Raw genomic sequence first — 57,671 nt, 5'->3', positions numbered from 1 at the left:
TGTTGAATTTTTTTGCAGGAGCATTTAGCAGCGCGTTGTTTGCGACTCTGCTGGAACAAGGGTCAGGAACATTTTCCCTCAATCCGCTCATGGTGGCACCATATGGTTTCATGTACAGCAATATCTATTTTATGTTTGCGTTGCTTGGCATCGGGGCTTATGTGCTTTTTACCCTAAATTTCAAAAGACGAACAAGTGAGCCATTAACAGACAAGTGAATGAACGGACGTGGATGGAGATCATCTCGTGTAGCGATTGGTTTAAAGGATAATAGATGGAATGAAAAAAGAATCCCCCTGCTCCTGACGTGTAGAAAGCCAACGAAGCTTGCGGTGCAATGGAGGTTTCCATTAACAACCTTGTCATAATAGCGAATGTGGCAATCGAAGTTTGAGTAACCCGAACGCCTTACTGGGCACCAGTGTAAAAAATGGGGGTAATCTCTGTGAAAACTATCTCCTTGTTCCTTTTTCAAATGTCAAAGCTCTCTTCCTATTTGAAGAGGGCTTTGTTCTTGTATCGTACAATTTGTCGATGATCTCCTTCCTAATTAGGTGCGCTTGAATAAAAATGGAAATGTTTAGTGTGGCAAAAGATACACGTTTTGAGAGGAACAAGTAATGTACTAGAGTAGCCATTAAGCTTGCCACTCAACAAAGCGAGAGAAAGTCCCTCAGAGAAAAGATGATTCCATAGAAAAGTTGCCGTTGGAGGTGATTCTCCAACGGCAACCTATGAATTTTACGTCTGGCTTGTTGCTTCCTCTTTTTACCACTGCCTTGATATTTGCGCATGCCGAAAACAACTGGTTCGTTCTGTTAAGGAGCAACGGCCTCCTCCAGCGCTTTTTTCACATAGGCATACGCAGCATCCGCGCATGCCTGCTTCTCCATGTCCCAATACTCCTGCCGGAACAATTCCAGGCTGGCGGGCCCCTCGTAGCCGATGTTTTCAAGAGTGCCAATGATCTCCCTTAAAGGTATCAGGCCGAGGGTCGGGAACACCCGGTTCGCCTCGGTCCGTTCGGCTTCCGGAACGTCTTCCGCATCATCGATATGAAAAATATACAATTTTTCTTGATAGACTTCTTCGAGATCGTGGAGGGTTGATCGTCCAATGAAAAAGTGATAAGCGTCCACCACGAGTCCTACACTCGGATGGTCGGTAAGGGAAACGATGTGATTGGCCGTGGATAATTCATTGACCGAAAAGCTGCTGTAACCAATAAATTCGAACGCAATACGCACGTTGTAGTTGGCGGCAATATCCCCCATTTGCCGGAGCATGGGCACGGTGTTTTCGATGATCGTCTCGGTTGAGGTGCCCTCCGGCACTTCACTCGGCACCCCAATCACATACGGGCAGCCGATGGCGGAAGCGATCCGGCACCAGCGTTCGGTTTCCTGCAACATCTTCTGCTGTTCCAGCTCGGGCTTCATGTTAAAAAATTCTACAGAATTGATCGCGTATGGACGCACGGAAGACTGTTGGAAGCTTTTGGCAAGCTCTGCGAGTGAATGGTCTTCCAGATAGGACTCCAGTTTATACGTGCGTAGTTCCAGGGTATCAAACCCTGCTTTTTCTGCCATTTCGATGTCTTCCAACAAGGTACATTGATTCGTCGTCGATCCGTTCAAGCCAATCTTCATCGTATTATCTCTCCCTTTTTGTTCTATCCGTGCATAGAAATGTTGTATTCGCATCCCGAAGTTAAGCGCTTACGTAAAATGAAAAGAATCATAAAAATAAGCGTTTTAATGTTGAAAGCGATGAGGCGGCATCTTCATACAACTGGTTCATCTGGGTTTCCGCTTTATTGGGGTTAAAGGGATCTTTCCCCGGAGCCAGGCACTCCACCGTGATCGTGCCATGATAGCCCCTGTTTTTGACGTTGGCCGCAAATGCTTCCCAATCTAGGCGGCCTGCTCCCAGGCCTCGTCGATTCGTGTCCGCCACGTGGATGTGGGCCAGGGCGTCGCCGACATCGCGAAATGCTTCTTCAAAATTGGTTTCTTCGATGTTCATGTGAAACGTGTCCAACATCGTTTGTACGGCCGGGTGATTGACTTCGTTGACCAAGGCGCGGGCCTGTTTGCCGTTATTAATGATACAGCTTTCATACCGGTTGAGAGGTTCCTGCACTAACACAATATTGTTGGCATGGGCATAGGGGGCGATTTCTGTTAACGACTGCACGGCCGCGACCCAATTTTGCTGCTCGCTGGCATCAGGAGCTGCTTTTCCAGGGGCGCAGGGAGACATGACAAAGTACTCGGCCCCGGCACGCGCGACCCGGTCAATTTGTTGATGAAAGTAGGCCACCGATTTTTTTCGCATGCCGGGATCTGTCTGAGAGAGATCTGTGGTTTTATCCGGCCAGCCGGCATTGGCGGTAATCCCGCGAATCGTTAATGACAAGTCGTCCGCTAAGCTATTCAGTTTGTTCCAATCATAATCATGGGCATGAATTTCAATTTCATTGTATCCCATGGCGGCTACGTCCCGCATCGTCTGTTCGATCGGCTGATCACCAAACACCCAACTGCATATGGAAAATTTCATTACGACCATCCTTTTTTCTTTGTCTTATATTGTCTTCAGATGTTTGACCCGGCTGGCAACATCGATTTCTTTTCCGGTACGGGCGCTCTCATAAATGGCGTTGACCAGCATGGTTAATTGATAGGCGTCATCGACATCTACGGGTGGGGTGGTGTCGTTAACCAGGGCGTCGATAAACAGCCGGTCTTCTTCAATGTATCCGCCTTTTTCATAAAACGAGACCTGTGTATAGTCTTCGGCTATCATCTGCTGTTCCAGCCCGGGGGACAAACGCACCGTTTCAAGCTCGGCGGTCGATGCTGTGGCATATTTTCCGTAAATTTCTATAGCTTCAAATGGAAAGCTCCAGCCCGAATGGGCCGAGGAGACAAGGGTGGCCATGCCGCCGTTTTCGAAGGTTACGAGCACGGCAAAATCATCAAATTCATTATCGGAAATGGTTTGTCTTGCTTCACATCGAATGGTTTTCACCGGACCGAAAAAATAAGGGAGCAGATCGATTTGATGTATCGTCGTTTCATACAGAAATCCCCCCGTTTTAGTTGAATCTGCTGTCCATGCTGGCTTGAGCAGTTCCCCGCGGTTGAGCTTGAACTGGCCGAGGTAAGGATGGAGCGCACCTTCTTCAATCCATTCCTTTACTTTTTTATGTGTATTCGCGTGCCGGCGGTTCATTCCTAAATTGTATACGCCTTTGGACCTCTTTGCGGCGGCCCGGATTCGTGCCGCTCCTTCTTCGGTCACAGCCATCGGTTTTTCACTAAATACATTCAGATCTGCTTCCAGGCATTTAATCACAGGCTCGACGTGGGTCGTATTCGGCGTTGTCACATACACCGTATCGACTCCTAAGTCGATCAGGTCCTCCAGGGTTTCCACGGCCTGTACATGTCCTTCCAGGGTTTGGGCTAACTTTTTGGCATTATCCAGCACAATATCGGCAACTCCCATAACTTCCACGCGTTCGTCCTGCTGCAGAATAGAACTGTGTACAGAAGCAATGAAGCCCGAACCTAAAAAACCGACCTTGATTTTTTCCATGTATGATCCCCCCAAAATTAGAGTAAGCGCTTTCGTAATCATAAGCTCATTGTAATGAATTTCCTTCTTGATGTAAACCCTTTCAATTATCGGTAGAACATGCAGATGAGGGAACTTTCTTATGCCCTGGATATGTAAACGGTATAGACATCATATAGGAGGTAAACATTCCGTTTATGCAATTGGCGTTGTCCTAATCACATGCAAAAAGGCTTTCTGGAGGGATCCAGAAAGCCTTTTTGTTCGCTATACTATAAGCATGTTTCTCGATAAGCTTCACCTAATATGGAAATTTTTAGTTTTTAAAACGAAAGTTAATCGGCATGAAGTAATAGACTCGGAACCGAAAGGAAAGGAAATGTTGTAAATGCAGGCACCTGAACGTGGAGACTTAATTTATTTAGACTTTCCTCCGCAATCGGGGTACGAACAAGTTGGTCGCCGACCGGCTTTAGTATTGTCCCCAGCTATTTATAATCAAAAATCAAATTTTGCGATAATATGTCCGATTACCAACCAACAAAAGGGGTACTCATTTGAAGTGAACATTCCAGAAGGCAATCAGATCAACGGCGTAGTATTAGCCGATCAAATGAAGTCTTTGGATTGGCGCAGCAGAAATATCACTATTAAAGGACAAGCGCCGGAAACGACCATGCGGCAATGTACAAACTTAATCAAGACGATCTTACAGCTTGAAGACTAAAGACCCCTCGAAAATAGACTTTCTAAGCCGTAGGCAGGGAATGTCTATTTTTTTAGTTGTAAATGCAAAAAATTAGTAGATTAATTTACAGAAACGTTTACGTATAAGTAAACATAAATATTTGTATTTTTAACTCACTGTATAGTCTCTAATCATGATAAAATAATAACTAAAGAAAGCTTCAATTTCCTTAGGTTTTGAAATAGAACAACAATAGGGAGGGCGTAGAATGAATCACCTTGTTTTACCAGGCAATCAAAACCAAGCTCTTTCATTGGAAAGGTCTCACTCGTTTCTGAACAGTGACTTATATGTGGATATTTCTGCACAAGGTTTCGAAGGAGTCGAATGGGATAAAATCCCAGATGAATTTTTGATGTACATCTATTTACATAAAAATAATACGCTGCGTAAACAGCGAAGCGAGCGGACAAAGCGTAAATATTTAGAAACGCTTGTCCCATTCCTTACTTATGTACAAGCGTTCGGAGGGTTAAGAGAAATTTCTGCTCAACGTATCTATGCCTATCAGTTGCATCTCGAGCGAGAGAAAGGGTATAAAGCGAGTACACTGGCACGCCATAGTACGGTTATTAAACAATTCCTACGGTTTCTCGTGCAGGAAGATATGATAGAAACCGATTTGACGACAAAAATGGCGCCCGTTGCTCAACCGAGAGAGGAGCTAGTAGACCGGGATCTCCATGAGCACGAAGTTCAGGAATTACTCTCTTATTTCAAACAAAAAGATTCGTTTGCTTATGCCTTGTTAGTCGTTTTAACAAGCACGGGTATGCGGATTGAAGAGTTGGCAAATGCCAAGTGGCGCGACCTAGAATGGCGTTCGCCAGAAGGGGCTTTTTTTCTCCACATCACGGGGAAGGGAGAAAAAGAGCGGCCGATTTTTCTTTTCGCCGATGTGTTGCGTATCCTCCAAGATTTTCGAAAAAAACGGGAAATGATCACAGAAACCTTTACAGGAGACTCTGCATTCTTTCCAAAGAAAAACGGGGAGCATTATCATGTAAATTACTTAGGGGATCGTTTCAGCAAGCTCATGGCCGCAGCACCATTTCCATTTGTACAGCATCGTAGAGATCCTATTACGCCGCACACATGCCGTCATTATACGACATATTACATGTTAGAGCACGGTGCTGATCTTGCATCGGTTCGAGACATGTTAGGTCATGCATCGATACGAACGACGGAGCGATATCTCATTCGGAGAAGAAACTATGGGGAGCATGCTGGTTTAAAAGTGAGCACTAGGAACTTTACCTCGTAGTTCAATATCATATAAAAGGCGTTGCATATCACTTATTACGCAGTTAATAAATTTAATATACTTTCGTTCTACTTTCATCACTTTCTATAATTTTAAATAAATTTTATTTAAGGAAGAGCGTTTATATAAAGAATTTGAAGACCAATATCTAAACTATTTATAACATCAATAAAATTAAAAATAATTTTTATTTCTATTATTGATATGGTTCCTATAGGGACTCATACTTTAAAAATAAATCAATTTTGCATTTAGTTTTCAAGGCTTTAAAACACATGAATATTTAAAGACTGATATAGGTATTAAGATATGAAAATATTATTGGAGTGATTTAATTGTTAGGCCTTAGATTAAGAGAAGAGTTTAGAAAAAAAAGATTAAAAGGGACAATGATTGACTTTAACGACGTAGTTAACCAACAGGCCTCAGATTTTCTAGAAATTACGTATCCTTCTAATGATTTGATTAAAACAATAGAATCTGTAGGTCCCGACCAGGCTAGACCAGTAGTTATGATTGGTTCTAGAGGCCAAGGGAAATCTCATCTTATGGGTGCGCTATATCACACTTTTACCAATCCCTATGAAACTAAGGAGTGGCTCAACAATTGGGCTAAGCGCCTTAATAAACCTGAGATATCTAATATTGAAATTAGAGAAGACATGTTTGTAATAGCAGAAAGTTTACAAAGACAAAAATATAAATTTTTGTGGGACATATTATTAGAACGTCATCCAAATGGTGAGTATATTCGAGGAAGGTGGGAAGAACAAGGGAATAAGCAGACCGATATACTTAGCTATGATTTAGTATTGGAGATGGCGAAGCGTAATCCTACTGCTATAATTTTGGATGAGTTTCAGACGTGGTATGATGGACTCACTAATACTAAACAATACCCTTGGAAAAAGTGGGCTTTTAATTTTATTCAGATATTAGCTGAAGTAGCAAATAATCATCCAGAACTATTATTGTTAGTGGTTTCAGTACGTAATGGCAATACGGACGCATATCAACAAATACATAGAAATAATCCTGTATTGATTGATTTTAAAGGCGAGTACACCAAAAGAGATAGAAAGCGTCTTCTCTTACATCGGTTATTCGAAAATCGAGTTCATACATCAGATAAAGATATTTCTACATTAATCAATGTACATGTGAACGAGTACATAAGGTTAAATCAGATTCCTGAATCTGAAAAAGAAAAAGAAAGAAATACATTTATTGAATCATGGCCTTTTTCACCTCAACTTTTAAAGCTGTTAGAAGATCAAGTCTTAATAGCTACTGACGCTCAAGAAACAAGAGATCTTATAAAAATTTTAGCTAATTTATACAAACATCATGATAACAATAAAAATATTATCACTGCTGCTAACTTTCTAGTGGATGACGACCAAGGTGGTGTAACTGCTCTTCTAGATTCAGTTTCAAATGAGTACCATAAGAATCTAAGAGAAAAAGCTAAAAGAAATTTAGAAGCAGTATTAGATGGTGTGAAATACGCAGAATCCCGACCAATGCATGCCTCACAAATAATCAGTGCTCTTTGGTTGCGCTCATTGGCAATTGATAAAATGGCGGGAGCAGAGCCCTCAGCATTACAGGTTGATATAACACAAGATAAAGCCATAGATGATAACTCTTTCACTTTTGAACTGAACACAATTGTAAATAACAGTTTTAATATTCATCAGCGGGACAATAAATTAGTTTTTCGTGAAGAAGAGAACCCGAGGGCTAAACTTTTAGCTTTCGCCAGAAATGATCGACTGTTTCAAGATGGTGCAGACTATGAACAATTAGCTAAAGAAATTCGTTATTTGATTGGTGGGTCAGAAGAGGTTAGCAGTAAATATCGTATTATAGTATTAAAGAACAATTGGGAAATTGACCCTTGGAGTGAACTTGAAGAAGGGGACCACCCTTCTAGGTGGGATAATAGAATCCCTATTATTGTTATACCTCAAATGCAAGGTAATATGGAATCCCGACTCGGAGAATGGTTAAGTAAACATGTTTCCACAAAGAGAAATACAGTAAGATTTTTACTTCCAGTTCCAGACACAGATAATGTATTTAGAAATCAAGAATTGATTATTCTTGCTCGCGTAATCTTAAAAGCCAATGATTGGAAAGAAAATAATAACGAATATTTAAGACTTCAGAAAAAATACAGAATTGAACTCCAACAAAGTATAAATGCATTATTTGAGCGCTTTGCAATTTTAGACATTTGGAATTTTCAAGAACCAAAAAAGTGCGAGTTTCATATAGATGCACATCATGCGCGGGGCACAGCAATTCCTTCTGCAATTGACAAAATTATTAGGGAACATATATTTATCCCGGAAGATTTTGAGGAATTAGTCATAGCTAACGCTGAACAAAGTGAGCCAGTTAGTAAACTAATACGAGAGCTTAAAGAACCGCGACCTTCCGGAAAAGAGTGTATACCTTGGCTAGGTGAAACTGAAGTAAAAGAAAAGCTTATCAACATGTGTGCGAAGGGGAAAATTGCAATTGATAATAGAGGCTTAGAAACTTTACGTTCTAACGCTTCCGAGCCTTTTGAGGAAGCATGGCACCGTATGAAGGGTAAACTAGGGACTGGAAAACATCTTGAAGAAACATTTATTTTTAAACCTAACACGGTTTCTATGAGGACTTCTAGAATTGAAAAAAATGAAGAAAATAATTCGCAGAAAGATCGAATAACAGTAAATGAAGTGCCTTTTAATAAATCTTTTGGTTACGGTGATCTTCCATACAATGGGGGGGATATATTTAATAATCCTGAGATCAACAATGTTTCAAATTATTCAAGTGGTCCCACGTCATACCTAAACCTTCTGGGGGACATTGAACGATGGGGAGTTAAAGCTACCACTCCTGTTGAAAATATTTCTATTAACGTTACTCAAATGACAGGAGCCCAGCTACAAAATTTATTAAAATCTCTACCTGATGGATTGAAATATAGCTTGAGCTTAGACAAGGGGGATGAACAATGATGACCTCAGATTTTTTGCAATACATTTTAGCTGAGAAGGACAGAACTGCTTGGAACTATATTTTTAATTTTCTTTATGAAACTTTCTCAGAACCGTTTATAAGTGAAATTCCAATAGAATCACAAGTGATATCACGTGAAAGAAAGATTGAAAATATTGATACTTTATTGTCTGACTCTGCTTGGGACTTATGGCAAGCCTATAATATGAACACTGATAAAACTAGTGAAAATATTATTGATTTCTGGCAGACCACCAAAGACGGTAAAGCAATACTTATTTTAGATGGGCTATCTTTGAGGGAGATGCCCTTTCTATTACAAGGTGGGAAGGCAAGAGGTTATGATGTTGATTATAAAATTACGAGTTCTGAAACACCTAGCGAGACAACTTTTTTTGCAAAAAGTTTGGGGTTTAAACAACGTTCTTTATTAGAGAATAACGGTGGCTCGTCCCCTTTGATTAATGAGGTAACTACAGATTGTATTGACTTGCCTTGGAAAGACTGTAGCTTATTAATAAAAAGTGAACCCAATTGGTTTATTTGGCATACATGGCCGGATGATAAAATACATGCATCCTCTAGTCCAGGAAAAGGGGTGAGGGATGTAGTTAAAGATAGTCAAAGAAATTTAACTTCTAATGATTTTTGGGAATTTATAGAATCACTAACACAGGGAAGAGATTTAATTATTACTAGTGATCATGGCTATGCTGCGTCGGGCCTGTTTCCAGATGTTGTGAGTAAAGAACAGAGTGACTATTTAAGAAAAACTTTTAAAAGTGGCCGTTACATAAAACATGAAAATAAAAAGAATGAGTGGGTACCGCCAACGGATTTACAATTGGATACCAACTACGGTTCTTACCGATTTGCTCTCGGGAGAAGGAAATGGAAAAGTGCGGGTGGATATCCTACTTTGTCTCACGGAGGGCTATCCTTGTTAGAAGTAGCTGTCCCTTTTATTAAAATAACTAGATAATATTAATTAGGGAGCAATATTATGAATGAGAAAAAAACAAAAAAAGAAAATAATTCAGAGGAAATTCAGAAAACTGTTAATGCGGGTAATAAAGCTTTAATAGAAACTGTTGATTTTGGGGATGTTAACCGTCCCAAAACTGCCTTAGAAGTCGATTTTCCCATATTATATGTAAACAAAATAGCTGCTATAGAAGGTAACGCAAGTAAACCAATTTATCAAATGTCTAAATGGTGGGCTAGACGAAGGTCAAGTGTTTTTCGTTCATTACTTATTGCTGCTGCAATGAAAGCCCCGGAAGACCATATGGATACGGCTAAGAAGGTTTGGGATCTTTATTACTGTAATCATCAAGAAAATAGTGAAATGAAAAATCTCAAAGTTGCAGATATATTCATGGGAGGAGGAACTACGGTAGTTGAAGGTTCGCGATTAGGCATGCAGATGTACGGTAATGACTTAAACCCAGTAGCATGGTTAGGGGTAAAAAATGAAACTTCTAGTGTTAATACAGAAGAATTTAAACAACTGGCTGAGCATGTAGAAAAAGAAGTCAAACCACAAATTATGCCTTATTTCGCTTGTAGCTGTCCTAGAGGTCATAGAGGAAAGTGGTTAAAGTTTAGTACTAAGGAAGTGCCTATTAAGCCATTCATTAGTAATTCTACAACGGGTCCTCCTTCTGAAAAAGATATTAAAAGTTTTAATAGGGATATAGCTACTTTTTCAGGTTGGAAGAACTGGTATATAGGACAAGGGTACAAGTTTGAAATAATGGATGATGATTTCGACCCTATGAAATTGACGAATGAGGAGCGATCATATTTTCGATATTGGGGCCCTGAAATAATTTATTCTTTCTGGGCAAAACATGGCCCATGTCAAGTGACAGGGTGCGGTCACCGAACTGCTATTATGAATTCACCGGTAGTAACTAATAAAAATCTCAGTGTGAAGACATGGGAAAACTATCAATGCAAGTGCTGTGACTTTGAGTTTGATATAGAAGAAAAAGAGGTTCGAATCGCCCCAGGAGAACCTTATGTAATAGCAGATAGTGAGAAAAGTCATGCAATATTAAAAGAGGATTCCAGTTTCTCGTGCCCCAAATGTATTAAAGAAGAGAAGTTAGAAAATATTGCAATAAAACCAAAGAACAAAAAAGTTTATTTCTCTCTATTAGTACATCCAAATTGGATAAAAGGGTCTTCAGGCTATGGAGACGATGGCACTCCTCTCGGAGGGAGTTCCGACGATAACCCAGAAAATACAATTCTTTGGCACAATGAAAGATCTAAAAACTTAAAATTAATTGAAGTACGTGGCGTTTTACCAGAAGAAATTACGTGTCCTGATACAGGTGAAAACATAAAAACTAATGAAGAAGCAGGAACAAATAAAGGTAGAGGCAAATTTAATTGCTCTTCTTGTGGCACCCAGCAAGTACTATCCAAAGCTTTATCTTCATTGAATAAGGATGCCCCGATGTCAAGTTACGCACTCCATTGTTACTGTCCAGATTGTGACAATGATAATAAGTCGTATAATGGAAGATTTTTTAGTAATCCTAATAAATATTTTAATTATAATCATGCTATTCTTGAATGGAATTCTAGAAAAGATAATGATTTAAAAGGTTATTGGCCAGAGAGTGAAATACCGTTCAGTCATCAAACACATCAAAGGGATAATTTACCAAGTCATGGTTATACTCATTGGTGGAAAATGTTTAATAAGCGCCAATTATTAATATTGAGTCAAATTTTTAAATCGATATCTACAGCAGAAGCATTTTCTTGGGATTCTAAAGAGCTGTTGCTTAGTGCCGCTCAACAATATCTAAGAAATCAAAATATGTTTTGTATATGGAATGCAGCTAGGGATACCCCTGAGCCCCATTTTAGTAACAATAACTATTACCCTAAAATGAACATCGTTGAAAACAGTGTGTTTTCAATTCTAGGACGAGGAAACTTTCAATCCTCTTATAATAATATAATTAAAGCTTTAGAGTGGAAAGAAAACCCTAATGAAATTATCCCCACTCATTATCTTAAAGAAATATCTCCGGATAAATTTGAGTCTATTTCTACAAAAGGATACAAAGTACCAACAAAAGACCCCGTAATTAATAACGCAAATGTGTTATGTGAATCATCAACAAGCCTCAGTTCTTTTTCTGATAGTGAAATTGATCTTGTCATTACTGATCCCCCGTTTGGTGATAATGTACAGTACGCAGAATTAGCCGACTTTTTCTATGTATGGTTAAGATTGGTATTAAAAGAAAGATACCCTAACGAATTCTCGTCTGCATACTCTATGAAAGCTTTGGAAGCAGTTTCGAATAAAGCTAGACACCCTGAAAACCCTGATAAATTCTATCAAAGTTTATTGACTGAATGTTGGAAAGAAGCATTTCGAGTTATGAAGCCAGGAGCAACTTTAGCCTTTACGTTTCATCATAGTGAAGATGAACCTTGGATTGCTGTTCTAGAAAGTTTATTTGACGCAGGTTTCTATTTGGAAGCTGCATATCCAATTAGAAGTGATGAAACTAAAGGAGAGAAAGGGCAGTTTGGTTCCAGGAAAATTGAATACGATATTATTCATGTCTGTAGAAAGAGAATTAATAAGCCTGAGCGTGTAAGTTGGGCAAGAATGCGTAGGCAAGTTATTAGAGATATTCGGCATTTACAAGAACTTATGACTAATCATTTAGAAGCTGGTTTATCTGAATCCGATTTGCAGGTTATAAAAAGAGGGAAAGCTTTAGAGTATTTTTCTAAACATTACGGTCAAGTATTCATTGAAGAAGGTAGAGAATTTACTGTCAAAGAAGCTTTAATCGCAATAAATCAACTCCTTGCTGACGAATATGAAAAAAATTCTGAAGCCCCGCCTACTGAAGCGGAAGGGTTAACGCGACAATTTTTAAGAATATTTGACAAGAGAAGTAGTATCCCTCGCAATGAAATGCAAAATTTTCTTAGAGGTACTGGGGTAGCTGCTTCTGATTTTATAAGTAGACATTGGTGTATTGAAAGAAATCGTGATTTTTATATGACTTCACCTTTAGAAATAGCAAAAGAGTGGAAAGGAAAACCCCGAAGAGGGATGGCCCATGATTATGAACAAGCAATGTTTTTAATAGGAGCCTCATACGAAGACAGTGGAATTAATATCAATGAAACGCTAAATAACCCAAACTTTAAGCCCCATCCAGCTATTGGTTCACTAATTAAATGGTTTATGTATAATAGTAATTCTTCAGAAATGAAAATGGCGGCTCTAAAAGCACATCAAATATATACAGCTTGGGAAGCTAGAAATCCGAAATTAAAGCACAATCAACTAGCGCTTTTTGATATGGAGGAGGAATAATTTTGTCTTCTTTTATTTATACTGATAGATGGACTCGGAGTGGCATTTCGCTACTCTGGGACTCTTCTGCACTCAGTGCAATAAGTAATGCAAATGAGGTATATAGTGTAAGGGAATACCTTCAATATTATAAGAAGGGCTGGCCTGATGAGCTATTATCTGCTAATGGCAACGCTATGGTAGTTGCAGGATTGGATACAGTCTTAGATATAATGAAACCTGAAGAAGTAATAATATGGTTAGAAGAAGTCTTTTACTCCTCTCTGTTATCATTTCAACAAGAATATGAGGGTCAATGTGGACTAGTTTTTTGGTTATCTGATGGCCAATATAGACTAAAGCACAATATGCCTGACGATGTATATTACTGGAAATGTGAAGGAGAATACAAAGGAAAGGAAATTCCATTAAGCCGTTGCTTATGGAATGGAGCTGCTTCCGATGCAAAATTAATTGGGAAGGATTTAGATGCGAAAGAGATTAGTGACAGTGGTTGTATAGGCATTTATCATCCAAGGATTTCATGAAAATGGTGAAAAAATGATTTATAATACTGGAGCACGAATTTTTCATTCTGAATATGGCGAAGGAATCATAATTTCTCCCCCTCGTGAAGGGTTCATACAGGTATTCTTTAAACTGGGTGAATTTCAAGTTCCAGTTGATGCAATTACTCCTGTTTTAAGCCGATCTGAAAAGATCGTTGTAAGTACTTTTTCAAGTGAAATGCGTAATAAAAGAGCTCGTTTAGTGTATCAAGCCCATAGTTTGCCTCTAATGAAAAGCGCTGTCGCTTTGACATCTGCTAAAATTGATTTATTACCTCATCAAGTAGTTCTTACACATGGTGTAGCCACTGCTTCACCAAGAAGGTACTTAATTGCAGATGAAGTTGGCCTCGGAAAAACAATCGAAACAGCTTTAATTTTAAGAGAATTAGCAAGCAGAGGAGAATTAAACCGCGCATTGATAGTAGTCCCGGCAGGATTAGTAAATAATTGGCATGAAGAGTTAAACGAGGTTTTTAATCTTGGTTTTGAAGTCTTTGGTAATGAAGGTGATGTAACAGATCGACGTTCTAACGCTTTTGCTAAGCATGATCGATTAATAGCAAGTATTGATACTTTAAAAAGGCAATCGAGAATTAATAGATTAAAAGAAGCACCACATTGGGATTTAGTAGTTTTTGATGAAGCACATCATTTAAGCGCCTATAAGAATGGAACAAAAATAAAAAAAACGGAAAATTATAAGTTTGCTGAAATATTAAAAGAATTAACGAGAGATATTTTATTGTTATCAGCCACTCCACACCAAGGGGATAATTTCCGTTTTTGGATGATGATTCAACTTTTAAATCCCACATTATTTTACAATGACGATGATATGATTGAAAATCGTCATCGCTTAAACGAAATTGTCTATCGACGAACAAAAGCTGACGCTTGTAAACCGGATGGTTCTACATTATTTGCAAGGAGGCTAGTGCATACAGAATCTTTTGTTATGACAGAGGAAGAATTAGAGTTCTACAACGCTTTGAAAGATTATATTACTGACGGATTTGCACTTGCCAAAAAGCAAAATGGAAAAGGAAGAGCTCTAGGGTTTGTTATGACTATATTTCAAAAAATAGCTGCTTCAAGTTTTGCAGCAGTTAATCTTACTTTACGAAGAAGACTATTAGCTCTTACTATTCAAGAGGGTATTGTACATGACACAAACTTAGAAATAGAGCTAAGAGATAAAGCATATGAGGAAGCAAGAGAAATTATAAGAGAAGAACTTCAATTAAAAAACGACCAAAAGGATAACATTGAACTTGAGCACATTTTTACTGATTATAAGCGAAAAATACTTAAGAAATTTGATGAGGAAAATTTGAAGATAATTTCAAGAAAAGATACTAATGAAATTGACATGGCTAATGCAGAAGATATTGCTATTCGATCAGTTGATATAGCTTTGCCAGAAGAAAGAAATCGAATTAGGTACGTTTTATCAAAAATACCTCATGATCAAGAAACTAAAGTGAAAAAATTAATTAATGCACTTGGCGCCTTGTGGCGTTCAAATTCGCAAGAAAAGATAGTAATATTTGCAACATATTTAGGAACAGTTGACATGTTAAATGAAGAAATTGAAAGAGCTTATCCAAATCAAGGGGTCACCGTCTTAAAAGGTGGGGATCATAAAGCAAAAATTGCTTCTCAAAGACGTTTTCAAAGGAAAGATGGGCCTAAGATATTGATTTCAACTGCAGCAGGAAGAGAAGGTATTAATCTGCAGTTTTCTCATGTTTTATTTAATTTTGACTTGCCATGGAATCCAATGGATTTAGAACAAAGAATTGGACGAATTCATCGGTATGGTCAAAAGCATACAGCTCAAGTTTTTAATTTAATATTATCAGACACGATTGAGGGTAAAATTTTCTTGTTGCTTGAAGATAAGTTAAAGCAAGTTGCCAAAACTTTAGGGAAAGTAGATAATTATGGGAACATTGCAGAAGATCTTCAAAGTCAAATTTTAGGTCAAATGTCCGAGCAATTAAATTATGAAAAGTTATATATGAATGCTTTAAACGACCCTTTGTTAAAAAGAACACAATTTGAATTGGATCAAGCACTTCTAAATGCTAATACAGCTAGAAAAGCAGTTTTTGAATTGTTTCAAGATCTTGATAAATTCAGTTTAGATGATTATAAACCATTTTCTGATGTGAAGAGTAGTTTGGATCAGATTGGTGAGTTTGTTAAAAGAGCTGTTCAAGTGGACGGTGGTGAATACAAAAATTTAGGAAAAGGTAGGAGTGAAGTTTTCACGCCTACTAACTCTACGATTCGTTTTACCAATAATAGAGAAGATTCTTTAGAGGAAAATAATCTAGCATTGCTAGGGTTAGACCATCCTTTTGTTGAAGGATTGCTCTTAAAATATTTAAATTTTAAACCCGAAGAGATCGGAATAAGAGTTCAATCTAATGAAGGTAATTCAGGAGTTATTTCAATTTGGTATATTGAAATAACCAATGCTAAAAAAGAGACTAAAGCTCATCTAATTCAGATAGCTGTTAATGAAGAAGGTATTCGAATTCCTAGATGGGAAAAACAAATTGAGAATTTTTTTGATTTACCATCTTATGTGGGTCAAAAAAAAGTTGAAGAAGGAAAGAATTTTTTGAACGATGCCATCTTACCTATGCTACAAAGAGAATTAATACACAAAGGGCTAATATCTCAACATAGTGACTATAAAACTAAATTAATAGGATGGATTGAGGTAATTAAATAAAATTCGTTTATTTTTGGCTTGTGATATTTTTCAATATCTGGTTCAAATGTTTTATAAATCTATTTTCATTTTTCTTCTCCTTCTCAAATATTCACATTTTAATCATTCTAGAAAAAATAAACAATTTGAATTAATATTGTTCGTTTTTTCTAGAATGATTATTTAATTTCACGTATCGTATATCTTATATAAAAACATTTAATTTGAAACAGAACCAATTGGAACGTTCGTTCGGTTGATAGGCTCATTGTCTTTGATTATGCCAAACCCTAAGGAAATACAACATTTCCTTAGGGTTATATCAGGGTCTGAAACTGGCCCCATTTTCTTCAAAAAAGAAAAAACTATATGTATTCCTTTAGCGATGTTCTTGATGTGAAGATAATTATGGTATGTGAAATTAAAATCAATTTTTATGATTATCAAGGATTGTGTTAATAATAGTTATTATATATACTATACTTACAATATATACTTTTGAGAAATGGTAAACAGAGAACCTTTTTGAATAAGAAAGGAGACGTCTAAGATGACGCAGGCAGAGAAAAGATACACCCGCCGATTGAACCAATCAGGAAATAGTCTTTCAGCTGGAATCCCTAAAGCGATTGCTGATCGACTGGAGTTAGCTAAAGGCGATGAACTTAATGTCTATTATAATGAAGAAACTGGGGAAATTATTATGAAAAAAGTGAATCATTCCTTACCGAAAGGCGTACGCCCAGACGTGTTACAAGCAATGAATCGCGCCGTCGATAAATATGACGACGCACTTCGTAACTTAAAAAACAGGTGATGGCTTGGGGGCATTAATTTATGGAGGTATTTTACTTTTCCGAAAAAGAAATTCTCTTCATTCATTATACTATTATGGAAATATATAACGACAGTGATCAAGCAGGAGTTAAGCAATACGAAAGCTTCCAAACGATGTTGCATCGTCCAAAAACAGAGCTATACGGCGAAGAAATGTACCCTTCCATTCCAGAGAAAGCTTGCTGCTATTATCATTCCATTGCACGAGGTGGTTATATTTTTCGAAACGGGAATAAACGGACTGCTTTAACGGTTTTCGATTCCTTTTTAACTCTTAATGAATACAAACTCACACTTAATTCCCAGGAAGCAGAAGATTTCACTGTTTATTTAGCATATGATGACAAATTCAAAGAAAATGATTGTATTCAGTATATAATAGAAGAAATAGGGGAGTATATTCAGCCATCAGAACAATAATTATTGAATCATAGATTGTATTTTGATGCTTTTCACTGCTTTTATTAAATTTTTTGTGCCGAGAATCGCTCTGTGTTGCATTTAGATATAGATTGACGGGGCGTTGTCTTATCAAATGCAAATCTCGCTACTTGATATTCGGCCCTTTTAAAAGCTTTTAAAATTATTGGAGAATCTATATTCTTCAATAATTATTTACGTTTATGTTTATGTTTACGTAAATAATTAAATAACTAATGTTATTTAAACTAATATAAACAGAGAAAATATGGTTTTCATTGCTAATTAAACCCTAGTATAATAGTGTTTATCGCCTGTTCACCTTCTGGCGAAATTTGTGTCAGAAGGGAGGTGATGAGCATGATATTTGAACTTTTATTGATGCATTTTCTGTTTCCTTTCGCGTCTACGGTGTTAGGAATCGTATTTGCGGATGTGTTGCTTAAGCGAATACGCAAAAAATGCAAGAACAGGCGATAATAGCAACAGAAAAAGCGCTCAGATGGTGTCGACATCTGAGCGCTTTCTTTTGGTGATGAGAATGATATTGAACTTTTATATGATTAGTTTATCATAATAGTTGAAAAAGTGTAAAGACTGAGAATCAAAAGAACCAAATTAAAATAATGTGCATCTCTGAAAACACTTTTTATTTTGTCTCAAAACACGAAGATTACTTAACATATTGAGATAAAAGCCATTAACTTCCGATAACATATCTTATGTTAACTATAAATTATAACCTTTAAACTTGATCATTCCATCTTTCTTATTATTGCCCCATTTTATATTCTAGGGTTTGCCTCAGAACTCTCAAAGGTTACTCAATAGATAAAAATTCTTCTGAGAAGATTAGATTAGATTAGATTAGATTAAATAGCTGTCGAAAAACCAACTGAATAAGGATCACAATTTCACATTTGTCTTTATACTCCCTAGACGGATTATGCTCTCTTACCTCACTAAAACAAACAATATTAGAATTTATTTAAATATATTTTATGTTTACTTAAACGTAAACATAAAATTAAACATTTTTTTGGTATTTTTCGATACGGGAATTAAAAGACTTCCTAATGCTGTTATTCGATCGGCATTAGGAAGTCTTTAGACCGAAAAATGCTGGCAACAGGCCTGCGGGTGAAAAAGAAAAGGCACGGAAAATGTGCTGGCCAATTTACTGTCGGCCAGCACATTTTCCGGTTCTTAAAGTATCTAGATTTGTTAACTTCCCATATTACTCATAAGCTATTTTAGTATCTTTTCCTGCAATTAATCCTGCTGCCGCAATACCTAATGAAATCAGTAGCAAAATATTTAAAGGCGCATTCCAGCTTTCAAAAATATCTGCTACCAATCCTAAAGCGATCGGCCCGGTGGCAGCGATTAAATACCCAAAAGACTGAGCCATACCTGATAAATTCGCAGATTCACTGGCAGTATTTGTCCGCAGCACAAAAAACATCATTGCCAGACTGAAAGTCGTCCCAGCAGCAATTCCAGCGATTACGAGAAAAAGAGGAATGTACGCATCATTCAAAAATCGGATACCAAAAATGCCTATGAAAAATATTAGACCTGCGGAAAAAGCATACACCCTTTGGTCTTTCACTTTATCTGCCACAATAGGAGCAATAAAAGTAGTTGGAATCAAGCCTACTTGGTAAAGAGCAACCAGCCACCCCGCCTCCGTTTCTGAATATCCTTTTGATATTAAAATATCGGGCAGCCAGGTGAATAAACTATATGGAATAAAGGACTGTAACCCCATAAACAGGGTCACTCCCCAGGCTGTTTTTGACCTTAAAACTCCGCTTTTATTTCGCTCCTCCACTTTTCCAGGCTTCAACCGGTTTAAAGACATGACCGGTAACCTTAGGAGCAACACAATCACGGCTACCGCAGAAATCATGCTCCAAATTTGCAAAGATTCTCTCCATGAAATAAACCCTATATCCGTGAAAGGAACAGCAATGCCCGCGGCTAAAGCCCCGAAAACGTTCATACAGACCGAATAAATGCCTGTCATGAAACCGATCCTGTAAGGAAAGCTTAATTTAATAAGCCCCGGCATTAACACATTGCCTACGGCGATAGCAGCACCGGTAAGCAATGTACCTAAAAGCAGCAACGGAATCCCGGCCACAGATCTCATTACAATGCTGATAGTAAGTAAAATCATTGCAAATAATAGCGTTTTCTCCATGCCAAACTTACGGGCGATCCCCGGGATGAAAGGAGAAAAAAGCCCAAAGGCTATTAGTGGCAGTGTATTAATTGTGCCGATTAACGCATTGGGAGCCGTTAAGTCTTCCCGTATAAAGGGAATGAGCGGTCCGACAGATGTAATGGGAGATCTCAAAGTTGAAGCAATAAGCAGGACGACCATAATAAGTAAGAAAGTAAAGTATTTTTCTTTTCTCCGGGTCATTTTTATCTGATTTGTTTTCATAGTAATCCCCTTTAAAAATTAGCAGTTAATTCAACGATAAGCACAACATTGTATATTATAACTACATTTTTAAAGAAATGCAGACATGAGCTTTTATTTTTCTATTTTATCTCAAGGAAAATCAGGAGCCTTCTTTATATTCAAAGAAGGCTCCTGATTTTAAATGGCTGTATCCTAAAAGCTAAACATTAAACTTTTGCTTGTTGTACCTCTTTGTCTTGCAGTTCTTCATATACATCAGCATAAGGAAAATTATGAGCCACAGCTACTCCTTCTATCGTGATTTTTCCCCGGATCGTGTTAATGCCTTTCATTAAGACAGTATTCTCTCGTGCTGCGTCTTCTACGCCTTTTGAGGCTATTTGCAAACCAAACTGAGTAGTAACATTGGTTAAAGCTATCGTAGAGGTACGGGCTACAGCCCCCGGCATGTTTGCTACGGCGTAGTGCACCACCCCGTGCCGGACATAAGTTGGGTTTTCATGGGTAGTAATCCGGTCAATGGTTTCAATGGATCCACCCTGGTCAATCGCTACGTCCACGATAACCGATCCTTCTCCCATATTTTTAACCATTTCATCTGTGACAATTTGCGGAGCTTTTGAACCCGGCACCAGAACTGCTCCAACGAGTAAGTCAGCTTTCCGAACAGCTTGTTCTACACTTAAAGGGTTGGATACGACTGTATTGATCTGGCCCTGAAATTGGTTATCAATCGCCCGTAGACGTTCTGCGCTGATATCCAGCAAGGTTACATTAGCTCCGAATCCCAAAGCAATTTTTGCCGCGTTCGTTCCTACCACCCCTCCGCCTATGATAACCACTTCTCCGCTCGGCACTCCAGGTACTCCGCCCAGTAAAATGCCTTTTCCACCTTTGTTTTTCTCTAGAAACTCCGCTCCTACCTGGGTGGCCATCCGACCCGCAATTTCACTCATCGGCGTTAATAATGGCAACGTATGGTCCGACGATTGAATCGTTTCATAAGCAACTGCCGTTACGTTATTATCCAGTAAAGCTTTTGTAAGTGAAGGCTCTGCGGCCAAGTGAAGATACGTGTACAAAATAAGATTTTCTTTAAAATACTGGTACTCTTCTTTCACCGGTTCCTTTACTTTGATGACCATATCTACGTTCCAGGCTTCTTCGGCCCCAGCCACCATAACAGCCCCCGCATTAATATACTCTTCGTCAGGAAAGCCGCTTTCTGTTCCTGCGTTTCGTTCTACAAAAACCTGGTGGCCCGCTTGTTTATATACGGTTACGTTATTTGGAGTAAGGGCCACGCGATGTTCATTATTTTTTACTTCTTTAGGTACTCCGATACGCATAGAATTCCTCCTCGTTTCTGTTAAAATCCTTACTTTTTAAATTTTTACTTCGCTTTTTTCTTCTCTTCCAAGCTATCGTAATCATAATCCCGTTCCCAAAAGTCTGCGTTTTTGATTCCTAACTTTTCAGGATCAAATACAGGATCCATACCGGCTTTCTTTTGTTCGTTGTAATCTTTTAAGGCTTCTAATGCCGGACGGTACATAAACAACAATGCAATAAGGTTGAGATAGGCCATACTTCCAAGTCCAATATCACCTAGCGTCCACGCAGTACTTGTAGCTACGACAGAGCCTGTGAAAACGAAAACCAATATTAAAAGCTTCAACAGAACGTTAGCCTTTGCGCCTTTGTCTTTCCATCCTTGAGCAATATACGTTAAGCTCGTTTCAGATTTGTAGTAGTAAGAAAGCATTGTGGTAAAGCAGAAGAAGAACAAAGCAATTGCCAGGAACACGTAACCAAATCCAGGAAGTACAGAATCTACAGCCAGTTGGGTGTAAACGGGGCCTGCTTCAGTATCTGGAACATTTTCAGCTAATGTAGGACCACTTCCCGGCTGCACATTAAACATCCCGGTGATAAGGATCATAAATGCTGTCATAGAGCAGATAATCCAAGTATCGAAATACACAGCAAGCGCCTGCACAAGTCCTTGTTTAGCAGGGTGTGAAACCTCTGCGGCACCGCCTTCAAAGGTTTCGCCACCAGAGCCGGCAGCGTTGGAGAAAAAGCCCCGCTGAACGCCCCATGCGATCGCCGCACCGGCAATACCGCCGAATGTAGCCTGGGCACCGAAAGCACTTGAAACAATCAATGAAAAAACTGCAGGAATGGCGTCGAAATTAGCAATTATGACAATTAAACCCACAATGATATATCCAATTGCCATAAACGGAACCAGGAACTCTGCTGTTCTTGCAATTCGTTTTACTCCGCCAAAAATGACTAAAGCCAGCATCAATACAATGATAATACCTACGATTTCTGTGTTAATACCAAAAGCAGAAGATGCAGATACTGCGATAGTATTTGATTGAATGTTCATGAGAAAGAATCCTTTAGCGCAAATAGCCAAAACCGCATATACTAAGGCATATTTTTTGAGTCCCAGTCCTTTTTCAATATAATAAGGAGGCCCGCCGCGATACTGACCGTTAATTTTGCTCTTATAAATTTGAGCTAAGGTTACCTCAATAAAAGATGTCGCAGAACCAAAAAAAGCCATTAACCACATCCAAAAGACCGCTCCGGGTCCTCCTAAAGCGATTGCTGTAGCAACGCCGGCAATATTGCCTGTGCCCACCCGGCTGCCGAGCGACAAAGAAATTGCCTGAAAAGAAGATACCCCGCTCGCTGAAGAGCCTCCACGCATTAAGTGATAAAACATGTCTTTAATATGCGTGACCTGAACGAACCTTGTCATGATAGTGAAAAATAAACCAATTGCTAGAAAACAATATATAAAGTATTGATTCCATACCCATCCACTTATCATGTTTAAGAAATTTTCCATCATTGTATGCCCCCATCAATCCAGCAAGGATTGAAATAATTTAGTATGGCATCATGTGATTAAATACTCCTACCCTCTCTACCTTATAAAGCGGTCTTCTCTCTTTTTTACAATCATATTGCTAGTAATGTGTCATTGTTAATTCTTCTGTATGAAAATTCCGAACATTGACAATACTATCTATTATCTGTTCTGCTAATGCTTCAGGCGGCGTATACTTTTTCACTTTGTCTTCTTCTATCTCTGTATGTTTCCATAGATTCGTTTTCATATTTCCCATAAAAGCTGAGGTGAAGAAAACGTTCTCGTCTTCCTTGTATTCTTCTCCCAATGCTTCGGTAAACCCACGCAAACCGAACTTACTTGCACCATATACAGATTCGTCTTTCTTTGCCATAAGACCTGAGTTTGAAACGATATTGACCACCCGGATTTTCTTGTTTTCATATAACTGCAGTAGTTCTTTTGTACAGAAAATACTTCCTTTTAAATTAATATCAATCATATTATTAATTTCGTGCTCTGTTAATGATATTAGCGGATGGAAAACGCCCACTGCTGCGTTATTAATCCAACAGTCAATTTTTCCAAGATCGTCTAAAATCTCTTGTATCGTCTGACGAACTTCTTGAACATTTGCGATATTTACCATATGCAGGGAGTAAGAACCTTCGCTCGACGAAGCGGTCTCCTGGAGTTTTTCTTTCGTTCTTCCTAAAAGACAAACGTGGTAGCCTGCTTGCAGAAACTGCTGGCTTAAAGCTCTCCCAAGACCGCTTCCTGCACCAGTAATCACTATTACATTTTTAATATGCAGGCCACCTCCATCTTAAGGTTATTTTGGAGCTTCCTTCTTTTACTTAATAGACTTCATAGCTTTGGCCGGTTTGTTTTCCGTAGATACTTTTTCGAAATGCTAAACCAATGTCCCTCGCTTCTCTTGGCTTGAATCCTTGAAACAGCGGTCCGTATTTTTCTTTTGATTCAATGACCATAGTAGGACTGACGGAGTTAATTCGTATTTCTCTCGGCAGTTCAATGGCTGAAGATTTCACAAAGGCCCGGACTCCGCCATTAGCCATTGCTGATGAAGCTCCTTTTACAATCGGGTCATCCATTAAAACTCCAGTTGTTAAAGTAATACTGCCCTGGTCATTTAAATAATTTAAACCGAGAAGAACTAAATTGACCTGACCCAAAAGCTTACTGTTAACCGCTACAAGGTTTTCTTCCGGAGTCATTTCTTCTACTAAGCCAAAGTGCGCTCCTCCAGCCGTGCAGGCTATTGCATCGAGGGGCCCGGTCTCCTGGAACATGTTTTTAATGCTTTCTTCAGAAGTAATATCAACCTGAATATCTCCCTCCGAACGGTTAGCGCGGATAATCTCTGTATCAGGCTCAAGTTCCCGCTGTACTGCTTTTCCCAACGTTCCATTTGCTCCTACTAAAAGAACTTTCATACTTCCACTCCAATGTTTGAATTTTATATTTGAGCTATTTTGTTGTTTTCGTGATGAATGTCTGTTTCCTGGTACATCTTGTCTCTGGCTTCTGCAATGCCAGGTTGGAATTGAATTAATGCTTCTTCTCTTGTTTTTCTTACTTCCTCTATTGCCTGCTCTAATTCTTTTTGGAATGAGCCGTTCAATTGCTGGACTTTTGAAGCAATGGTTAATCCTGCTACTTTGCCCTGGGCCATTGCCACCTTCGCACTCTCTATCCCAGTAATATTTCCAGCTGCAAAAAGGTTAGGTACCGTTGTCTGCATTTTTTCATCATGAACCGGAATATGGCCTCCGAGTTCTTTAGCGTAACGGAAATCACAACCAACAATAGCAGCAAGCTCTGCCATAGGGGTTAAACCACCGGCGATACAGACAAAGTCTGCTTTTGTGATTTTTTCGGTATTAGGTTTTATTCGACCATTTTTGTCGACCTGAGCTGTTTTAACGCCCTCTGCTTCTTCTATGCCGGTAATTTCGACCGCAGCTTTTTTTATACGGATAGGTATGCCGAACATTTTAATTCCTTTGTTGGGATAAAATTTTACCGCCAGCTCTGGAGGCACCTTCTGTCCTAATTTCCCTAGCTGCCTGAGTAAAGCGTTCGGTGCCAGGTGAGTTAATTTCATCAATGACGCCAGCACTTTAACCGGGTGCCCTGATTCCTGATTCACCATTTCCGTTTTTGGAATAATGATTTCTTTGACCTCAATTCCACACATCTTTAATTCATTCGCTATAGCCATCGATAAAACATTCGCACCGATTACGACACAGGAGTTGCCGGGCTTCACCCGATGCACATTGCCCATCACCTGGGCGGCCCCGATGGACATGACTCCCGGTTTCGTCCATCCTTGTATTGGAACTGGGCTTTCCGACGCCCCGGTGGCTAAAAGAAGATGCTCGCTTTTTATTATTCCGGTGGTCGTGTATATTTGCCACCCGAAATATTCTTTACTTATATCATAGACAGATACTTCACATTTCACTTCCACTTCTAAACGTAAAGCTTCATTATACAATTGATTGCTTTCTTTAATTCCGTTCCACCATTCTCCGTCCGGTTCCTGGTGAAGCTGCCCGAGCAGCCGGCCGCCGGCTCTTGGGAATTCATCAACAATTTTGACAGAAAGACCTTTCTTGGCTGCTTCAATAGCAGCTTTCAGACCGGCAGGTCCTGCTCCGACAATTAAAAGATTTAACATTAGTCTGTCTCACCCTTTGCAAAATCTGTTAATGAATAAATCTCCATGTTGTCTTTCACGGGAGTGAGGCATGCCCGCACTACTTTGCTGTCGTCAAGTCGGACACGGCATTCAAAACAGTGGCCAATATTGCAGTAAATGCCTTTATTTTTCCCGCTTACTTCATGCTTTCGAATCGTTCTCACGCCTTGAGCCATCATCGCCGAAGCGATGGTGTCTCCTTGGAAAGCTTCGTAAGGCTTATCATTAAAGTAGATAGTGACAGCTTCCATGTTATCTAAGTCTTCCAATACAGGGTGACGCTTAATCCTTGTCTCCATCGTTTCCGCCTCCCAACTGTCCAAAAGTTACTGGCCGAACTGGAGCACGATAACTAAGCTGACTGTTATCTTCGGGGGCCTGGCCGTTGATTGTTCTTACAATTTCCTCTACCATCGGCCTGCATGTTCTTCCACCGCAATACCCCATAGCAGCTCTGGTCCGTAACTTAATCTCTCTAGGAGAACATTGAAATTCCTGCACCGTTTCAGTAATCGTATTCAGCGACACTTCTTCGCACCGGCAAATAATAACGTCTTCCTCCTGCATGCTGGGTTGCCTCCTTTTTACATAAAACCGCTGTATGGCTTTTGTGCTGTCGCCTTATGCGCCCATTCGATCATTGTAATAAAATCAAAGACCGGAAGGCCGATTGACTGCTGGATGTGAACCGCATACGGAGGTAAATCACTGCATTCCAGTAAAATTGCCCCGATCGATGGGTGCTCTTCTATCAACTGCTGAGCCGCATCTACCACTTCCTGCCGCACAACATTGTTGTCAAAACTGCCTCGGCTTTCTACAATAGCTGAAAATTCTGACATAGTGCTCAAGTCTTTCACTTTCAGCCTGGTGGGATCCACGATGCCACAGCTTTGAAGCAGGGAGTCTGTCAGGCCGTTGCTGTCAGCAGTTAAAACACCAATATCCTGACTGGATTTTATACCTACCTGGATCCAAGGCGCCTGCACCATGCTCGACATGAACACGGGGATATCTACAGCTTCAGCAACCTCCTTTTGATAATTGCCGAAAAATCCGCATGCTCCGCAGACAACTTTTGCTCCTTCGTCTTCCAACTGCCGGGCGGCAGCAATGACATCTTCGACTAGTGTCGGGTCCCCCCGGTGAATACGTTCCTGGGTGCAATTAGGAACGACTTTCATCACGACTGGGAAATCATACGTAGACAAATTGGCCACGTTTCCTGGAACAGTGGGATACCAGCAATCATCCAAAAATAAAATGCCTACGGAAAAACCTGAAACGTAATGACCTTTTTTCATATGAATAACAGAATCGGAATTTTCATTCACATAGCCGTAGCGGGGTCTTTGATTTTTAATCAAATTCTCACTTCCCATTCTCTCTTGGAAAATTTTAAGGAAAGAGCGCTGCTTGTTAAGAAGCGCTCTTCAACCTTTTTTATACCGTCTTTACTTCGTATCCTAATTCAGCCAAGGTGTCTGCCATTTTACTTTTCAATTCTTCGGAGGCCGGCACCAGTGGTTTTCTAACGGAGCCGCCCTTAATACCGAGAATGTCTAAGCCGGCTTTGACAGGACCCGGTACCGGCTCTGCTTCTACGTAATCGTAAAGAGGCAGCAGTTTTTGATTGATTGCCAACGCGCCTTTAGTATCTTCTTTCATAAACAGGCTATACATTTCTACAATTTCTTTTGGAACCAAGTTATGCACAATACCAGTCGCACCATCCCCGCCTGCAGCCAAGGTCGGCAAGATAAGGTGTTCAAATCCAGTTAAAACCGCGAAATCCTCCTGATCCTTTGTGAGAGCGATAACTTTGCACGTATGCTCCTGATCGGTCGTATTTTTCACCCCGACAACACCATCAATCTTACTTATTTCTGCAATCAGTTCTGGGGAAAGCTCCACGCTTGTAGCATCCGGGTAATGATAAATCACAATTCCTATATCTGACGCTTCAGCGATCTCTTTAAAATAGTCAATGATTCCCTGTTCACTAGTTTTCAGGTAATACGGGTTAATGACCAGAGCGCAGTCAGCTCCAATATCACCTGCGTATTTCGTTAATTCAATAGTCTCTTCCGTCCGGTGAGCGCTTGTTCCAGCCATAATTGGTACTTTTCCGTTAGCGGATTTAACTGCGGCTTCCAATACAGACTTTCGCTCATCCATCGACATTAAAGAGTACTCTCCTGTACTTCCTCCAGCAAGCAGGCAATGCACGCCTCCCTCAATTAAATGATTGATGAGCTTATCATATGCCTGAAAATCAATGTTTCCTCCCTCGTCCATCGGTGTTGGCATAGCTGGGATCATTCCTGTAGGTTTAAACATTGCAATTCCTCCTAGGATTTATTAAGTTGCCGCTGATTCTTTGTAGCGGGAAAAATTTAATCGTTCAATGTTGAAATCTGTTTCCTTTTCCAATACCAGCTGGGCCATCATCTTCCCTGTGATTGGTGCCATGCTGATGCCATCTCCTTCGTGCCCGCTCGCTATATAGTAGCCGGGCACCTCCTCTACTTCCGAAACAATAGGAAGATGATCCACGACCCATGGTCGGACCCCCGCATAGGAACGAATACAGCTTACGTCTTTAAGACCCGGTAAAAAACGCAAAGCCCGTTCGGCAATCCCCTGCATTACTTCGTTTTCCGAACTGATATCATAGCCTTTAAACGCACGGTGTCCTCCAAGCAGAAAATTTTCTGCTTCTGTCGGTTCAATCGTAAAAGCGATATTGTTATCCTTGACCCGGTCGCTCACATTTCTAGAATAATTAATATCTTCAAATTTGGAGAGCATGTATCCAAATTCGTGTACTTTTTGGTGAACAATCTTTTCTGTCTTTTCCGATACCAGAATCATGCCTTTACGCGGCCGGATGGGTATATCGATGCCCACCATGTCGCCTAACTTCGCTGCCCAAACACCAGCGCAATTGATTGCTTTTTGGGTGTAAATTTTCGATTCACTGGTAATTACCGCCTCCACCTTGCCATCAGGGCCCTGCTGAATATCTTTCACTTCTTGGTTTGCAAATAGTTCCAGTCCGTATTTTTTAGCCTCTTCTACAAATGCGTAACAGACAAGATACGGGTTCATCGTGGAATCGACTTGAGTCCAAATGCCGCCCGCCAGATCCCTAGCAAGGTGAGGTTCGATATCAAAAAGTTCGTGTGAATCCACCGTTTTCATTTCATAACCGGCTGCTGTTTGTTCATTGACGTAAGCCCGGGCAATTTCCATTTCTTGATCTGTTTCACAAACATACAGGCTGCCTCTGGAGGAAAATTCAAAGTCAAACGACAATTCCTTTGCTAATTGTTTGTAAAGCTGAATGCTTTTAAAGCCCATCTCTGTATCAATCCCGGGCTTTTTATCACAAATCAGGGCGACGGCATCACACCGGCTTGATGTTCCTGAAGCAACATCGCCTTTATCAATCAGAGCTACCTTGAACCCTTCTTTTGACAAGTAATAAGCCACGCTGCAACCTATAATTCCTGCCCCCATTACCACAATATCGAAATTTGGCATAACATGCCTCCTACTGCTTGTCTTAACCTTTATAAAAACCGGAAGGCTTTACTTCCAACGCAGTGTTAATTTGTTTTTTGCATAAATATTCTTCAAAGCCAAACGTTCCCAGATCCCCACCAATCCCACTCTGCTTATAGCCACTCCAAGGCGCTTCATTGAACGTAGGATGATACGTATTAATCCAGGTAATACCAGCCTGGAATTTCTTCACTACCCGCTGTGCCTTTGCCCCGTCATTGGTAAACACGGCTGCTGCTAAGCCAAATTCGGTCCCATTTGCTAAAGCGATAGCTTCGTCTTCTGTTTCAAATGTTTGAATCACTAACACAGGACCAAAAATTTCTTCCTGCACAATGCGCATATCCGGAGTAGTATTGGTAAAAATCGTTGGTGCTACGTAATTGCCTTGTTTATGCACGCCTTCTTGCAATTGATGGCCCCCACATAGTAAGGTGGCTCCTTCATTCAAACCAACTTGAATATAATCAAGGACCCATTCTAGTTGTTGTTTTGAAATTATAGGCCCCATTTCTGTTTGTTCTTCCCAACCCGGGCCGACGGTAATTTTCTCAGCACGTGCTACTAATTCCTGAACAAATTCTTCATAAATGCTTTTTTCCAGTATTAACCTCGATCCAGCCGAGCATATCTGGCCGGCCCCGGCGAAAATGCCGAGCAGTGCATAATCGACGGCCGTCTCGAAATCAGCATCTGCAAATACTACGTTAGGTGACTTTCCGCCTAATTCCAGACCAATTCTTTTTAATGAATCTGCAGCATTTTTCATAATTCTCTTTCCAGTTCCTGTACTCCCCGTAAAAGATATTCTGTTCACGTCTGGGTGATTGGCCATACGTTCACCTACCACCGATCCCTCTCCGAGAACTAAATTGGCAGTTCCATTCGGCAAACCGACTTCGTCTATAACTTCAAACAAGCGGATTAATGTCAACGGCGTTTTTTTATCGGGTTTTACGACAACGGTACAACCTGCCGCGAGGGCCGCTGACATTTTTTGTGTAGCCATAACCAGGGGGAAATTCCACGGGGCAATTTGCGCTACTACCCCTACTGGTTCACGAACTACCATAGCCTGAATTTCATCTGGTACTTCATACGTTTGGCCGTGCGGCTTTGTAGCCAAACCAGCATAATATTCAAATTGATTAATCGCATCTTCAACATCGACCATAGAATCTTCAAAGATTTTTCCGTTGTTTAACGTTTCAAGCATGGCAAACTCTTCTTTGCGTTCTTTCACCTTGTTGGCGATCTGTAGTAAATAGTCGGCTCTTGTTCTTGCATATGTGGTTTTCCACTCTTCTTCAAAAGCTTTTTTTGCAGCCGCTACTGCGATATCCACCTCTTCTGTACTTCCTTCTGTTACGGTTGCTATTAACTCGTTGGTAGCTGGGTTAAATACTTCTCTGTGTTCATTTGTCGAGCTCTCAATCCATTTTCCATCGATATACATTTTCTGCACGGATGTACTGGCCTTTAAAACCTTTTCAAAATCCTGATATAAAACTTCCATCTTTATAACTCCTTTACGGCAAATAATTTTAAGAATCGAATTGATAACGGAAAACTTCTTTTAACGTCTGGACGATAAACTCATAATCTTCTTCAGAAATACTTAACGGAGGCGACAATTGCACGACATTGTTATAATCTTCCACCGTGTCTCCATTTTTTCCGACCAACAGCCCCTTTTGTTTGCACAAACCTACAATGTTTGAGACTTGAGCATTATCAAGCGGTGCTTTTGTCGCTTTATCTTCTACCAGTTCAATGCCTATTAAAAGCCCTTTGCCGCGGACATTTCCTACAACGGAGTATTCTTCAAGTTCCTTCAAATCATGAAGGAGTCTTTCTCCCAGTTTTTCTGATTGCGAAAACAAATTCTCGCGCTCCATGATTTCTAAATTTGTTAATGCCACCGCGCAGGAAGCCGGGCTTCCTCCATAGGTGTTCACATGCCGGAAGCGATCATAGGCGTCTTCCCCAGCAAACTGTTCAAAGATCTCTCTTTTCACCGCTGTCGCTGAAAGCGGCATATATGCGCTTGTAATTCCTTTGGCCATCGTGATAATATCCGGCTGCACATCGTAGTTCATAAATCCGAACGGCTTACCTGTCCTGCCGAATCCGCAGATGACCTCGTCTGCAATCAAAAGGGCTCCGCGTTCTCTGCAAATCTCTTGTAAACGCTTCATATAGCCCTGGGGAGGCATTAATACGCCTCCGCCGGTAATGATCGGCTCCATGATGACTGCTGCTATCGTCTGTTCTAATTCCCACTTCATCGTTTCATTGATGGCTTCTGCGCTTTGAAGAGTATCTTCATCTTCCGGGTGACGATAAACGTCCGGCGGCGCTACATGTAGAAACCCTGGAGTTAAGGGTTCGTATTTGTGCTTTCGCTGCGCCTGTCCAGTGGCTGCCAGAGCTGCCATTGTGTTGCCGTGATACGAACGGTACCGTGAAATGAATTTGTATCTGCTTTCCTCTCCGCGCTGCTGATGATACTGTCTCGCAATCTTAAAAGCTGTTTCATTGGCCTCTGATCCACTATTGGAAAAGAAAAATACATAATCACCGTCTAAATAATCATTAAGCTTTTCTGCTAATTGAATAGATGGCTCATGTCCATGCGACAGTGGGAAAAATGATAATTTTGTTAATTGATCGTAGGCAGTCTGCGCCATTTCTTCGCGACCGTAGCCGATGTTTACGCACCATAATCCTGACATTCCGTCTAAATACTGGTTTCCATCAATATCTGTCACCCAGGAGCCCTTGGCTTTATCAATAATCATGGAGGAAGGCGTAGCAGACGCGCCTTTCATGGCATGCCATACATACTGATGGTCTTTCGCTTTCAATTCTTCACTGGTTTTATTTTCCGACTGCATATAGATCCCGCCTTATTCAATCAATATCGTTAATAACGAGCAGTAAGCATTTTCTTTCTGGTATAAAACTCTACGCCGTCTTTTCCATTTGCGTGAAGGTCTCCATAAAACGACTTTTTATAGCCGGAAAATGGGAAAAATGCCATCGGCGCCGGAACGCCTAAATTAATGCCGAGCATGCCCGCATCGATTTCTTCCCGAAACTCTCGAATTGCTTTGGCACTGTCTGTATATAAACACGCACCGTTAGCAAATTCTGACTGATTCGTCACCTCTACAGCTTCTTCTAGCGTTTCCACTCGGATGACCGAAAGTACCGGGGCAAATATTTCATCCTGCCAGATGCTCATATCGGTCGACACGTGATCAAATATGGTGGCTCCTACGTAATAGCCGTTTTCTTCGACCACATCTTCTCTACCATCCCTGACCAGTACCGCTCCTTGTTTTTCTCCGGTTTGAATGTATGAGGTAGCCCGCTCCTGTTGTTCTTTTCGTATCACCGGTCCTAGAAAGACGTTTGTATCCGCCCCGTTACCGATCACAATTTCGTCTGCTTTTTGTTTGAGGTTATGGACTAACTGTTCTCCAACTTCTCCTACCGCTACTACAACAGAAGCTGCCATACAGCGTTGACCCGCTGACCCGAAGGCCGCTCCAACAATATTGTTGACCGCGTTTTCCATATCTGCATCCGGCATAACAATGCTGTGATTTTTGGCCCCGGCCAAAGCCTGAACTCTTTTTCCATGTGCTGCAGCTTCGGTGTAAACGTATTCCGCTACCGGTTGTGAGCCCACAAACGAAATCGCTTCTATTCCTTTATTTTCGAGCAAGCCGTTTACTACGTCTTTTGCGCCGTTTACTACATTTAGGACACCGCCCGGCAGGCCAGCATCTTTGAACAATTCTGCCAATCTGGCAGCCAACACCGGCGTATGCTCAGAAGGCTTTAGAACAAAAGTATTGCCACACGCGATCGCTAACGGGAACATCCAACAGGGCACCATCATCGGAAAATTGAACGGGGTAATACCGGCCACCACGCCAATCGGGTACCGATACATTCCTGATTCGATGCCCGTCGCAATATCGGGCAACTGTTCTCCTTTCATTAGCGACGGGGCTCCGGCAGCAAATTCAACACATTCGATCCCCCGCTGAACTTCTCCAAGCGCTTCCGTATGGTTTTTGCCGTTTTCCCTCGTGATGATTTCAGCCAACTCTTCTCGATGCTTCATTAACAACTGCTGATATTCAAATAGAATCCGGGCTCGTTTGGGCACTGCTACTTTTTTCCAAATTTTATAAGCTTTTCTGGCAGCTTCGACTGCCTCCTGAACATCTTGCTTGTTGGAAAGAGCTACGTCAGCTATCGCCTCATTGGTCGATGGATCTTTTACGGCCTCATAGGAAGCAGAAAGTGGGTCGACCCATTCGCCGTTAATAAAGTTTTTAATGGTTTTGCCTGGAGCGCTCATAATCATCAGAAAACCTCCACCTATCTATTGACTTTTTTTCAGTATAGTCTGACAATTATCATTAGTGAAATGAAATTTTTAAATATTAAATATGAAATAAACTCATGCTTGGGGAAACATGCATTGTGTAAGCGTTTTCTTATTTACTCTGATAAAGTCTTTGCCTAAAATTTTTTAACGCTTTCACGTTTTTTTATTCTAAATTAGAACGAAAAGAGGCGACTCAATGACAATTCAAAGATATGAAGTTTTAAATAAGGTGGTTCAGTTCGGAAACATTACCAATGCCGGCGCAGCTCTCGGGATCAGCCAGTCTGGGGTCAGCCACGCATTAAAAAGTCTTGAAGACGAACTCGGCTTTCCTCTGCTTACCCGGAATAAACTCGGTCTTCAACTAACAAGAGAGGGAGAAAAAATCTACTATCATAGCCTTCGGGTTGTTCAGGAACATAACCATTTACTGCAGGAGGCAGGCAATTTAGCAGGCTTGGAAAAAGGTACGATAAAAGTTGGTTCATTTGCCAGTGTGACTACGCACTGGATGCCTGCTATTTTAAAATATTTTTCGGAACACTATCCTGGCATCTGTATTGAAATATATGAAAATGATTATTCAAGCCTCGAGCAGGCAGTAAGTACTGGGGAGCTTGATTGCTGTTTTACTACCCCAGTTAACCTTAAAAACATTCAGTTTAAAGCCATTACCCAAGAGCAGCTGTATTGTATTGTTTCGAAGCAACACCCTTTAGCTAATAAGCATACGATTAGCGTAAAAGAGCTTGAAGAGTATGAACTTATCAAACCCAAAAGAGGTTGGGATAGTGAGTTGGCCGATTTTTTCCGCCATTATCATGTCAAGCCGGCGGTTAAGTATGAAGTTTCTGACGATCAATCTATTCTTGCGCTGGTGAGTGAAAATATTGGCATTAACGTCCGCCCTGAGCTGGTGCTGAAGAATGCTTCTGATCATATTCATAGGCTGACGTTTAAAGAAGACGCCTACCGGATTATCGGTATAGGAACTCCCCGCCATCTTTCCCCTGCTACTTCTGTTTTTATAGAAGTAGTAGTTGAGTTATTTAGTACTATGAATAAGGTTTAACAGTGTTGTCTTTTTCACGAAAACATTGATTTGATAAGGTTGTTATCCGTTGCTGATTACTAGATGAAAAATCTTCATGTTGAATATGTCAATTTTTCATTTTACTCAGAATATTCGTTCATTTAAACTGTTGAAACAGAGGCTTAATCCCTTTTCGGCCTATACCAAAAACGTACAAAAATAGCTTCAGTAAAAAACATCGTATCTCTGGAGGTTATAATGAAAAGGACATCTGTAAACATGATGTGGTTTATTTGTTCGATTACTTTAAATGCTCTAGGGAATAGTTTTATGATTACAGCTAATTTAGGGAGCGCCCCATGGGCTGCCGCCGGCGAAAATCTTGCTTCCGTTTCCCCCTGGTCCATCGGGGTCTGTATTATTTTTTTAAACCTTTGTTCCTTTTTGCTTAGTTATTTGATGAAAATCCAGTTTACCCTGGCCATGATTATTCAAAGTATCGCTCTTGCATTTGTTTTTGGAATATTTATCGACTTATTTATGTACCTTCATCACATAATTTATATCCCTGAAAATCCGGGCTCACGCTTCGGATACTTATTCATTGGACTCAATTTTGTGGCTGTTGCTGTCTGTATTTATTTTCAATCAAGTTCTGTTTATTTACCTTCCGACTATCTGCTAAAAGCATTTGGAAAAATGATGAACAATTATACGGTGGGAACGATACTTTGTACGGCTATTCCCGTTTCTATCAGTTTCGCTATTATACTTTCTCAGAGCAAAGTAATTGGTTTAGGAATAGGCACTATAGCGTTTATGTTCGGCATTGGTTTTTTGATTGACCGTTATAATCGGTGGATCGTTATTCCTTCCACTTCGAACAAAAGGCCTCTTCAGTATGAAAATGAACTTTAACCTAGCCCATAGATAGAAATACTTACGGACATTCATTAAACTACTCCCAGTTCAAGAATTTTTTTATTAGGTAACGCTAAATCCCGGGGACTCTTAAATGTATAAGAGTTCCCGGGATTTTTTGGATTAATAAACAGTTACAATTTATAACTTTTTCAACTTAAAAGATCCGAGGGACCGTCAATAATTTTGTGTAAACGGCTTTCCTTTTCCAGCCGTAAAGTTGACCCTGCCATTGAAACACGTCTTCCAATTGATGTTGAGCCTGGGCGAACCCCAAATGGAAGCGGGTGGAAAACTTTTAGTTATAGGCGTCAAAACGGCTAACCAAAAACCGTTCAATGGACGCTTCATTCGGAGAACCCGCACTTCTGATAATAAGCCAGCTTACCAATGCTGAAATTCCTTATCTCAACACGGATATCTTGATATTGGTGCTCGGTAGCTTTGGCCAATATTCATTACATCATCTTTTTGCTCAACATAATGCACATTATCGGCAGTCCATGGCCACTTTTTGAGAAAAAAGCATCCTTCGCTGTTTTATTTATAAATATCACGGCGATGACCGATTTCTAAAATTAAAATGATAATCTTTTCATCATCGATGTGGGCTATAATTCGATGATCGCCTACGCGATATCGCCATTCTCCAGCTCTGTTTGCCGTTAATCCTTTTCCATGCGCTCGAGGGGTAGTCGTACCCACTAAGTTTTTATGAATCCAAGCCATAAGCATCCCCGCCTGATGCTTATCCATTTTTTTTAATGATTTTTGTGCTCTTTTTTCAAATCGTACTTCGTATTCGGTCATTTGTTTACGTCTAATTCCTTCATCATCTCATCGAAAGAAATATCGCTTGGATCCTCATGATGTTCTTGTAGGGCTTGATGATAAAGCTTCAAGTCAATATCATTTTCAATCTGCTCTAAAACGGACGAACGAAATAATTCGGATAGACTAACGTTATGGGCTTTAGCATATTCTTTAATTAATTTCTCTTCCTCCTCATTCATGCGTAACGAAATGGTAGACATGACGTCTCCCTCCTTTGTAATACATTGTAATACAAATGGGTGAAAAAATCAAATGAACAAATCTTTTTTCAATTGGTTATGTAAATTTTTGTATCGCTTTTATTATGGCACCTACCCCAATCGTTTTTAGATATTTTGGCAGGAAAAAAGCATGGATGTTGCCAGGGTTTTTGTGCGTGTCAAAACGTGTACCTTTTGCAACGTCTTGAACAAACCTTTCTATTAAAAGCTCTCTTTCCTAAAAGGATTCGAAGAGCTAATCGATCTTCTAAATTATTTATTATGATTGGCTCTTTAACGATTATTGGTAGAAGAGCTATTAATTCAATATATCGTTATTCCTCTTCCCAATAAAATCGGTATAGCCCTTTATTGGGAGAGCGTAAAATATTTTGCGTAACTGAAAAAATTAGCAGGGCTTTTTTGAAACTAAAGTTACCTGCCATTTTTTAATTCTATTTTTAATATCAATAATCAACTCTTTTAAACCTCCATAATCCTGCAAAACAAGAAATAATTATCCACGCCAGGAGAATAAGCGTTGCCCTTGTTAGTGATCCACTCGCTGAATTTATATCGATAAAAGCATGCAGGGAATTTTCAGGGAAAACTGGGAGTAGTAGATCAGAAATATCTGCAGGGAACATTTTAATCAATGCGGGAAGAAACATGACACCTAATGCAAAAGTTGTTCCTCCTCCTGCTGAATGCATATAAAATGCTCCTGCAGCACTTAGTATGCTGTAGAATACAACCATCATGACAGAACCAATGATTTTCGTGATTATATTTTTATTAACAATCGGTGTCCCATCCATATTATTTGTAGATAAAACGAATTGATCCAAAAGTAAAAACATCGATAATAATATGATGCTAATAGTTATGGAAAGAATAGATATAAACGTAACTTTGGAAAGAAAATACTTCCTTCGGGCAGGGGTAATCGCCAAGTTTATGTGAACTGCTCCGGGTGACAGATCTTTAAAGATAAAAATACTTGTGAATAGGATCAGCATAATTGCCGCGACATCCATACCAAGGAGTGTGATATCTATAACTTCAGTAGAGGAAAGCTCTGTCAAACTTTTACCTTGTGTAATCCCAATGGTGAATAAAAAGATTGCTCCAATTAGGAGGCTTAATAATATTACAGCTACTAAAAAATATCTATGGTTTGGCAGGTAGAAGACTTTTTTAAAGTCTGCTTTAATGAGGTTCATTATTTATCTTCAACTCCTTGTGAAACATAATCTGCTTTCCCTTCGGTAATTTCTGTGAATAAATCCTCCAGGGAAGGCTTTACTTTTTGAAGTTCATACAGGATGATTCGGTAATCATGTGCCAACTCTCCAATCTGTTTTGCCTCTAAGTTGCGTACTTTGAGTCCTTCATTGTGCTGCTGAATTATTGCCTCTTTTTCCTGCATGACCTTTTTTAATTTTTCCATGTCATTTGCTTCAACATAAACATAGGAGCTTATGCTTTTTTGATTCATGTCCTCTATCGTCATATCTGCCAGCAATTTTCCCTGTCCAATGATAACAACCCGGTCAGCAACTGTCTGAATCTCAGTCATTAAGTGACTAGAAACAATTACGGCTTTCCCATTATCTGCAAGTCGCTTAAAAAGATGACGGAGCCATTTTATTCCGTCAACGTCCAGCCCATTAAAGGGCTCGTCAAAAATGATCGTATTCGGATTGCTGATTAGAGCAGTTGCAACACCTAGTCTCTGTTTCATCCCAAGGGAATAGGATTTCACCTTTTTATTTTGGACATTTTCCAGACCAGTAATTTTCAGCATTTCACTGACTCTTTCTGCGTCAATATTTGCCGCAGAAGCAATAATGGACAAATGCTTTTTAGCTGTGAGGTTTATATCCAATGCAGACGGCTCGATCAATGTCCCAACCTGTTTAATTGGTTCTGGAAAATCCCTGTATTTTTTCCCATCGACAAGCACTGTTCCATGAGTAGGTTTAACGAGAGAAATAATCATCTTCATTGTTGTTGATTTTCCCGATCCATTCGGGCCGAGAAATCCTGTAACGACTCCAGATTTAAGACTCAGACTTAAATGGTCAACGGCAGTGTCATTGCCATAAATTTTGGTCAGTTTTTCTAGTTTAATCACGTGTATCACCCTTTTTTAGATAATAGTTATATGCCTCCTTTATGAAATCCTTTGAAAAGTTATATAAGAACAGATCTTCCTTTGGCCATTTATCGCTTTCTTCCTTCCCCTTTTCAAACGCCATGATTGCGTCAGAATTTTCATCCGATATACTTTTTGTAAAATCATTCCATTTTCTACCAAATTGGAGTCTGGTCTGATCCTTCAGATGGATGTTATTAAGCTTATAAGAAGCTGCTTCTAGGACAAGCTGTTTCCAATGCCAGTAAATTTTAATGACTTCATTGTAATCACCGTATTTATCATCAAACAATTCTTTCGTTTTCTCATCGAATTCAATATTCGCGTAATCAAGAATCGTCTGCTTATTCAAGCCAAGTACAAGTTCCATGATGGGTTCCAGGTTCTGACCGGGATTCGTATCAATGGACGCGTTAACTGCCTCAATGATAGTAAGATTCGCTTTGATTTCCATTTCCTGCTGAAAGAGGATGTCTGCCTGATTTTTCAAAATTTGTTTGATATCAGTTGCTTCATCAAAATTTATCAGCCGATTTTTAATCTCTTTTAGCGGAAAGCCAAGACGTTTGTAAAATAAGATTTGCTGAAGTGTCATTAAATCTGTTTTGGAATAATACCGTAGGTTTTTCTTCTCATCTCTTTTCGCTTCAAGCAAATTAATTTTATCGTAATATTGAATAGTTCTAATGGTTACTTTAGACAATCTAGCCAATTCACCGACCGTATATAATTTTTCAGACATATTACTCTCACCTCTATATTGATTAAATCATATTACGTAACGTCATCTACAAGGGTTTTTTAAAAGATTTATTCTTACTGAATTGGAGCTTACATCCTGCATTCCCGGAATGTATAATGATGTTAAGAGCCTATAAAGGTAAGCGTCAAATAATCCTCACCTTTCAAATGAGGTGGGAATTTCGTATGTTTTAAGTATCCCTTTTTAAATACTAAAAATTTCCATGTTTATTCAAGCGAAATTGGGAACAACAAGGCTTGCTGGAAGGAACCAGCAAGCCTTGTTACATATAAAGGGGCCCTCTCAAAAAGCGTACTTTTTGGGAGGAGTACTATAAAGATAGATTCACAGGAAAAGAATGATTTCATACCACCTAACCCTCGGGACTAGAATTGAAAAACACCGTTTTCCATTAATAAGACTTCTGTTCCGTCTTCTTCGATACCGATCACTTTCATATCTTCGGTACCAAAAGCAATATTAACCGACAGGAGAGACGTGTTCAGTCCTGCTTTTTCTAACGCTTGCTCCGATAGGTTGCTACCCTGTTGAAGATTGGAAGGCGAGGCGTTGCCGATGCCAATATGGCAGGCCGTATTTTCATCGAACAAGGTATTGTAGAAAAGCGTCTTCGTCTGGGCAAGAGGCGAATCGCTCGAAACCAGAGCAATTTCCCCTAAATAAGAAGCACCTTCGTCGGTTTCGAGGAGACGTTGCAATGCTTCCTGGCCATGGGTCGCAGCACAGGACGTAATTCGTCCCTCTTGAAAGGTGAGGGAAACATCCTCGATCACTCTTCCCCCATAGACAAGCGGTTTCGTCGCTACGAGTCTGCCACTTACCTTGTTTTTATGGGGAGCTGAAAATATTTCCTCTGTCGGGATGTTTGGGAAGAACGGGATTCCCTTGATGTCTGTCACACCCCCGCCGATAAAGACGTGATTGTTCGGCATGCCGACGACCAAATCGGTCCCCTGGCTATTGGTAAAATGCAAAGCGTCAAACTGACGATCGTTGAGAAACGTTTTCCGGGACTCGAAAGCTCTGTCATGGTTTTCCCAGTCTTCGATGGGATGGTTTCCATCGGCCCGGGCCCCGCGTAAGAGAATGTGCCATAACGACTGCAGCGCTTCTTCTTTCTTTAGATGAGGAAATACTTTCGCCGCCCAGGCGAAGGACGGAACAGCCAGTAGGCACCAACGCACCTCGTGGGATCTCATTTTGGCATAATACCTCTCCAGTTTGGTGCGATAAGCCTTTTGATGACGGGCAATCCGTTCAGGAGAAACATCCGCAAAGACATCGAAGCTTTCAGAAATGAGATGGATATAAGCAGCACCCGCATTTTCCCATTCGTTAACACGAGCCTGCTTCCAATCAGGAACATGATCGATGGCTTCCTCGGCAACATGAAGATAAAAGGCCTGGGTCGATCCTTCATCACTCCAGTCCATGACGACATGGGAAGCCCCCGCCTCATAGGCTGCCCGTTGGACGAAACGAGCAAATGCTGCGTGCTTGATATCACTATGGATCACCACTATTTGATTCTTCTGGACATTGATTCCCATTCGTACCGCAAGATTGGCATACTTTATTAACGATTCCTCCCTGATAGGCTCATCGATGTTTTCCATTATCCCCTACTCCTTTTTGTAGAAACTGTCAGATCTCTAACCATTGCCTGCCCATCATGAGCAACATTAGCCACACGAAGATTCCTCCTAAGATCCACCAATCATACCAATAATCATCGTTATTATTACTCTCCTTTTTCCATTGATAGGTCCCAAACGCCAGATACAGGGAGCACAAAGGAAAAATAACAACAAGGAGCGTAAGGTAGCCCGGCCATTTTCCGAGGTTCATGAGCGACACGGTAAGAAAAGCGATACCCACGGTAAACCAACGCGTGACATTTCGATGGGTCTCATTCGCGTAGGCTTTGGGACGATCCTGGCCATTACGCTTCACGTACCACTGTCGCGTTATTTTCATCGTGAAGGCCATCCCTACCGCCAGCAGCAATAAGCTGGAAAACAGTTCCACGAGAAACCACAGTTGTTCGTTCATCACGTTTCCTCTCTCTTGGTTGTTCTTCTGTCATGGTATCATCCAATAAAAGGAAAATCACCTCTTGAAAAAAAGATACTTTTTCCCATGTCATTTCTGAAGAAATGCCCGCTTTCCTTAGGATTTAAATAATAGTTATAATAAAATAAACATTACGGTCCATGAAATTTTTAATAAATTAAATGGAACCAACTTATGTTCACCGATCATAGTATCTTTATTATCGGCTTCAGCATATCCAAACGCTTTTCGACAAAAACCATGACGTTCCAAGCATTGCGCTTATTTCTTTCGCTGCCAGTAGTTTATGGCGAGCTGCGTGCGATCACGTAGTTCGAGTTTATCTAGAATAATAGAAAGCATGTTCCTCACGGTCCCCGTGCTCAAATAAAGTTCTTCACTGATTTCCTTGTTCGACAATCCTTGGGCCACGCATTTTACAATATCGACTTCCCGCTCAGTTAAACCTTCTAAAGGGAGGCTCTCCGGTTCCATGACGGTCTTAAACACTTCTGGATCCAAAATCGTGGCCCCTGTTTTTAACGCTCTGATTTGATCGGCTATTTTTTCCGCCGGAGTGGATTTAAGTATATAGCCTGCCGCTCCCTTATTTAAGGCGTCTCGAATGTTTTGCTCATCACGAAACGTCGTAAGCATCATAATTTGAACACCCGGGAACCTTTCTTTTATCTTTTTTGTACTCTCAATCCCGCCCATTACCGGCATTTGAATATCCATTAAAACAATGTCGATATCCTCCCGGCACAGAGCGATCGCTTCCTTCCCATTATACGCTGAGCCAATAACGGAAATATCGGCTTCTTTTCCAAGCAACAGTGATAAGCTTTGGCATACCAATGGATCATCATCCACAATGATCAGCTTCACTAATTATCCTCCCCTTCCTTCAATGGAAGAACACAAACTACCAAAAAACCATCGTCATTACTGATTGATAAATTTCCGTCCAATGCGCAGGCCCTTAATTGCAAGCTTCTCAATCCGCTTCCTAGCCGCTGCCTCTTATGGTTTTCGCTGCTTCCATCATCCTGAATGCTTATCCTTGCAATGGTATCTGTCACTTGTAAGTCAATCATCACGTTAGTTGCATCGCTGTGTCTTACCGTATTGGTCACCGCCTCTTTTAAGCAAGATTCCAAGAGGGTCCATATAAAAGCCGGCACCCGGTTCATATCCCCGTATTTTTTAAAACAAATGTCCAACTGAGGGAAATCATCTACAATCTTATCCATTCTTTCCACTCCTGCCATCGCAGTGGTAGACATATTATGTACCGTTTCACGTAAATGAATGGTGCTCCGCTCTATCCGGCATTTCACTTCTTCCAGTAGTTGTTTGGCTTCTTTTGGATCTTCCACATGTTCGTAAGCTTGAATAGCAAGAGAAGCCCCGGTTAAATCATGACCAAGATGGTCATGCAGCTGTCGAGCTATCCGGTTTCTTTCCAAAAGCTGAGCGTGTTGAGAAGTGGAATGTCCTGCTTTTAGTAAATCAGATTTCAAACGCTCCAACTCATGTTTAGACTCTCGCGACTCATCCAATTCTTTCCGGTGAATCTGTTGGTTTTTCCTCACCACATAGGCAAAAGAGCCAAATAGAAAGGCGGACAGAAAGTACCAGACGATAAACTCTAAAGAAGGAAGAAGTATTACACCGCTTACCAGGAGTAACAAAAAGAAAATCCATTTCCCTTTTAGAACAAGCTCAAACAATGGGATTGCCAAACCATAATGACTGATAGCAGCTGGGAAATATAAAAGGCAGAAAAAGAGATCGAAGACAACCGTCCAAGCCGGCAGGTAAAAACGCCAACGCAGGCTCCCCATGAACAGCAGCAAAAGAATTAGGATAAAGGAAGAGGGTGTGGCATCCCCAATAATCCAAATATGAAAGAGTACCATGATATTTAATAATCTCCATCCAAGTATAAAATATTGTGGTTTCACTGCCTCCCTCATCCTTTTTCCTCCCAGCTTAATTAATCCTTCTGACACTGCCGATCACAATAAAAATGAACGTATATAACCATAATACACCATGTATCATCAGAAATTTAGAAAGCTCTTCACCAAGTACCACCCAGTCCAGCCCTTGACTCAGCCAGTACGTGGGAAAGATAACCGCTATCCGTTTTAACACATCGGGAAACATCTCTACAGGCACGATTAGCCCGCCCAGGATAACCACAAGAAAAATGATGGACATGTAGGCAAGAAAGGAACTTTCCTTGCTGCGATATAAAGAAATCCATGCCAAAGCCGCAGCGAGCGCCGTAAAACTAAAGGAAATGAACAATACCAGGAGGGCTCCCGGCCGATAAAGCTCCTGTCCATAAAGCACCCCGCCATAAACAATCAGAAGACACTGAAGAATCATAATAATCGAAAAAGCAAGCAGGTTCTGGCATAAATACTCAAAATTCGTAATAGGAGCAGCCGCAAGACGTTTAACCACCCCTTTTTCCCGGTCTTCCAGAATAATGGAGGCAAGGCGGATTCCGACAAAAAGAATAATAATCCCGAAATACTGATACCCGTAAGGCAAGAACGGCCACTCCTCACCGGACGGCAGAAATATAGCTCCCACAGGAAACAGTGTAAGAAAAATAAGATTGGTTTTATTACGGAAGCTTCTTTTTAAAGCAACTTGAAATATCGTCATCGCATTTTCTTCTTTCCTAAAAGAAGCATCACCATAAAAAGTACCGCTGATGCCGCTAATATAATAGTTGACTGAAACCACGCTTTTCCTGTATTAGAGTCGTTCATGCTGTAAATAGCCTCGGTAGATAAAGTTAAGGGATTAGCGTAGGAATTTATAAATTCAAAAAATGCGTTCTCGGGCATGGGAAAGAATAACCCTGCCAATATGACAAAACCAACACCATACACTTCACTTAAGCGTTCCGCCACCGTAAAATTTTTCACGGAAAACGTGAAAATGAGACATACAATACTGGAGAGTAAGGCCATTAAAAAAATGACATACACCGACCAAAGCCAGTTTCCCCAATCCGCTCCAAGAACAAATTGGGAATAAGCCATTAAAATAATGCCCAGCAAAATGGAATACACGATGCCGCCCAACATGATCGAAAACGCATATAATGTTCGGTTGAACGGCAGGAGGTAGATCCGTTGTTTTCTCACCGTGAAAAAATCAGCGTGAATATAATACATTACGAAACTGCCGCCAAACAGCTGAAAGACCAATACCATAATAATCGCGTTTTCATGGAAATAAGGTACCCCAGTGTCTGTCGTTACGCCTTGAAGAATAAAAGAAAAAACAGTAAGCAGCACAATGGGCACAACAAGTAACAGCAGAAGCGCCATATAATCCCTGATTATACGCAAAAAAGTAAAGGGAACCGTAGAAATGACTCTCATTCTTCTCCCGCCTTATCGCGCAACTGTTTTCCTGTTAACGTTAAAAACACGTCTTCTAAATTCGGTTTATCCGCCTGAATGCCAAGTACCCCGACATGCTCTTTGACCACAGACAAAATCCGATCCAAATTTCCCATGTTAGCTTCTGAGATGATAAGGAGCTGGCTCCCGGAAACACTTGCCTGCTTCACTCCAGTAATTTCTTCCAGTTTAGAGAGCGGGACCAATCCTGCCTCCGTTACATCGATTTTAACTTTCTCTTCATGCTGAATGGTTTGGATCAATTCTTCTACGGTACCTTCTTTAATGATCTGCCCCTGATCCATAATGACAACTTTTGATGCAATTGCCTGAACTTCTTCCATATAATGAGTAGTATATAAAATGGTGGTGCCGTTCTCCCGCAGTTTCTTCACGGCTTCCAAAATATAATGTCTGGATTGCGGATCAATCCCGACCGTGGGCTCATCCATAATGAGAAATTCTGGCCGATGTGTTAACGCACAGGCAATATTTAACCTTCTTTTCATCCCCCCCCGAAAATTTTTTTGGAATCTCATTGGATCTATCGCTTAATCCTACAAAATCCAATGCTTCTTCCACCCTTTGCTTCTTTGTTGCTCCCTTTAAACCGTAAACACCGGCGAAAAATTGTAAGTTCTCTTTTGCCGTTAGTTCTTCAAAAACCGTAATCTCCTGGGTAACCAGTCCGATTCGCTCTTTATTCCGACGAGAAAACGGATTCTCAGAGTCTCCAAACAACGCTGTACTTCCTCTCTCATAGGAAATCATCCCTGTTAACATCTGAATTAAGGTGGTCTTACCAGCACCATTCGGTCCAAGCAGCCCCACAATCTCTCCTTCGCCTATATTAAAATCCACATGGTCGAGAACTATAGTCTCCCCATACCTTTTTACAATCTTCTGAAGGTTTGCTATATCCATTCCTGGCGCTCCTTTCCCGTTTCTTTATAAGTCAATTATCCCGTCATTTTAAAGTCTTACCTAGTTACATTTGTCATTAACTACGCTATATGTATTTTTAGAAATATAATTGCTTATAGGAGGCTCTTCCATTGGAAGAAAAATACCACGAGAAAACAATCACTGCTATAAAATTGTCATATTATTTTGTGGAAAAATGCCCTCTTAACATAATCACGATTATTAACAGCTCCTCACAACACAAACAAGCATCTCAGCTTCGTAAAGAGCTGAAATGCTTGTTTGTAATACATAAAATAAAACAATCATACAATAATGCAATTATTCAATTTGTCTTTTTTCTGTATCAATAACCTATATGAATAGATCCTCGTCCTTTCTAAGGAAACTTCGGATTTCCTTAGTTCAAATTAGAGTAATAAATGTTTAATTTATGAGGTTCTTTAACCATCTCTTGTACCATTTTGATACATTTACTTCCTCATCTTTTAATGTATTAGGAAAGCCTTTAGAAAGTTCAATTCTCATTTTTTGTTTTATACTCTGTATTTTCTCTTCAATTTCTTCTACTTCCTTAACGGGGGCTTCTCTTTCTCGATGATCTGGATGATTTCCCTTATCAATTTTTATACGTTCGATTTCAGCACTAATAAAATAAATTATTTTTTGCCCTGTAACTTGCGCCTCTTGTTCGATTTTAGGACTAAGATATACAGCTTTTTGGGATAAAAACCTCATAAATTCTGCTTGCTTCTCACTTGTTTTTTTTCGTTGTATTTCTCTTGCATTATAGGTTTCTCGACCTTCAAAAGTTCTTTTGGCTAAAGTTTCGCACTCTATGCGTGCATTAACCATCTTATTATATAATTCAGCGTATACTTCGTGAGTTTTATCTGCAAATCTAGAAAAGTTTTGCATTTCTTTCTCATAAGAATTTGCTAGTTTTTGGTTAGATTTTTGAACCCCTTTGTTTAAAAACCAAGCTATTATAGCTTGTATCATTCCAACTATAATTATATATAGTATACCTTGTAGGAAGAGAGACAAGACATTCACTCCTTTATTTAAATTACGGTGCTTAAAATTTTAAAGGCTCTCTCTTTTCTTAATTCGTTTGACCGTAGACAGCCCGCAGTTCATCCGTTTGGCTATTTCCTGTTGGCCGTATCCTTTCGCCAGAAGGTCCAGAATCATATAGTATTTGTCCCGATGCTTGCCTTCGGGACTAAATTCGGTTTGACGGCCTTTGTACTTTCCTTGCGCTTTTGCAATCGCTATGCCTTGATCTTGGGCTTCTTTTCGTTGCTTCCATTGTTCTTCGGCCATCCATGCAAAGACTTCTTTTAAGAGGTTCATCACCATCTGTCCAACTATTTCCATTTCCCCATATCTTCGGGTATCTAAGATCGGCATATTTAACACCACAATATGCACTTTCATTTTCGTTAAGACTTCCCATTCTTCTTTGATGCCTTCCATGCTCCGGCCAAGCCGGTTGAGGTCATGGATGAATAACGTATCTTCTTCCCGTAAAATGGCTTTGGCTTCTTCCCATCCTTTGCGTTTCATTTGTCGTCCGGAATCTTTATCCGTGAAGATTTTTTCGCATCCGGCTTCCCGGAGTAATTGCATTTGCCGTTCTAAATTTTGCTCATTCGTGCTTACTCTTGCGTAACCGATGTTTTTGCCAGCCATGCGCTTGTTCTCCTTTGCTTATTTCTTCGCATTGATCGGTTCGGTGTGCGTACAGGTCGGATAATGATTGCATCCCATGAACGCCCCATGCTTCGATGTACGCTTTTCCATAAGGCCACCACACGCCGGACATTTCCGCTCTTTGGGCTTCACGGTTTCATATACGGTCTTGGCATCCAGAGCCGGATTTACCTGCAAAAGCCACTGCTGCAAGTCCTCTCGATCAAATAGCTTCACACCCGTTTTTTCCGCTCCGTTTCTGGCGCTTTGGGTGAACAAGCTGTTGGTTAGTACCCATGCTTCCTTAGCTTCAAAATAGGTTTGAGCAAAATACACCTCTTGCACCGCTTTTAACCCGACCCTGTTATGGATGCCGTATCGTTTCGCCTGTACGACAATGCGGTGGTCTTTATCCAATAGAAGATCCGCTCCGTAATCGTGAGACGCCTTCGAGCCTTTCGTCTTATATTGCAGTTGACGGAACAGCTCGACCAAAAAATGCTCGAACTGTACCCCGTCCATCTGGTCAATATAAGGAAGGCCGCTCGCCATGATACGTTGGAACTCTCGTTTCTTCTGCCACCATCGGTAGAGATACAAAACGCCTTGCCCCAGGAACATGAGAACGATCAGTACGATCACGGCTGTTATAAGCATTGAAATAGATAAGCCTTCCATGATGTCGCTCCCTTTTCTCTTATTATATTTTCCCTGTTAGACGGGAATAAGTTCTTTGGCGATAAACACCATCATTAATAATACGATTCCTGTTATGCCAAACTTTACGGCGAGTTCTTCATTTTTCTTCACCCAAAACAAGTACGCCGTGGCCGCCACCATCATCACCATAGCGATGCTCCATAAAATACTAAAGATGGTTTCCAGTGTCTCGATGGTCGTTGTGATTGAACCCTCTACATCCAATCCATAGAGGATGATATTCACCACACCAAGCACCGCAAATAAACAGGTAATAGTAAACCATACCCATTCAGCTTTTCGGTAAAAGTGAACAAGTATGAACCCGAGCAAGATCAAAACCAAAATATTACCAATGAGTATCACAAAATCCCTCTTTTCTTTATCGCTTCTTTTCACGCTTCTTATTTTAGTAGAAAAAGTATTGGCTTACAGCTGTTATTCGGAGAGTAATTGGATATTGCTAGCAAGTAGAAATAATACGACACTACCCATTAAACCGAACCTTACCGTAAGTTCATTATTTTTTTTGACAAAGAACAACATAGCCGTTGTTGCTAACGTAATTAATAGGATGATGGTCCAGAGAACGTTAAAAATGGCTTTCGGACTTTGCAGAGGGATAGGGGGCAGGGTAAAAGTATCCGACATGAGGAAAATTGCCATAATCACCATGACCGGAATATTTACAACTACGGCGAAAATAATGTCACCAATTCTCATGCTAACCTTCCTTTCTTTCTTCCATCACTCTTACATTATCTTCCTTTTTATTTCTTATGTAAATGAACCATTTAAAAGAACCTTAAAAAATATTGATATGCCAGCATTTCTCTTTAGTCCTTTTGGGTATACCCAAATGAACCATAAATGCTTAAAAAATTTAAAGAGATACTTTTAGAAATACCTCTTTACTATACATACTTAATTGATATTTGCTTTCATGTTCCAAGACGTCCCTGTCTTATTTATTCGTTTGAAGCCATGCTTTTCATATAGTTTGTACGCAGGGTTATCTTCATCAACACTTAATGAAAGCTCTGTAAATCCTTGTTCCGTTAATTGGTGTATCATTTCTTTTAAAAGTAACGTACCAACGCCATATCCACGATATAATGGACGTACGGCCATGCCACACAATACCGGAACGTGCTGAGAAATATAACCATAGGTTTTATTAGCTTCGTTAAATTGGCGTACCCATACAGCTCCTATGGGTTGATGGCCTTGCTCTTCATCTACAACAATTCGTCCTTCGTCTCCTTCTCTTCCCCATGCTTCAAGAAAACGAGCAATGCTCGGTTCTTTTAGCACATTCCGTGAAGGAGAAGCCTGTCCTTCGGGAACATAAATTGCTTCGTAAAGCATGTCCCATAAAAAAGGTATATCTTCGACCGTGGCCTGCCTAGTTTTCCAGCGCATAGGTTTCTTCCTTTCTATCTTTTATGAATCAAAAAATTCCATATGTTTTTTGTCCTTCTTATAATAATTCAATCTATTTTCCAACGTTCCTGTATGAAATTCAAATTTATGCCCGTCCGGGTCAGTAAAATAAATTGATTTTTTATCTTTCTCGTCTCTAGGACGGCCTGGCAATATATTTACATCCAAATTTATTAACCTTTCGTATGCTAGATCAAAATCTGATTCTTCAATGGAAAAAGCAATATGCGTGTACGATTGGTCTATCTCGTTACGAGGTATATGTTTTTCAAGATTAAGAGCAAGCCACATACCATTTAAATCGAAATAAGCAGTATTTCTCCCTTTCACTAATAATTTGGCTTCAAAAACTTCTTGATAAAATTGAATAGAAGCATCTAAATCAGATACAGAAAATAGAAAATGATTAAGTCCTTTGATTAACAATATTAAAAACCGCCTTAGTATAAATAATTATTAAGCATACCGAGTTTTATAAATTCTTTTCCATAACAATTCTTTTCTTATTCTTATTGTATCCTTGTTTACGAAAAAAGGATTCTGGACTCCCCACTTCTTGAATGGTGGATAAATAAATTTGATCTACTTTTTCTGTCTTTAGAATTTTTTCTATTTCTTGCATCAATTCGGAACCTATATACTTATTTTTATAATCAGATCTTACACATAACTCATTTAAGTAGTAAATGACGTTTTGTTCCCAATATTCCAGATTACCTATGGCAAACCCAACTACTTCCCCTTCATGTATATAGGCCAAGCCACGAAAACTATTCGAAAAGTACATATCATGGATACGTGCTTTCGCAAAATCATAGGACCAATTTTCAAACCAAGGGTAGTTTGAAAAACTTTCGATTAATAAGTCTATCGCCTGTTCTATATGTATATCTTCAAATGAAGTAATATTGGTATCCTGCATCATTCATCTCTCTTTCTTTATTTTTGAACCATCTATACACTCAATCATCTTATTAATGATCGAAAGAGGCGTTCCCAGCACTTCTTTCTTTAAATACTTTTTCTCTCTATTCATTTGGGGCTTTTTCTTTATCTCTTTCATACCTACTAATGAGTATGTTGGTTAGTATCCCCAATGCCGGGAGAAATAACATAAACCATAGGGGGAACACATAAGCACCACTAAAATGAACTGCTGCAATCAATACGAATAGTAAAATCAATCCGCCTCGTACGTTATCCAATCCCTTTCTCCCACCTTTCTTTTTCTAGCCCTATCTATGTTTGATCTCGAACCGGTTTGCCTTCTTCATCTAATAGAACGGTTAAACCGTTTCCATTCCCTATGGACGAATTGATATAGTTAATGCCGGTTTCTCGATCAACAATAATGGAAACTTCCCCAAGAAATGAAATACTGTTCTTGTGTTTGAGATAAAACCGTTGGTCTTGTTGTTCTTTTTTTCGTCCAAACATGATCGTCATCCTCCAATAAAATGATTTATTGTTTTTCTGATTTTAAAATGTCGATTTCTTGTTCTTTGGTATATATAATCCTTCGACATACAGGCTTTTGATTTTCGCTTTCGCAGCTTCCTCGTGATTGGCCTGAACCTTCCCATCGGATACATTCGGAAGAAAGTGCCTGTTACCACAACAGCAATCATTTCCATGTTTATCCTTTTTCTATTCTCTCATCTTTTCCTCAAAATTTCATTGATGCGTTTCTGCCACCTTATCACCTGGATCACCTTGATAAAGGTTAGTATGGCCAGAAGCAAAATGACCCCTACGATAGCTACCCATGATAGCCACTGCTGGACCCAGGGTGCAGATAACGACAAAACCATTAACACGGCACTCACCACTAACAATTGTTTGGCTCCATGGGTAATATTCTTTTTCAGTTGGTCCACATTCCATTCGTTATTCATATCTATCCCTCATTTATGATGATGGATTGGTTCTCCCCATTATAGCGGACGAGAAACCGCTATGCCTAAAACACCGAACGATTTGAATCAATAATACAATCATGCAATGTTCATAAGATTTAAAGAAACAATTAAACAATGAGACAAAGAGTCAAGAAAACTTGATAGAGGGAAAATATTCCTGTTTAAGAGAACGTTTGTTCGTGTATACTTAGTAGTAACGAAAGGACGTGCTACCCATGAAACCAAACAAACTAACGCCTAACAGCAATCTCCGGTGGGAAAGTAGCCGCATGATCTTACCCGAATGGCGCAAGCAATGGTTACAACGGCAGGAAGCCCAAACATGGCAGGAGCCGCCCGACCTGGACGGCCAGATGGTCGAGGAATATATGCAGATGATTCATGACGGCATGGCGTATACGTGGCTGTTGGATGTGACCTATTGGCAGGACGGGCAGTTTTATACCGTTACGGGCTACGTGGCCCGTTTTCGGGACGACCCGCCGCAGATCTGGCTTCAAGTACAGGGAGCTGTCTTGTCGATCCCCTTATCCCATCTCAAAGCCGTGGCGTGGCAGGAATAAAAGGAGGGAAAGCCGATGAAACGAGTGGTGTTTCTCATCGACATGATGAGTTTTTATGCGTCTGTCGAAAAGGTCTATCATCCTCGCCTATCCCAGCATCCGGTGGTCGTGGCCGGGGACCCGGACCGGCGCAGTGGTGTGATTCTGGCCGCCTGTCCAGTGGCGAAAAGCTACGGCATCAAGACGGCCCAAGCCTTGGGCGAAGCCAAAGAGAAATGCCCCCAGGTCACGGTCCTCAAACCCCGGATGCAACTGTACATCGACATTTCCACACAGATTAATGAACTGTTGTTAACCTATACCGATCAAGTGGAGCCGTTCTCCGTGGATGAATCATTTCTTGAACTCACCGGAACCGTTCATCAATCCCGGCCCGAACACACGGCTACATGTCTGCAAAAAGCCATCCTGCGACAATTCGGCATCTATGCCCGCATTGGCATCGGAGAAAATAAAATTCTTGCCAAGAGTGCGTGTGATCTTCAAGCGAAAAAACGTCCCAGCGGCATTTTTCAGTTACACAAACAGCATCTGTCAGACAACTTTTGGCCGTTTGCGATTGGGGAGCTGTTTGGCGTAGGAAACCGCATGGAAAAACACTTCTTCCAGACGGGCATCCGCAAGATCGGTCATTTAGCAAATTACCCGGTGGAAGAATTACAGCATCGGTGGGGCATCAACGGGGAGCTATTGTGGCAGTATGCGAACGGCATCGACCCGTCTCCCGTCACCCCGGACACCCATCAACAAACAAAGCGAATCGGCCACGGCATGACCCTGCCGAGAGACTATCATCTACGGGCTGACCTTATGGTGGTATTGCGCGAATTATCCGAAGAAGTGGCTCGCCGCACCCGGGACGAACGATTGATTGGGCATCACGTTTCTTTAAGCGTTGGCGGCACATATGAAAACCCGGTGGGTTTTTCCCGGCAACTAACACTCCATATAGCAACTAATGACGGCCAAGTGCTATATGACGCCTGCCAGAAGCTGTTTGATCGGCATTGGCTTGGCACATCTGTCCGGCGCATCGGCTTAGCGTTAGAAAAAGTCGAACCCGATTCTCACCGACAATTAAGTTTATTCGAGGACGTGGACGATCGTTCGTCCTTGAACCAGACGCTCGATACCCTTAAAGATCGGTATGGCGGCGGCATTATTATGTATGCATCGTCCCTCACCGATGCCGGACAAGCCCTCGAACGATCGAAAAAAATTGGAGGTCATTATAAATGAATAAACCTATCCGGGACGCTCGTTCCCCTCATTACATTGGTGATCTACTGGTTCACGCCCGCACCTCGAAAGATTTAACCGTGAAAGACGTCTGTACCATGTGTCTCTTATCGAAGTCTGTCTACGAAGCCTATGAAGCCAACCGAGTGCCAAATATCGGTTTCCGGGAAGCTGAAGCCTTAGCCACGCTGCTAGACCTTTCCCTTGATGAACTTATTCGACCGTTCGATTAAAAAAGCTAGGTGTTTATCTCGATTTTTCATTAACTTAAACGACTAAACATAAAAGACGACAATATAGCAGTGGCTTTTTCTTTAAAATTTAATATGAAAAAGCACTCCCCAAAAGATGGGAAGTGCTGTGCTTTTTCTATTTCAACCCAGGCAGGATTAAATCAACGGCATGTTTATATAAGTTTTTCTGCTCCTCACCATCTTTATAGCCAAACAACACTGCGTTCTCGAGAGAGGATATAAAGTTATACAATAGAACCGCCGTATCATAAATATTCAGCTTTTTGTCAAACTCACCTTGTTTTACTCCGTTTTCTAAAATCTCTTGGACAATTTCAAATTCGGGTTCGTACAGTTCAGTTACAATCTCATAACTATTTTTCTCAGTAGATATGAAATATTCATGAATAGTGTTCATAATCGGCTTTTCCTGCATCAAATGATTCAGTTCGGACCATATATATAATTGTTCTTCAGCGGACTGATAAGCTTTTGATTTAATTTCCCAGTTTGTAATAAATTCTTCAGAAACCTGCTTAATACAATATAAGTATAATTCCTCTTTATTTTTAAAGTGATAATATATCGTACCTTTGCTGAAGCGCGTTTCATTTTTAATGTCGCCCATGGAAGCAGCATTGTAGCCTTTGTGTTCAAATAACCTCGTTGCGGTATCCGCAATGAGTTTTTTAGTATCTGCACTGTTAACGCCAGTTGGTCTGCTCATAATGTCCTCCAAACTCTGCCTTATTTAATCATCTTAAACCTCATTATACGTGTTAATAAAAAACTATTCAGCGATTTTAACTATTTCGCACAAATTAATTGACCGAACGTCCGAATAATGTTATCTTTTTATTTGAAAGGAGCAATTTATATGAAAAATAAAGTAATCATTAACGGGGGCGGCATTGCTGGTCTAGCAATGGCACTGTTTTTAAAAAAGGCAAATATTGAAAGTGTATTATATGAACAGGCTCAGGAATACAGAAAAGCTGGGGGCCATTTCGTAATTCATCCAAGTGGGCTGAATATGTTTGGGATGCTTGGACTCAGCGAAGAAATTGAAAACAAGACTCATAACTTAGTTGATATAGCATTACTGGATAAAGATAATAATTCTTTAATAAGTGAAGAGGATTTGGCAGCAATGGATTTGGAAAATATGGATCTAGAGGAAATACCGCCTGTGGTAAATGCTGCGAGATATCATCTGATCGATGTACTGTACGAGGAGGTTTTAAGACAGGATATTGATATTCGTTTCGGAAAACGTCTTAAAGAATTTACTCAAAAGAAAGACGGAGTATCGGTTACTTTTGAAGATGGCACTGAAGACTTTGGCTCTATTTTAATCGGGGCAGATGGTGTTAAGTCTAAAACGAGAGAGAGATTATTCCCGTTCCCTGCGAATCCTTTACAGTATGCCGGAAAAACGGGCGTGTTCGGTATGATTGCCAAAGAAGATATTGGTGAATATGCGGAGTATTTCACTTCAGATACATCACTGATGTATTTAGGAGATAAAGATGTTTTCTTTGTATCAAAACACCAACCGTCGGATGATGAAATTTCATGGTCACTTGTTTCAACAGAGCCAAAGAAATTACCGAAAAAAGACTTCGAAAAAAAACCAGTTGAAGAATTGAAAGCCGACATGGCTGCCAGGTTTGAGGATTGGGAAGCACCGATCAGTCAATTAATAATGGCGACAAACCATGTTATTGCCAAACCGCTCTATAAAATTGACTTAATGAAGCACTATTCGCATGGTCGTGTCGTATTAATAGGAGATGCACTGCATACTACAGATCCGCATACAGGCATGGGAACGACATTAGCGCTTGAAGATGCGATGTATTTAGCAAAAATGCTGCGTGATAATGACTACGAAGACGCTTTTTATTATTACGAACATGATCGAAGAGCGCGCGCAGAGAAAGTATTTAAAAGTGCAGAAATGTTTAATGACTTAGAAGGAAATATGGAAGGCTTTGCATTTTTCGAGCACGGAATAGATCCAGTCTGGTAAGAAGTGTCTGTATTTGAGAAATTCAGCATTAAGCACAAACGGAAAAATATTTAAATTACTGATAAGTTACAGGAGAAAATAAGATGAATAAAAATAAGTCCTTACTCAGGAACCGCACATTCAATCTCTTATTAATTGCTGGGATATTTGCAGTACTCGGTTTCAGTGTATTTCTGACAACGACGACATGGTATGCGGTAACGGTAATGGGTTCAGGGTCACTGGGGTTACTTCTAATAGCAATCACAGTGCCAAGACTGCTTATGATGACATTCGGCGGCCTCCTTGCTGATAAATATAAGAAAACGACGATTATGTTTTTTAGCAATCTGATTCAGGGGTTTTTACTGCTTGGGCTGTTCACCCTGCTGTTTACAGATAGTCTAAATTTAGTCTGGTTATTAATTCTGTCCGGCTTGTTCGGTACATTGGATGCCTTTTTTGGACCGGCGAGTTCATCAATGATTCCTAAAATTGTCGAAAGAGATCAACTGCAAAAAGCGAATGCTAATCTTCAGGGTACGGATCAATTGGCCTTTATTGGTGGACCGATAATTGCAGGGATTGTAATGCAAGTGGGAAGTATAGAGATGAGTTATTTAGCAGCGACAATATTAGTATTCCTCTCAGCTATATTTGTGTTCCCGCCGTTTATTAAAGAAAAACCAGCGGAAGATATAGGTAAAGCGACACCGTTTCAGAATTTTAAAGAAGGTTTTTCATATTTAAGACAAAACCGATTTTTGATGATTGGAATATTTGTTCTGATAACGATGAATTTCTTTGTTTTTGGAGCATTGCATATCGCAATTCCCATTATTGTTGAATTATATGACGGCACACCGATTAACTTGAGTATACTGGAATCAGCACAAATGATCGGGATGTTGCTCAGTACAATGATTTTAAGTTTTGTTAATATAAACAAAAAAGGGTTAACGTCGGTGCTAGGGCTGTTTGGATCACTTATTGCAGCTCTATTGTTCAGTCAGATAGCAGATTTAACGATTCTTACCGTGATCGTCTTCTTTATCGGTTTCGCGATGTCATTTGTTTATATCCCATTTTTCACTGCAGCACAAGAACAGACAGACAACCGTTTGATGGGAAGAGTAATGAGTATCATATTCCTTGCGATGAACGGTTTTGACCCAATTGCATACGGCGCAGTGAGTATGCTTAACACGATGGGCATCAGTATTCAGACGGTGATGTTAACATTCGCAGCAGCAGGTTTATTAATCACTTTCTTTATTACATTCAAAGCAAAAGATTATGTAAGGAATTAGATGTGAATATGAAAGCACTCCTAAATATGAAGGAGTGCTCAGACTGTCGACAATGGCTCTAATTTTAGAGCGTGTCGGCAGTTTTTTATGCTATGATAAAAAGAAATAGCCTGGAAAGGGGTTATGGCGCATGATGAGGCGGAATTCGGAAGAAGCTCGTTACCGGGAAGCGACCATTCAGTTGGATCAGTTAGTGCCCGCGGACCACCTGGTCCGCCAAATCGAAGCCGCGCTGGATTTTTCCTTTATCTACGACGAAGTCGCATCCCTCTATGCCCCCATCGGCCGGCCGAGTATTGACCCGGTTCGGCTGGTGAAAATGGTGCTGCTCCAGTATTTGTTCGGCATTCGCTCCATGCGTCAGACGGTTCGGGAGATCGAAACGAATGTGGCCTACCGATGGTTCCTCGGTTTGGACCTCCTGGAGCCTGTGCCGCATTTCTCCACCTTCGGCAAAAACTACACGCGCCGGTTTCGGGACAGCGGGTTGTTCGAAGCGATGTTTGAACGCGTGCTGGGAGAAGCCGTGGCCGCCGGCTTTGTGGATCCGTCCGTCTTTTATATCGATGCCACCAACGTGAAAGCGAACGCCAACAAGAAAAAATTTGACCGGGTTCATTTGGCGGCCGAAGCCCGGGCCTACCAGGCGCAACTGGACGCCGAAATTCACCGGGACCGCGAGGTCCACGGAAAAAAGCCCCTGCCTCCCGCCCGCCGCGAACCGGG

At 40.4% G+C, this 57,671-nt stretch carries 57 protein-coding genes and 2 pseudogenes (1 of these 59 running past the window's edge); 18 read left to right on the top strand and 41 right to left on the bottom strand.

The window, feature by feature from the left end:
* On the top strand, nucleotides 1-218 hold the final stretch of the coding sequence (locus ACTRXG_RS12725) for an MFS transporter (RefSeq protein ID WP_474285336.1). It extends 1,117 nt beyond the left edge of the window; the window shows 218 of its 1,335 coding nt (coding positions 1,118-1,335); its start codon lies off the left edge, out of view; the stop codon is at nucleotides 216-218.
* Nucleotides 219-818: 600 nt separating this feature from the next.
* Here the strand turns inward: ACTRXG_RS12725 and ACTRXG_RS12720 are convergent.
* The 3 genes from ACTRXG_RS12720 to ACTRXG_RS12710 form a co-directional block, all read right to left on the bottom strand.
* Nucleotides 819-1,649: a sugar phosphate isomerase/epimerase family protein gene (locus ACTRXG_RS12720; RefSeq protein ID WP_474285335.1), complete on the bottom strand. Its 831-nt coding sequence runs from the start codon at nucleotides 1,647-1,649 to the stop codon at nucleotides 819-821.
* 88 nt (nucleotides 1,650-1,737) lie between these two features.
* A complete protein-coding gene (locus ACTRXG_RS12715; RefSeq protein ID WP_474285332.1) occupies nucleotides 1,738-2,562 on the bottom strand; it encodes a sugar phosphate isomerase/epimerase family protein in 825 nt (274 codons plus the stop codon).
* Nucleotides 2,563-2,586: 24 nt separating this feature from the next.
* Entirely contained in the window at nucleotides 2,587-3,603 is a 1,017-nt protein-coding gene (locus ACTRXG_RS12710; protein WP_474285331.1) for a Gfo/Idh/MocA family protein, read from the bottom strand.
* Between the two features lie 367 nt (nucleotides 3,604-3,970).
* On the opposite strand from ACTRXG_RS12710, the gene ACTRXG_RS12705 reads away from it, so the two are divergent.
* The 9 genes from ACTRXG_RS12705 to ACTRXG_RS12665 all read left to right on the top strand — a co-directional run bounded on the left by ACTRXG_RS12705 (nucleotide 3,971) and on the right by ACTRXG_RS12665 (nucleotide 17,511).
* The gene (locus tag ACTRXG_RS12705; protein ID WP_474285329.1) at nucleotides 3,971-4,309 is read left to right on the top strand and encodes a type II toxin-antitoxin system PemK/MazF family toxin; all 339 of its coding nucleotides are present in this window, start codon (nucleotides 3,971-3,973) and stop codon (nucleotides 4,307-4,309) included.
* Nucleotides 4,310-4,538: 229 nt separating this feature from the next.
* Nucleotides 4,539-5,597 (top strand): tyrosine-type recombinase/integrase, encoded by a 1,059-nt coding sequence (locus ACTRXG_RS12700; RefSeq protein WP_474285327.1) that lies wholly within the window; start codon nucleotides 4,539-4,541, stop codon nucleotides 5,595-5,597.
* A gap of 335 nt (nucleotides 5,598-5,932) precedes the next feature.
* Nucleotides 5,933-8,614 carry a DUF499 domain-containing protein gene (locus ACTRXG_RS12695; protein WP_474285325.1) on the top strand — a complete coding sequence of 894 codons (2,682 nt, stop codon included), beginning with the start codon at nucleotides 5,933-5,935 and terminating at the stop codon, nucleotides 8,612-8,614.
* A complete protein-coding gene (locus ACTRXG_RS12690; protein ID WP_474285324.1) occupies nucleotides 8,611-9,597 on the top strand; it encodes a PglZ domain-containing protein in 987 nt (328 codons plus the stop codon). The genes ACTRXG_RS12695 and ACTRXG_RS12690 overlap by 4 nt, the downstream gene beginning before the upstream one ends.
* A gap of 21 nt (nucleotides 9,598-9,618) precedes the next feature.
* Nucleotides 9,619-12,981, top strand: a complete 3,363-nt coding sequence (locus ACTRXG_RS12685; protein WP_474285323.1) for a DUF1156 domain-containing protein — start codon at nucleotides 9,619-9,621, stop codon at nucleotides 12,979-12,981.
* A 2-nt stretch (nucleotides 12,982-12,983) separates the two neighbouring features.
* Nucleotides 12,984-13,508 carry a hypothetical protein gene (locus tag ACTRXG_RS12680; protein ID WP_474285322.1) on the top strand — a complete coding sequence of 175 codons (525 nt, stop codon included), beginning with the start codon at nucleotides 12,984-12,986 and terminating at the stop codon, nucleotides 13,506-13,508.
* A 13-nt stretch (nucleotides 13,509-13,521) separates the two neighbouring features.
* Nucleotides 13,522-16,275: a DEAD/DEAH box helicase gene (locus tag ACTRXG_RS12675; protein ID WP_474285320.1), complete on the top strand. Its 2,754-nt coding sequence runs from the start codon at nucleotides 13,522-13,524 to the stop codon at nucleotides 16,273-16,275.
* 529 nt (nucleotides 16,276-16,804) lie between these two features.
* A complete protein-coding gene (locus ACTRXG_RS12670; protein WP_474263207.1) occupies nucleotides 16,805-17,071 on the top strand; it encodes an AbrB/MazE/SpoVT family DNA-binding domain-containing protein in 267 nt (88 codons plus the stop codon).
* 20 nt (nucleotides 17,072-17,091) lie between these two features.
* A complete protein-coding gene (locus ACTRXG_RS12665; protein ID WP_474285318.1) occupies nucleotides 17,092-17,511 on the top strand; it encodes a type II toxin-antitoxin system death-on-curing family toxin in 420 nt (139 codons plus the stop codon).
* A gap of 1,237 nt (nucleotides 17,512-18,748) precedes the next feature.
* Here the strand turns inward: ACTRXG_RS12665 and ACTRXG_RS12660 are convergent.
* From ACTRXG_RS12660 to ACTRXG_RS12595, 14 genes are all read right to left on the bottom strand, one after another.
* Entirely contained in the window at nucleotides 18,749-19,963 is a 1,215-nt protein-coding gene (locus tag ACTRXG_RS12660) for a CynX/NimT family MFS transporter (protein WP_474263211.1), read from the bottom strand.
* A gap of 188 nt (nucleotides 19,964-20,151) precedes the next feature.
* Nucleotides 20,152-21,294, bottom strand: a complete 1,143-nt coding sequence (gene ald, locus ACTRXG_RS12655) for an alanine dehydrogenase (RefSeq protein WP_474285317.1) — start codon at nucleotides 21,292-21,294, stop codon at nucleotides 20,152-20,154.
* A 44-nt stretch (nucleotides 21,295-21,338) separates the two neighbouring features.
* Nucleotides 21,339-22,811 (bottom strand): alanine/glycine:cation symporter family protein, encoded by a 1,473-nt coding sequence (locus tag ACTRXG_RS12650; RefSeq protein ID WP_474285339.1) that lies wholly within the window; start codon nucleotides 22,809-22,811, stop codon nucleotides 21,339-21,341.
* Nucleotides 22,812-22,932: 121 nt separating this feature from the next.
* A complete protein-coding gene (locus ACTRXG_RS12645) occupies nucleotides 22,933-23,607 on the bottom strand; it encodes an SDR family oxidoreductase (protein ID WP_474285316.1) in 675 nt (224 codons plus the stop codon).
* Nucleotides 23,608-23,671: 64 nt separating this feature from the next.
* Nucleotides 23,672-24,271 (bottom strand): short chain dehydrogenase, encoded by a 600-nt coding sequence (locus tag ACTRXG_RS12640; RefSeq protein WP_474285315.1) that lies wholly within the window; start codon nucleotides 24,269-24,271, stop codon nucleotides 23,672-23,674.
* Between the two features lie 23 nt (nucleotides 24,272-24,294).
* The gene (locus ACTRXG_RS12635) at nucleotides 24,295-25,521 is read right to left on the bottom strand and encodes an NAD(P)/FAD-dependent oxidoreductase (RefSeq protein ID WP_474285314.1); all 1,227 of its coding nucleotides are present in this window, start codon (nucleotides 25,519-25,521) and stop codon (nucleotides 24,295-24,297) included.
* On the bottom strand, nucleotides 25,521-25,841 hold the full coding sequence (locus ACTRXG_RS12630) for a (2Fe-2S)-binding protein (RefSeq protein ID WP_474285312.1): 321 nt from the start codon (nucleotides 25,839-25,841) through the stop codon (nucleotides 25,521-25,523). The genes ACTRXG_RS12635 and ACTRXG_RS12630 overlap by 1 nt, the downstream gene beginning before the upstream one ends.
* Nucleotides 25,825-26,109, bottom strand: coding sequence for a (2Fe-2S)-binding protein (locus tag ACTRXG_RS12625; RefSeq protein WP_474285311.1), 285 nt, complete (start codon nucleotides 26,107-26,109; stop codon nucleotides 25,825-25,827). Before ACTRXG_RS12625 ends, ACTRXG_RS12630 begins: the two co-directional genes overlap by 17 nt.
* A 17-nt stretch (nucleotides 26,110-26,126) precedes the next feature.
* A complete protein-coding gene (locus tag ACTRXG_RS12620) occupies nucleotides 26,127-26,909 on the bottom strand; it encodes an aspartate/glutamate racemase family protein (protein ID WP_474285309.1) in 783 nt (260 codons plus the stop codon).
* A 76-nt stretch (nucleotides 26,910-26,985) separates the two neighbouring features.
* Nucleotides 26,986-27,882: a 4-hydroxy-tetrahydrodipicolinate synthase gene (gene dapA / locus ACTRXG_RS12615; protein ID WP_474285308.1), complete on the bottom strand. Its 897-nt coding sequence runs from the start codon at nucleotides 27,880-27,882 to the stop codon at nucleotides 26,986-26,988.
* A 21-nt stretch (nucleotides 27,883-27,903) separates the two neighbouring features.
* Nucleotides 27,904-29,088: an NAD(P)/FAD-dependent oxidoreductase gene (locus ACTRXG_RS12610; RefSeq protein WP_474285307.1), complete on the bottom strand. Its 1,185-nt coding sequence runs from the start codon at nucleotides 29,086-29,088 to the stop codon at nucleotides 27,904-27,906.
* Nucleotides 29,089-29,110: 22 nt separating this feature from the next.
* Nucleotides 29,111-30,625 (bottom strand): aldehyde dehydrogenase family protein, encoded by a 1,515-nt coding sequence (locus tag ACTRXG_RS12605; RefSeq protein ID WP_474285306.1) that lies wholly within the window; start codon nucleotides 30,623-30,625, stop codon nucleotides 29,111-29,113.
* A gap of 28 nt (nucleotides 30,626-30,653) precedes the next feature.
* Entirely contained in the window at nucleotides 30,654-32,006 is a 1,353-nt protein-coding gene (locus ACTRXG_RS12600; RefSeq protein WP_474285304.1) for an aminotransferase, read from the bottom strand.
* Between the two features lie 29 nt (nucleotides 32,007-32,035).
* Nucleotides 32,036-33,493 carry a CoA-acylating methylmalonate-semialdehyde dehydrogenase gene (locus ACTRXG_RS12595; protein ID WP_474285303.1) on the bottom strand — a complete coding sequence of 486 codons (1,458 nt, stop codon included), beginning with the start codon at nucleotides 33,491-33,493 and terminating at the stop codon, nucleotides 32,036-32,038.
* 220 nt (nucleotides 33,494-33,713) lie between these two features.
* Between ACTRXG_RS12595 and ACTRXG_RS12590 the strand changes: the two genes are divergently transcribed.
* Nucleotides 33,714-34,589, top strand: coding sequence for a LysR family transcriptional regulator (locus ACTRXG_RS12590; protein ID WP_474285302.1), 876 nt, complete (start codon nucleotides 33,714-33,716; stop codon nucleotides 34,587-34,589).
* Nucleotides 34,590-34,808: 219 nt separating this feature from the next.
* Nucleotides 34,809-35,468: a YczE/YyaS/YitT family protein gene (locus ACTRXG_RS12585; RefSeq protein WP_474285301.1), complete on the top strand. Its 660-nt coding sequence runs from the start codon at nucleotides 34,809-34,811 to the stop codon at nucleotides 35,466-35,468.
* Between the two features lie 226 nt (nucleotides 35,469-35,694).
* Here the strand turns inward: ACTRXG_RS12585 and ACTRXG_RS12580 are convergent.
* The 23 genes and pseudogenes from ACTRXG_RS12580 to ACTRXG_RS12470 all read right to left on the bottom strand — a co-directional run.
* Nucleotides 35,695-35,826 (bottom strand): annotated as a pseudogene (locus ACTRXG_RS12580) (IS256 family transposase); the annotation flags it as partial.
* A gap of 185 nt (nucleotides 35,827-36,011) precedes the next feature.
* Nucleotides 36,012-36,281, bottom strand: a complete 270-nt coding sequence (locus ACTRXG_RS12575; RefSeq protein ID WP_474285299.1) for a type II toxin-antitoxin system RelE family toxin — start codon at nucleotides 36,279-36,281, stop codon at nucleotides 36,012-36,014.
* Complete coding sequence (relB, locus tag ACTRXG_RS12570; RefSeq protein ID WP_474285298.1) at nucleotides 36,278-36,505, bottom strand: type II toxin-antitoxin system RelB family antitoxin; 228 nt, start codon at nucleotides 36,503-36,505, stop codon at nucleotides 36,278-36,280. The genes ACTRXG_RS12575 and relB overlap by 4 nt, the downstream gene beginning before the upstream one ends.
* A 467-nt stretch (nucleotides 36,506-36,972) precedes the next feature.
* Nucleotides 36,973-37,728: a hypothetical protein gene (locus tag ACTRXG_RS12565; protein ID WP_474285297.1), complete on the bottom strand. Its 756-nt coding sequence runs from the start codon at nucleotides 37,726-37,728 to the stop codon at nucleotides 36,973-36,975.
* A complete protein-coding gene (locus ACTRXG_RS12560) occupies nucleotides 37,728-38,642 on the bottom strand; it encodes an ABC transporter ATP-binding protein (RefSeq protein WP_474285295.1) in 915 nt (304 codons plus the stop codon). The genes ACTRXG_RS12565 and ACTRXG_RS12560 overlap by 1 nt, the downstream gene beginning before the upstream one ends.
* A complete protein-coding gene (locus tag ACTRXG_RS12555) occupies nucleotides 38,635-39,405 on the bottom strand; it encodes a MerR family transcriptional regulator (protein ID WP_474285294.1) in 771 nt (256 codons plus the stop codon). The genes ACTRXG_RS12560 and ACTRXG_RS12555 overlap by 8 nt, the downstream gene beginning before the upstream one ends.
* Before the next feature lie 386 nt (nucleotides 39,406-39,791).
* On the bottom strand, nucleotides 39,792-41,042 hold the full coding sequence (locus ACTRXG_RS12550; RefSeq protein ID WP_474285292.1) for an aminopeptidase: 1,251 nt from the start codon (nucleotides 41,040-41,042) through the stop codon (nucleotides 39,792-39,794).
* A gap of 28 nt (nucleotides 41,043-41,070) precedes the next feature.
* Nucleotides 41,071-41,478, bottom strand: coding sequence for a hypothetical protein (locus tag ACTRXG_RS12545; protein WP_474285291.1), 408 nt, complete (start codon nucleotides 41,476-41,478; stop codon nucleotides 41,071-41,073).
* A gap of 282 nt (nucleotides 41,479-41,760) precedes the next feature.
* Complete coding sequence (locus ACTRXG_RS12540) at nucleotides 41,761-42,366, bottom strand: response regulator transcription factor (protein ID WP_474285290.1); 606 nt, start codon at nucleotides 42,364-42,366, stop codon at nucleotides 41,761-41,763.
* On the bottom strand, nucleotides 42,366-43,457 hold the full coding sequence (locus ACTRXG_RS12535) for a sensor histidine kinase (protein ID WP_474285288.1): 1,092 nt from the start codon (nucleotides 43,455-43,457) through the stop codon (nucleotides 42,366-42,368). The genes ACTRXG_RS12540 and ACTRXG_RS12535 overlap by 1 nt, the downstream gene beginning before the upstream one ends.
* Nucleotides 43,458-43,473: 16 nt before the next feature.
* Nucleotides 43,474-44,160 (bottom strand): ABC transporter permease, encoded by a 687-nt coding sequence (locus tag ACTRXG_RS12530; RefSeq protein WP_474285287.1) that lies wholly within the window; start codon nucleotides 44,158-44,160, stop codon nucleotides 43,474-43,476.
* On the bottom strand, nucleotides 44,157-44,888 hold the full coding sequence (locus ACTRXG_RS12525; protein WP_474285286.1) for an ABC transporter permease: 732 nt from the start codon (nucleotides 44,886-44,888) through the stop codon (nucleotides 44,157-44,159). Before ACTRXG_RS12525 ends, ACTRXG_RS12530 begins: the two co-directional genes overlap by 4 nt.
* Nucleotides 44,885-45,833: pseudogene (locus tag ACTRXG_RS12520) on the bottom strand (ABC transporter ATP-binding protein). The gene ACTRXG_RS12525 and the pseudogene ACTRXG_RS12520 overlap by 4 nt, the downstream one beginning before the upstream one ends.
* 426 nt (nucleotides 45,834-46,259) lie before the next feature.
* Nucleotides 46,260-46,880 carry a hypothetical protein gene (locus ACTRXG_RS12515; protein ID WP_474285285.1) on the bottom strand — a complete coding sequence of 207 codons (621 nt, stop codon included), beginning with the start codon at nucleotides 46,878-46,880 and terminating at the stop codon, nucleotides 46,260-46,262.
* 39 nt (nucleotides 46,881-46,919) lie between these two features.
* The gene (locus tag ACTRXG_RS12510) at nucleotides 46,920-47,528 is read right to left on the bottom strand and encodes a recombinase family protein (RefSeq protein ID WP_474285283.1); all 609 of its coding nucleotides are present in this window, start codon (nucleotides 47,526-47,528) and stop codon (nucleotides 46,920-46,922) included.
* Nucleotides 47,529-47,546: 18 nt separating this feature from the next.
* Nucleotides 47,547-48,185, bottom strand: a complete 639-nt coding sequence (locus ACTRXG_RS12505; RefSeq protein ID WP_474285281.1) for a restriction endonuclease — start codon at nucleotides 48,183-48,185, stop codon at nucleotides 47,547-47,549.
* A gap of 57 nt (nucleotides 48,186-48,242) precedes the next feature.
* Nucleotides 48,243-48,473, bottom strand: a complete 231-nt coding sequence (locus tag ACTRXG_RS12500; RefSeq protein ID WP_474285279.1) for a hypothetical protein — start codon at nucleotides 48,471-48,473, stop codon at nucleotides 48,243-48,245.
* Nucleotides 48,474-48,665: 192 nt separating this feature from the next.
* Nucleotides 48,666-48,950, bottom strand: a complete 285-nt coding sequence (locus ACTRXG_RS12495) for a hypothetical protein (RefSeq protein WP_474285277.1) — start codon at nucleotides 48,948-48,950, stop codon at nucleotides 48,666-48,668.
* 201 nt (nucleotides 48,951-49,151) lie between these two features.
* Nucleotides 49,152-49,649: an N-acetyltransferase family protein gene (locus ACTRXG_RS12490; RefSeq protein WP_474285276.1), complete on the bottom strand. Its 498-nt coding sequence runs from the start codon at nucleotides 49,647-49,649 to the stop codon at nucleotides 49,152-49,154.
* Nucleotides 49,650-49,670: 21 nt separating this feature from the next.
* A complete protein-coding gene (gene fosM, locus ACTRXG_RS12485) occupies nucleotides 49,671-50,096 on the bottom strand; it encodes a FosM family fosfomycin resistance protein (protein WP_474285275.1) in 426 nt (141 codons plus the stop codon).
* Nucleotides 50,097-50,142: 46 nt separating this feature from the next.
* On the bottom strand, nucleotides 50,143-50,595 hold the full coding sequence (locus ACTRXG_RS12480; RefSeq protein WP_474285274.1) for a GNAT family N-acetyltransferase: 453 nt from the start codon (nucleotides 50,593-50,595) through the stop codon (nucleotides 50,143-50,145).
* A gap of 314 nt (nucleotides 50,596-50,909) precedes the next feature.
* Nucleotides 50,910-51,107 carry a DUF6440 family protein gene (locus tag ACTRXG_RS12475; RefSeq protein ID WP_474285272.1) on the bottom strand — a complete coding sequence of 66 codons (198 nt, stop codon included), beginning with the start codon at nucleotides 51,105-51,107 and terminating at the stop codon, nucleotides 50,910-50,912.
* A 218-nt stretch (nucleotides 51,108-51,325) separates the two neighbouring features.
* Nucleotides 51,326-51,565, bottom strand: a complete 240-nt coding sequence (locus ACTRXG_RS12470; RefSeq protein WP_474285271.1) for a hypothetical protein — start codon at nucleotides 51,563-51,565, stop codon at nucleotides 51,326-51,328.
* A 239-nt stretch (nucleotides 51,566-51,804) separates the two neighbouring features.
* On the opposite strand from ACTRXG_RS12470, the gene ACTRXG_RS12465 reads away from it, so the two are divergent.
* Genes ACTRXG_RS12465 through ACTRXG_RS12455 form a run of 3 tightly spaced genes read left to right on the top strand, consistent with a single transcriptional unit; the run spans nucleotide 51,805 to nucleotide 53,624 of the window.
* On the top strand, nucleotides 51,805-52,152 hold the full coding sequence (locus ACTRXG_RS12465; protein WP_474285269.1) for a YolD-like family protein: 348 nt from the start codon (nucleotides 51,805-51,807) through the stop codon (nucleotides 52,150-52,152).
* A 15-nt stretch (nucleotides 52,153-52,167) separates the two neighbouring features.
* Entirely contained in the window at nucleotides 52,168-53,391 is a 1,224-nt protein-coding gene (locus ACTRXG_RS12460; protein WP_474285267.1) for a DNA polymerase IV, read from the top strand.
* Nucleotides 53,388-53,624, top strand: a complete 237-nt coding sequence (locus ACTRXG_RS12455) for a helix-turn-helix domain-containing protein (RefSeq protein WP_474285266.1) — start codon at nucleotides 53,388-53,390, stop codon at nucleotides 53,622-53,624. The genes ACTRXG_RS12460 and ACTRXG_RS12455 overlap by 4 nt, the downstream gene beginning before the upstream one ends.
* A 136-nt stretch (nucleotides 53,625-53,760) precedes the next feature.
* Here the strand turns inward: ACTRXG_RS12455 and ACTRXG_RS12450 are convergent, their stop codons facing one another.
* Complete coding sequence (locus tag ACTRXG_RS12450) at nucleotides 53,761-54,351, bottom strand: TetR/AcrR family transcriptional regulator (protein ID WP_474285264.1); 591 nt, start codon at nucleotides 54,349-54,351, stop codon at nucleotides 53,761-53,763.
* 150 nt (nucleotides 54,352-54,501) lie between these two features.
* Between ACTRXG_RS12450 and ACTRXG_RS12445 the strand changes: the two genes are divergently transcribed.
* From ACTRXG_RS12445 to ACTRXG_RS12435, 3 genes are all read left to right on the top strand, one after another.
* On the top strand, nucleotides 54,502-55,656 hold the full coding sequence (locus ACTRXG_RS12445) for an FAD-dependent oxidoreductase (protein WP_474285262.1): 1,155 nt from the start codon (nucleotides 54,502-54,504) through the stop codon (nucleotides 55,654-55,656).
* A gap of 83 nt (nucleotides 55,657-55,739) precedes the next feature.
* Entirely contained in the window at nucleotides 55,740-56,945 is a 1,206-nt protein-coding gene (locus ACTRXG_RS12440; protein WP_474285261.1) for an MFS transporter, read from the top strand.
* Between the two features lie 130 nt (nucleotides 56,946-57,075).
* On the top strand, nucleotides 57,076-57,671 hold a 596-nt coding region (locus tag ACTRXG_RS12435; RefSeq protein ID WP_474285260.1), incomplete at its 3' end, for a transposase.

Source organism: Marinococcus sp. LNSP9103-4 (assembly GCF_056034345.1).
This window is presented reverse-complemented; position numbering and strand designations above follow the sequence as displayed.

Bases quoted from the DNA above. Each gene is read 5' to 3' on its own strand.
- ACTRXG_RS12495 (WP_474285277.1), bottom strand. From the start codon at position 48,950: ATGAGAATTGGTGACATTATTTTCGCCGTAGTTGTAAATATTCCGGTC.
- ACTRXG_RS12685 (WP_474285323.1), top strand. From the start codon at position 9,619: ATGAATGAGAAAAAAACAAAAAAAGAAAATAATTCAGAGGAAATTCAG.
- dapA (WP_474285308.1), bottom strand. From the start codon at position 27,882: ATGTTTAAACCTACAGGAATGATCCCAGCTATGCCAACACCGATGGAC.
- ACTRXG_RS12640 (WP_474285315.1), bottom strand. From the start codon at position 24,271: ATGAAAGTTCTTTTAGTAGGAGCAAATGGAACGTTGGGAAAAGCAGTA.
- ACTRXG_RS12630 (WP_474285312.1), bottom strand. From the start codon at position 25,841: ATGGAGACAAGGATTAAGCGTCACCCTGTATTGGAAGACTTAGATAAC.
- ACTRXG_RS12450 (WP_474285264.1), bottom strand. From the start codon at position 54,351: ATGAGCAGACCAACTGGCGTTAACAGTGCAGATACTAAAAAACTCATT.
- ACTRXG_RS12610 (WP_474285307.1), bottom strand. From the start codon at position 29,088: ATGCCAAATTTCGATATTGTGGTAATGGGGGCAGGAATTATAGGTTGC.
- ACTRXG_RS12550 (WP_474285292.1), bottom strand. From the start codon at position 41,042: ATGGAAAACATCGATGAGCCTATCAGGGAGGAATCGTTAATAAAGTAT.
- ACTRXG_RS12625 (WP_474285311.1), bottom strand. From the start codon at position 26,109: ATGCAGGAGGAAGACGTTATTATTTGCCGGTGCGAAGAAGTGTCGCTG.
- ACTRXG_RS12600 (WP_474285304.1), bottom strand. From the start codon at position 32,006: ATGCAGTCGGAAAATAAAACCAGTGAAGAATTGAAAGCGAAAGACCAT.
- ACTRXG_RS12545 (WP_474285291.1), bottom strand. From the start codon at position 41,478: ATGAACGAACAACTGTGGTTTCTCGTGGAACTGTTTTCCAGCTTATTG.
- ACTRXG_RS12530 (WP_474285287.1), bottom strand. From the start codon at position 44,160: ATGACGATATTTCAAGTTGCTTTAAAAAGAAGCTTCCGTAATAAAACC.
- ACTRXG_RS12650 (WP_474285339.1), bottom strand. From the start codon at position 22,811: ATGGAAAATTTCTTAAACATGATAAGTGGATGGGTATGGAATCAATAC.
- ACTRXG_RS12710 (WP_474285331.1), bottom strand. From the start codon at position 3,603: ATGGAAAAAATCAAGGTCGGTTTTTTAGGTTCGGGCTTCATTGCTTCT.
- ald (WP_474285317.1), bottom strand. From the start codon at position 21,294: ATGCGTATCGGAGTACCTAAAGAAGTAAAAAATAATGAACATCGCGTG.
- ACTRXG_RS12490 (WP_474285276.1), bottom strand. From the start codon at position 49,649: ATGCGCTGGAAAACTAGGCAGGCCACGGTCGAAGATATACCTTTTTTA.
- ACTRXG_RS12675 (WP_474285320.1), top strand. From the start codon at position 13,522: ATGATTTATAATACTGGAGCACGAATTTTTCATTCTGAATATGGCGAA.
- ACTRXG_RS12670 (WP_474263207.1), top strand. From the start codon at position 16,805: ATGACGCAGGCAGAGAAAAGATACACCCGCCGATTGAACCAATCAGGA.
- ACTRXG_RS12475 (WP_474285272.1), bottom strand. From the start codon at position 51,107: ATGTTTGGACGAAAAAAAGAACAACAAGACCAACGGTTTTATCTCAAA.
- ACTRXG_RS12465 (WP_474285269.1), top strand. From the start codon at position 51,805: ATGAAACCAAACAAACTAACGCCTAACAGCAATCTCCGGTGGGAAAGT.
- ACTRXG_RS12665 (WP_474285318.1), top strand. From the start codon at position 17,092: ATGGAGGTATTTTACTTTTCCGAAAAAGAAATTCTCTTCATTCATTAT.
- ACTRXG_RS12705 (WP_474285329.1), top strand. From the start codon at position 3,971: ATGCAGGCACCTGAACGTGGAGACTTAATTTATTTAGACTTTCCTCCG.
- ACTRXG_RS12720 (WP_474285335.1), bottom strand. From the start codon at position 1,649: ATGAAGATTGGCTTGAACGGATCGACGACGAATCAATGTACCTTGTTG.
- ACTRXG_RS12510 (WP_474285283.1), bottom strand. From the start codon at position 47,528: ATGGCTGGCAAAAACATCGGTTACGCAAGAGTAAGCACGAATGAGCAA.
- ACTRXG_RS12660 (WP_474263211.1), bottom strand. From the start codon at position 19,963: ATGAAAACAAATCAGATAAAAATGACCCGGAGAAAAGAAAAATACTTT.
- ACTRXG_RS12715 (WP_474285332.1), bottom strand. From the start codon at position 2,562: ATGAAATTTTCCATATGCAGTTGGGTGTTTGGTGATCAGCCGATCGAA.
- ACTRXG_RS12700 (WP_474285327.1), top strand. From the start codon at position 4,539: ATGAATCACCTTGTTTTACCAGGCAATCAAAACCAAGCTCTTTCATTG.
- ACTRXG_RS12565 (WP_474285297.1), bottom strand. From the start codon at position 37,728: ATGAACCTCATTAAAGCAGACTTTAAAAAAGTCTTCTACCTGCCAAAC.
- ACTRXG_RS12455 (WP_474285266.1), top strand. From the start codon at position 53,388: ATGAATAAACCTATCCGGGACGCTCGTTCCCCTCATTACATTGGTGAT.
- ACTRXG_RS12480 (WP_474285274.1), bottom strand. From the start codon at position 50,595: ATGATGCAGGATACCAATATTACTTCATTTGAAGATATACATATAGAA.
- ACTRXG_RS12555 (WP_474285294.1), bottom strand. From the start codon at position 39,405: ATGTCTGAAAAATTATATACGGTCGGTGAATTGGCTAGATTGTCTAAA.
- ACTRXG_RS12585 (WP_474285301.1), top strand. From the start codon at position 34,809: ATGAAAAGGACATCTGTAAACATGATGTGGTTTATTTGTTCGATTACT.
- ACTRXG_RS12440 (WP_474285261.1), top strand. From the start codon at position 55,740: ATGAATAAAAATAAGTCCTTACTCAGGAACCGCACATTCAATCTCTTA.
- ACTRXG_RS12525 (WP_474285286.1), bottom strand. From the start codon at position 44,888: ATGAGAGTCATTTCTACGGTTCCCTTTACTTTTTTGCGTATAATCAGG.
- ACTRXG_RS12635 (WP_474285314.1), bottom strand. From the start codon at position 25,521: ATGTTAAATCTTTTAATTGTCGGAGCAGGACCTGCCGGTCTGAAAGCT.
- ACTRXG_RS12605 (WP_474285306.1), bottom strand. From the start codon at position 30,625: ATGGAAGTTTTATATCAGGATTTTGAAAAGGTTTTAAAGGCCAGTACA.
- ACTRXG_RS12535 (WP_474285288.1), bottom strand. From the start codon at position 43,457: ATGAGGGAGGCAGTGAAACCACAATATTTTATACTTGGATGGAGATTA.
- ACTRXG_RS12505 (WP_474285281.1), bottom strand. From the start codon at position 48,185: ATGCTTATAACAGCCGTGATCGTACTGATCGTTCTCATGTTCCTGGGG.
- ACTRXG_RS12460 (WP_474285267.1), top strand. From the start codon at position 52,168: ATGAAACGAGTGGTGTTTCTCATCGACATGATGAGTTTTTATGCGTCT.
- ACTRXG_RS12690 (WP_474285324.1), top strand. From the start codon at position 8,611: ATGATGACCTCAGATTTTTTGCAATACATTTTAGCTGAGAAGGACAGA.
- relB (WP_474285298.1), bottom strand. From the start codon at position 36,505: ATGTCTACCATTTCGTTACGCATGAATGAGGAGGAAGAGAAATTAATT.
- ACTRXG_RS12445 (WP_474285262.1), top strand. From the start codon at position 54,502: ATGAAAAATAAAGTAATCATTAACGGGGGCGGCATTGCTGGTCTAGCA.
- ACTRXG_RS12470 (WP_474285271.1), bottom strand. From the start codon at position 51,565: ATGAATAACGAATGGAATGTGGACCAACTGAAAAAGAATATTACCCAT.
- ACTRXG_RS12595 (WP_474285303.1), bottom strand. From the start codon at position 33,493: ATGATTATGAGCGCTCCAGGCAAAACCATTAAAAACTTTATTAACGGC.
- ACTRXG_RS12590 (WP_474285302.1), top strand. From the start codon at position 33,714: ATGACAATTCAAAGATATGAAGTTTTAAATAAGGTGGTTCAGTTCGGA.
- ACTRXG_RS12575 (WP_474285299.1), bottom strand. From the start codon at position 36,281: ATGACCGAATACGAAGTACGATTTGAAAAAAGAGCACAAAAATCATTA.